The organism is Archangium violaceum, assembly GCF_016887565.1.
Classification (GTDB): domain Bacteria; phylum Myxococcota; class Myxococcia; order Myxococcales; family Myxococcaceae; genus Archangium; species Archangium violaceum_B.
Window position 1 is genome coordinate 12,234,373 of the sequence record NZ_CP069396.1, and the last position, 57,671, is coordinate 12,292,043.

47 protein-coding genes (1 of these 47 running past the window's edge) are annotated in these 57,671 nt (G+C 67.8%); 22 read left to right on the forward strand and 25 right to left on the reverse strand.

Annotated elements, in window-relative coordinates; all coding sequences use genetic code 11:
• Positions 1-183: 183 nt before the first annotated feature.
• Positions 184-2,484, forward strand: coding sequence for an immune inhibitor A domain-containing protein (locus tag JRI60_RS48825; protein ID WP_204222938.1), 2,301 nt, complete (start codon positions 184-186; stop codon positions 2,482-2,484).
• Here JRI60_RS48825 and JRI60_RS48830 read toward each other — a convergent pair.
• From JRI60_RS48830 to JRI60_RS48865, 8 genes are all read right to left on the reverse strand, one after another.
• Complete coding sequence (locus JRI60_RS48830) at positions 2,478-3,173, reverse strand: hypothetical protein (protein ID WP_204222939.1); 696 nt, start codon at positions 3,171-3,173, stop codon at positions 2,478-2,480. The genes JRI60_RS48825 and JRI60_RS48830 overlap by 7 nt on opposite strands.
• Positions 3,173-4,282 (reverse strand): hypothetical protein, encoded by a 1,110-nt coding sequence (locus tag JRI60_RS48835; protein ID WP_204222941.1) that lies wholly within the window; start codon positions 4,280-4,282, stop codon positions 3,173-3,175. The genes JRI60_RS48830 and JRI60_RS48835 overlap by 1 nt, the downstream gene beginning before the upstream one ends.
• Before the next feature lie 23 nt (positions 4,283-4,305).
• Positions 4,306-7,803 (reverse strand): serine/threonine-protein kinase PknK, encoded by a 3,498-nt coding sequence (locus tag JRI60_RS48840; RefSeq protein ID WP_204222943.1) that lies wholly within the window; start codon positions 7,801-7,803, stop codon positions 4,306-4,308.
• 204 nt (positions 7,804-8,007) lie between these two features.
• Positions 8,008-9,372, reverse strand: coding sequence for a TfuA-like protein (locus JRI60_RS48845; RefSeq protein WP_204222944.1), 1,365 nt, complete (start codon positions 9,370-9,372; stop codon positions 8,008-8,010).
• Positions 9,369-10,640 (reverse strand): YcaO-like family protein, encoded by a 1,272-nt coding sequence (locus tag JRI60_RS48850; RefSeq protein ID WP_204222946.1) that lies wholly within the window; start codon positions 10,638-10,640, stop codon positions 9,369-9,371. The genes JRI60_RS48845 and JRI60_RS48850 overlap by 4 nt, the downstream gene beginning before the upstream one ends.
• 162 nt (positions 10,641-10,802) lie before the next feature.
• A complete protein-coding gene (locus JRI60_RS48855; protein ID WP_204222947.1) occupies positions 10,803-11,714 on the reverse strand; it encodes an SDR family oxidoreductase in 912 nt (303 codons plus the stop codon).
• A gap of 104 nt (positions 11,715-11,818) precedes the next feature.
• On the reverse strand, positions 11,819-12,787 hold the full coding sequence (locus tag JRI60_RS48860) for a hypothetical protein (protein ID WP_204222948.1): 969 nt from the start codon (positions 12,785-12,787) through the stop codon (positions 11,819-11,821).
• A complete protein-coding gene (locus tag JRI60_RS48865) occupies positions 12,787-13,263 on the reverse strand; it encodes an ABA4-like family protein (protein WP_204222949.1) in 477 nt (158 codons plus the stop codon). Before JRI60_RS48865 ends, JRI60_RS48860 begins: the two co-directional genes overlap by 1 nt.
• Positions 13,264-13,430: 167 nt before the next feature.
• Between JRI60_RS48865 and JRI60_RS48870 the strand changes: the two genes are divergently transcribed.
• From JRI60_RS48870 to JRI60_RS48880, 3 genes are all read left to right on the forward strand, one after another.
• Positions 13,431-14,483, forward strand: a complete 1,053-nt coding sequence (locus tag JRI60_RS48870) for a hypothetical protein (protein ID WP_204222950.1) — start codon at positions 13,431-13,433, stop codon at positions 14,481-14,483.
• 217 nt (positions 14,484-14,700) lie between these two features.
• Entirely contained in the window at positions 14,701-16,230 is a 1,530-nt protein-coding gene (adh, locus tag JRI60_RS48875) for an aldehyde dehydrogenase (protein ID WP_275439082.1), read from the forward strand.
• A gap of 69 nt (positions 16,231-16,299) precedes the next feature.
• A complete protein-coding gene (locus JRI60_RS48880; RefSeq protein WP_204222952.1) occupies positions 16,300-16,692 on the forward strand; it encodes a DUF779 domain-containing protein in 393 nt (130 codons plus the stop codon).
• 3 nt (positions 16,693-16,695) lie between these two features.
• Here the strand turns inward: JRI60_RS48880 and JRI60_RS48885 are convergent, their stop codons facing one another.
• From JRI60_RS48885 to JRI60_RS48905, 5 genes are all read right to left on the reverse strand, one after another.
• Complete coding sequence (locus JRI60_RS48885; RefSeq protein WP_204222953.1) at positions 16,696-18,120, reverse strand: hypothetical protein; 1,425 nt, start codon at positions 18,118-18,120, stop codon at positions 16,696-16,698.
• 119 nt (positions 18,121-18,239) lie between these two features.
• Positions 18,240-19,499, reverse strand: a complete 1,260-nt coding sequence (locus JRI60_RS48890; protein ID WP_204222954.1) for a two-component system sensor histidine kinase NtrB — start codon at positions 19,497-19,499, stop codon at positions 18,240-18,242.
• Positions 19,499-20,866, reverse strand: a complete 1,368-nt coding sequence (locus tag JRI60_RS48895; protein ID WP_204222955.1) for a hypothetical protein — start codon at positions 20,864-20,866, stop codon at positions 19,499-19,501. Before JRI60_RS48895 ends, JRI60_RS48890 begins: the two co-directional genes overlap by 1 nt.
• The gene (locus tag JRI60_RS48900; protein WP_239470182.1) at positions 20,863-21,495 is read right to left on the reverse strand and encodes a hypothetical protein; all 633 of its coding nucleotides are present in this window, start codon (positions 21,493-21,495) and stop codon (positions 20,863-20,865) included. The genes JRI60_RS48895 and JRI60_RS48900 overlap by 4 nt, the downstream gene beginning before the upstream one ends.
• Positions 21,496-21,508: 13 nt before the next feature.
• Entirely contained in the window at positions 21,509-21,985 is a 477-nt protein-coding gene (locus tag JRI60_RS48905; protein ID WP_204222956.1) for a hypothetical protein, read from the reverse strand.
• A 281-nt stretch (positions 21,986-22,266) separates the two neighbouring features.
• Between JRI60_RS48905 and JRI60_RS48910 the strand changes: the two genes are divergently transcribed.
• Genes JRI60_RS48910 through JRI60_RS48925 form a run of 4 tightly spaced genes read left to right on the forward strand, consistent with a single transcriptional unit; the run spans position 22,267 to position 27,266 of the window.
• Positions 22,267-23,946 (forward strand): hypothetical protein, encoded by a 1,680-nt coding sequence (locus JRI60_RS48910; RefSeq protein ID WP_204222957.1) that lies wholly within the window; start codon positions 22,267-22,269, stop codon positions 23,944-23,946.
• 14 nt (positions 23,947-23,960) lie between these two features.
• The gene (locus JRI60_RS48915; protein WP_204222958.1) at positions 23,961-24,809 is read left to right on the forward strand and encodes a glycosyltransferase family 2 protein; all 849 of its coding nucleotides are present in this window, start codon (positions 23,961-23,963) and stop codon (positions 24,807-24,809) included.
• A gap of 51 nt (positions 24,810-24,860) precedes the next feature.
• The gene (locus tag JRI60_RS48920) at positions 24,861-26,003 is read left to right on the forward strand and encodes a hypothetical protein (RefSeq protein ID WP_204222960.1); all 1,143 of its coding nucleotides are present in this window, start codon (positions 24,861-24,863) and stop codon (positions 26,001-26,003) included.
• Positions 26,004-26,006: 3 nt separating this feature from the next.
• Complete coding sequence (locus JRI60_RS48925) at positions 26,007-27,266, forward strand: hypothetical protein (RefSeq protein WP_204222961.1); 1,260 nt, start codon at positions 26,007-26,009, stop codon at positions 27,264-27,266.
• 90 nt (positions 27,267-27,356) lie between these two features.
• Here the strand turns inward: JRI60_RS48925 and JRI60_RS48930 are convergent, their stop codons facing one another.
• From JRI60_RS48930 to JRI60_RS48965, 8 genes are all read right to left on the reverse strand, one after another.
• Positions 27,357-27,755 carry a hypothetical protein gene (locus tag JRI60_RS48930; RefSeq protein ID WP_204222963.1) on the reverse strand — a complete coding sequence of 133 codons (399 nt, stop codon included), beginning with the start codon at positions 27,753-27,755 and terminating at the stop codon, positions 27,357-27,359.
• 218 nt (positions 27,756-27,973) lie between these two features.
• Positions 27,974-28,210: a hypothetical protein gene (locus JRI60_RS48935; protein ID WP_204222964.1), complete on the reverse strand. Its 237-nt coding sequence runs from the start codon at positions 28,208-28,210 to the stop codon at positions 27,974-27,976.
• Positions 28,211-28,387: 177 nt separating this feature from the next.
• Positions 28,388-28,867: a GNAT family N-acetyltransferase gene (locus JRI60_RS48940; RefSeq protein WP_204222966.1), complete on the reverse strand. Its 480-nt coding sequence runs from the start codon at positions 28,865-28,867 to the stop codon at positions 28,388-28,390.
• 202 nt (positions 28,868-29,069) lie between these two features.
• Positions 29,070-30,335, reverse strand: coding sequence for a DUF4331 family protein (locus JRI60_RS48945; protein ID WP_204222968.1), 1,266 nt, complete (start codon positions 30,333-30,335; stop codon positions 29,070-29,072).
• A 49-nt stretch (positions 30,336-30,384) separates the two neighbouring features.
• Positions 30,385-31,233: a DUF4198 domain-containing protein gene (locus JRI60_RS48950; protein ID WP_204222969.1), complete on the reverse strand. Its 849-nt coding sequence runs from the start codon at positions 31,231-31,233 to the stop codon at positions 30,385-30,387.
• 50 nt (positions 31,234-31,283) lie between these two features.
• Positions 31,284-32,375 carry a glycine oxidase maturase GoxB gene (goxB, locus tag JRI60_RS48955; protein WP_204222971.1) on the reverse strand — a complete coding sequence of 364 codons (1,092 nt, stop codon included), beginning with the start codon at positions 32,373-32,375 and terminating at the stop codon, positions 31,284-31,286.
• Between the two features lie 2 nt (positions 32,376-32,377).
• A complete protein-coding gene (gene goxA, locus JRI60_RS48960) occupies positions 32,378-34,426 on the reverse strand; it encodes a CTQ-dependent glycine oxidase GoxA (protein ID WP_204222973.1) in 2,049 nt (682 codons plus the stop codon).
• Positions 34,427-34,675: 249 nt separating this feature from the next.
• Positions 34,676-36,181 (reverse strand): LysM peptidoglycan-binding domain-containing protein, encoded by a 1,506-nt coding sequence (locus JRI60_RS48965; protein ID WP_204222975.1) that lies wholly within the window; start codon positions 36,179-36,181, stop codon positions 34,676-34,678.
• Positions 36,182-36,316: 135 nt separating this feature from the next.
• Between JRI60_RS48965 and JRI60_RS48970 the strand changes: the two genes are divergently transcribed.
• Positions 36,317-37,309 carry a hypothetical protein gene (locus JRI60_RS48970; RefSeq protein ID WP_204222977.1) on the forward strand — a complete coding sequence of 331 codons (993 nt, stop codon included), beginning with the start codon at positions 36,317-36,319 and terminating at the stop codon, positions 37,307-37,309.
• Positions 37,310-37,328: 19 nt separating this feature from the next.
• On the opposite strand, the gene JRI60_RS48975 is transcribed toward JRI60_RS48970, so the two are convergent.
• On the reverse strand, positions 37,329-37,832 hold the full coding sequence (locus JRI60_RS48975; RefSeq protein WP_204222979.1) for a hypothetical protein: 504 nt from the start codon (positions 37,830-37,832) through the stop codon (positions 37,329-37,331).
• A 391-nt stretch (positions 37,833-38,223) separates the two neighbouring features.
• Entirely contained in the window at positions 38,224-38,892 is a 669-nt protein-coding gene (locus tag JRI60_RS48980) for a hypothetical protein (protein WP_204222980.1), read from the reverse strand.
• 193 nt (positions 38,893-39,085) lie between these two features.
• On the opposite strand from JRI60_RS48980, the gene JRI60_RS48985 reads away from it, so the two are divergent.
• The 12 genes from JRI60_RS48985 (at position 39,086) to JRI60_RS49040 (ending at position 53,933) form a co-directional block, all read left to right on the forward strand.
• Positions 39,086-39,316 carry a hypothetical protein gene (locus JRI60_RS48985; RefSeq protein ID WP_204222982.1) on the forward strand — a complete coding sequence of 77 codons (231 nt, stop codon included), beginning with the start codon at positions 39,086-39,088 and terminating at the stop codon, positions 39,314-39,316.
• A gap of 145 nt (positions 39,317-39,461) precedes the next feature.
• Positions 39,462-39,677 carry a hypothetical protein gene (locus JRI60_RS48990; RefSeq protein ID WP_204222984.1) on the forward strand — a complete coding sequence of 72 codons (216 nt, stop codon included), beginning with the start codon at positions 39,462-39,464 and terminating at the stop codon, positions 39,675-39,677.
• A 618-nt stretch (positions 39,678-40,295) separates the two neighbouring features.
• Complete coding sequence (locus JRI60_RS48995) at positions 40,296-41,180, forward strand: hypothetical protein (protein ID WP_239470183.1); 885 nt, start codon at positions 40,296-40,298, stop codon at positions 41,178-41,180.
• A gap of 68 nt (positions 41,181-41,248) precedes the next feature.
• The gene (locus JRI60_RS49000; protein WP_204222985.1) at positions 41,249-41,848 is read left to right on the forward strand and encodes a hypothetical protein; all 600 of its coding nucleotides are present in this window, start codon (positions 41,249-41,251) and stop codon (positions 41,846-41,848) included.
• A gap of 73 nt (positions 41,849-41,921) precedes the next feature.
• Positions 41,922-42,440: a DNA topology modulation protein gene (locus JRI60_RS49005; protein ID WP_204222987.1), complete on the forward strand. Its 519-nt coding sequence runs from the start codon at positions 41,922-41,924 to the stop codon at positions 42,438-42,440.
• 73 nt (positions 42,441-42,513) lie between these two features.
• Positions 42,514-42,867, forward strand: a complete 354-nt coding sequence (locus JRI60_RS49010; protein WP_204222989.1) for a DUF1428 domain-containing protein — start codon at positions 42,514-42,516, stop codon at positions 42,865-42,867.
• Between the two features lie 146 nt (positions 42,868-43,013).
• The gene (locus JRI60_RS49015) at positions 43,014-44,426 is read left to right on the forward strand and encodes an MFS transporter (protein ID WP_204222991.1); all 1,413 of its coding nucleotides are present in this window, start codon (positions 43,014-43,016) and stop codon (positions 44,424-44,426) included.
• 576 nt (positions 44,427-45,002) lie between these two features.
• Entirely contained in the window at positions 45,003-47,105 is a 2,103-nt protein-coding gene (locus JRI60_RS49020) for a hypothetical protein (RefSeq protein WP_204222993.1), read from the forward strand.
• A gap of 621 nt (positions 47,106-47,726) precedes the next feature.
• Positions 47,727-47,990: a hypothetical protein gene (locus tag JRI60_RS49025; protein WP_239470184.1), complete on the forward strand. Its 264-nt coding sequence runs from the start codon at positions 47,727-47,729 to the stop codon at positions 47,988-47,990.
• A gap of 550 nt (positions 47,991-48,540) precedes the next feature.
• Entirely contained in the window at positions 48,541-49,092 is a 552-nt protein-coding gene (locus tag JRI60_RS49030; protein ID WP_204222995.1) for a DUF1801 domain-containing protein, read from the forward strand.
• Between the two features lie 298 nt (positions 49,093-49,390).
• Positions 49,391-53,101: an ATP-dependent RNA helicase HrpA gene (gene hrpA, locus JRI60_RS49035; protein ID WP_204222997.1), complete on the forward strand. Its 3,711-nt coding sequence runs from the start codon at positions 49,391-49,393 to the stop codon at positions 53,099-53,101.
• Between the two features lie 544 nt (positions 53,102-53,645).
• On the forward strand, positions 53,646-53,933 hold the full coding sequence (locus tag JRI60_RS49040) for a hypothetical protein (RefSeq protein WP_204222999.1): 288 nt from the start codon (positions 53,646-53,648) through the stop codon (positions 53,931-53,933).
• A 564-nt stretch (positions 53,934-54,497) separates the two neighbouring features.
• On the opposite strand, the gene JRI60_RS49045 is transcribed toward JRI60_RS49040, so the two are convergent.
• Both JRI60_RS49045 and JRI60_RS49050 read right to left on the reverse strand, forming a co-directional pair.
• Complete coding sequence (locus JRI60_RS49045) at positions 54,498-54,923, reverse strand: transposase (protein WP_204223001.1); 426 nt, start codon at positions 54,921-54,923, stop codon at positions 54,498-54,500.
• A gap of 1,059 nt (positions 54,924-55,982) precedes the next feature.
• Positions 55,983-56,612, reverse strand: a complete 630-nt coding sequence (locus JRI60_RS49050; protein WP_204223003.1) for a nuclease-related domain-containing protein — start codon at positions 56,610-56,612, stop codon at positions 55,983-55,985.
• A gap of 416 nt (positions 56,613-57,028) precedes the next feature.
• Between JRI60_RS49050 and JRI60_RS49055 the strand changes: the two genes are divergently transcribed.
• Positions 57,029-57,671: the 5' portion of a hypothetical protein gene (locus JRI60_RS49055; protein WP_204223005.1), read on the forward strand. It continues 254 nt past the right edge of the window; only the first 643 of its 897 coding nucleotides appear in the window; it begins with the start codon at positions 57,029-57,031; its stop codon lies off the right edge, out of view.

The following is a 57,671-nucleotide window of genomic DNA, read 5'->3' on the forward strand; positions in this document are numbered from 1 at the left end:
CCCATGACAGGATTGTCGGACTGTTTGCCATCGCGGCCCCTCCCCGAGGGCAGCGTTCTTGGCGGCGCCGGGGAGGCTCTCCAGCTTCTCGCGACGAGAAGACGTCCTGGCCCCTTTTGCGTGCCGGAGCCGAACCCCGCGTGGGGATGGTCCCCCGCGGTGCCTCGTGAGGAGCATCCGCAGATGAGAGTCATTCCCTGGCTGGCCAGCCTCCTGGCGCTCACGGCGACCCCCGCGCGCGCGGATCGCCCCTGGTACGAGCAGCCCCAGGACGAGGCCGCGGCGCTGCGTGCCCTCGAGACACAAGGCTCCGATGACATCCCCCACCCGCTCGGGGAGCGGCAGCGGGCGCTGCGGATGAGGGCCCTCCAGGAGAAGCTCGCGGGCAGGACCACCGGCAGGGTGCACCAGCTGGCCGGGGGCCAGTTCGTGGAGCTGGAGCTGGAGCGCAAGGACAAGGTCTTCGTGGTGCTCGTCGAGTTCGGCGACCAGGTGAGCAGCTACGGGGGCGAGCCGGGTCCCCTGCGCAACCAGATTCCCCAGCCGGACCGGCGCGTCGACAACACCACCATCTGGAAGCCCGACTTCGACCGCAAGCACTACGAGCAGCTCTATTTCTCCACCCGGCCCGGCTACGACTCGGTGGCCAATTACTATCGCGCCGTGTCCTCCGGCCGGTACACCGTCGGCGGCACGGTGACCGACTGGGTCAAGGTGCCCTGGAACGAGGCCCGCTACGGCAACAACGCCTGCGGCCGCAACAACTGCACCAGCGTCTGGTACCTCGTCGCCGACGCCATCGACGTCTGGACGGCCCAACAGCTCGCCGCCGGCAAGACGCCCGAGCAGATCAAGGCCTACCTGGACACCTTCGACACCTGGGACCGGTACGACCACGACGGGGACGGCGACTTCGACGAGCCGGACGGATACATCGACCACTTCCAGATCGTCCACGCGGGCGCGGGCGAGGAGACGGGCGGTGGCGCGCAAGGCACCCATGCCGTCTGGAGCCACCGCTGGTTCGCCTTTTCCAACAAGACGGCGCCCTCGGGTCCGGGCCCGGTGTTCAATCCCATGGGCGGCACGCGCTTCGGCACGGTGGACAAGTGGGTGGGTGACTACACCATCCAGCCGGAGAACGGCGGCCTGGGCGTCTTCGCGCACGAGTACGGCCATGACCTCGGCCTGCCGGACCAGTACGACACCCGCCCCCAGGGCGCCGACAACGCCACCGGCTTCTGGACCCTCATGTCCTCCGGCTCCTACCTGGGCGATGGCACCATCGACATCGGCTCACGCCCCGGCGACCTCCTCGCCTGGGACAAGCTCCAGCTCGGCTGGCTCGACTACGACGTGGCCCGGGCCGGCAAGCGCTCCCACCACACGCTCGGTCCCGCGGAGACGACCCATTGGACGGCGCGGCAGGCCCTGCTCGTCCAGCTCCCCCAGAAGGAGCGCGTGCAGCCCGTGTTCCCGCCCTACTCGGGCAGCTTCGCCTGGCACGGTGGCATCGGGGACGGCCTGGACGTCCGCATGACGCGCACCCTCACGCTGCCGGCCGCGGCCTCCGTCTCGCTCGACCTGAGAGCCTGGTTCGACATCGAGACGGACTGGGACTACGCCTACGTCTCCGTCTCCACGGACGGCACGAACTTCGTCAACCTGCCGGGCACCATCACCACCCAGAGCGATCCCAACGGCCAGAACGAGGGCCACGGTATCACCGGCGCTTCCGGGAGCTGGGTGCCCGCCTCCTTCGACCTGAGCGCGTATGCGGGATGGACCGTGCAGCTCCGCCTGCGCTACTGGACGGACGTCAACACCCACGGCCGCGGCATCCTGTTCGATGAGCTGGCCATCGTGGCGGATGGCGCGCCCGTGTTCTCCGACGGCGCGGAGAGCGCTCCGAACGGGTGGACGCTCGAGGGCTTCCTCCAGAGCGACGGCCAGTACCGGAGCCTCCATGAGCATTACTACCTGGCCGAGTACCGCCAGTACCGCGGCTACGACAGGGGATTGGAGACGGGCCCGTACAACTTCTCCTACCGCGCGGACGGCCTGGAGGACTACGTGGAGCACTACGCGTACAACCCGGGTCTGCTCGTGACTTACGTGGACAGCTCCATGTCCGACAACAACGTCAGCGCGCATCCGGGCGAGGGCCGCGTGCTCGTCGTCGACGCGCGCCCCACGCCGCTCATCCGGGGGGATGGTCAGCCCTGGGCCGCCCGCGTGCAGGTCCACGACGCGACCTTCGGCCTGGAGCGCTCCTTCCCGCTGTCACTCAAGTACAACGGAGCCCCGCGCAGCGAGTACCCGTCCCGGCCCGCCGTGCCCGTGTTCAACGACCTGAAGCCGCACTGGTTCCCCGACGCCCCCTACGCGGGCGTGAAGCTGCCGGCCACGGGCACCGTCATCGAGGTCCTCTCCACCTACTGGTGGGACGGCTTCATGCGGGTACGCGTCCGCCCGGCCTACTGAGTCGGCCCGCGGCTCCCATCCCCTGGCCGCGGGGTTCCCTCCTGCTCCTGCTTGACCGGAGGCCGCTGGATACCGTGCAGATTCACCAGGCAGCCCATGTCATCGACACCAGGGAAGCTGTTCGCGGGTACATCCGCGATCACCACTCCCTGGTTCGTCAAGAGTCTGACCTGTTCCGCCAGGATGGGATCGAACCGTTCGAGCTTGTGGCCCTCGTTCTGATACTCACACTTCTTGACCCAGTAGAAGAGAGTCCCATCCCTGTCGCGGATCACCAGATCATCGATCCCAGGTGCGGGAACCTTGAGACAGTCATCATTGGGGTCGATGGGCTGCGGGCCGGCTGACTCACTGTGCTGGATGGGCTTTCCCTTGTGGGGCCTCGGCGGGGGACGCCGGAGCCCCCCCAGGTTCACCAGGAAGCACTGGGCTCCAACACCCGGAATGCTGCCCACGGGAATATCCGCCAGGACCACGCCCTGCTCCACCAGGTGCGTGGCCTGGCCGACCATGGAGGTGTCGATCTCATGGCTCTTGTTCTGGTACTCACTCTTCTGGAGCCAATAGAACTGCTCATCCCTGCCGAGTATCACCAGATCATCGATGCCTGGCGGGCGAGGGCGCAGGAACTCCTCGTCTCGTTCTTCGGGTGATGGCTGGCTTCCTGTCACATCGGGCTGGGTTTCCATCACTCCTCCTTGCCTTCACTTCGAAAAATGGAGGTGCTCTTCTTCGTCCTCGAGATCGCTTCCCAGTCACACATCAGCATCTGTCTCTCGGGCTCGGAGAGGAGCTGCGTGATGGCGGAGTACCGCCTGCTCTCCCGCAACCCCACCATCTGCCGGTAGAGGTCATTGGCATCCCCGAACCTCCAGAGGTGCATGATTTCAGGCACGGGAAGACTCCTGTTCTCCAAGATACCGGGCGGCGGGAGCTTCTCGCCGGCGGCCATGAAGTCCCAAGCGAACTCCTCGAGCAGCAGCGTCATCTGCTGGACGTACTCCGGCAGCATGCCTTGCTTCAACTTGATGGAGACGGTCAAGAAATAGTCCGGGACGGGAATGCTCTTCAACCCGCGCTTGATCTCCTGGGCCGATTGCAAATCCTTTTCCACCTGGCCCAACTGCCTTCCGAATTCGTTCTCCCTCGCAGTCAGGGTGGGTTGGGGTGGCAGTCTGGCGAGGCTCTTCCTGAAGGAATCGACCTGCTGCTCGAGACGTGAAACCGCCTGACTGTCCGATTCGCGAGCGGCCGCCGCACTGGCCTGCGCCGCAGAAAGCCCGGAGAGTCTACCTCGAGCCCCAGCAAGCTCGGTTTCAGCATTGGCGAGCCTGGCTCGAAGCGCGTTGAACTCGGCGAGCAAGGCTCTATTCACCTCACGGTCCTTCTGGATTTCTCTTCGACGCGCATTGAGGCCGAGCTCCTTCATGTGTTGCTCCATGAAGCCCCTCAGGAAGGTCTTGTATTGCATCGCGGGGAACAACATCTCGTCATCCTCTCGCCCCCCCTCGCAACACTCCTTCAACTCCTGATACTCATCTTGCGCGCGCAGCTTCTTCAAAATGCTCTCCGCGCGCTCGATGTCGCCCGTTGGGATGCCATAGATTTCGAGCACACGCTCGGGGACATCCGTCAAGGCATAGCCCACCACCGCCCGCTCCCACTGGAAGTGGTGCCGCAGCCAGGCGGCCTGCCAGGTGATGGCGTTCATGAAGACCGCCATCTTCTTCGGCTTGACCGTGCTGAAGGTGCGCAAGATGAGGAAGTGTGAGACCTGCAATTGATCGCCATTCGCCATATCCGAGATACCTCCTCCGGTGTTCATAGGAATCGCAGCTCCCCGGCGACCCCGACCGCGCGCCGCAGGTGCTCGAGCGCCGCCTCCCGCTGCCCCTGACTCCACGCCTCGAGCGCCGCCCTCAGGGCGCCGGCCAGTGGGTCGGGCAGGGGGATCTGCGTCGGGTCCAGCATCACGCGCGCGCGCTCCACCGCCTCCGCCACCTCACCGCGCCGCGACTCCATCGCCATCAGGAGCAGCAACCCCTGCCATTGCCCGCCAAAGTGCGAGTACCGCTCCGCGAGCTTCCGCCAGCGCTCCACGGCGTCCCGCGCGTCCCGCTCGGCATCCTCCAGGCGCTGCTCCTTCCAGGCCACCCAGGCCCGGGTGGCCAGGGCCGCGCCCACGTAGTCGTCCATGCGCGCCTCGGTCGCGACCCGCAGGCTCCGCTCACTCCAGGTGCGCGCCTCGGAGACCTGACCCCGCCGCCGGTACACCTGCAGCAGGTACGTCAGCAGGCGTGACTGCAACGTCAGGTCCCCCACCCGCTCCGCCAGCCGCAACCCCACCAGGCCCTGCCGCTCCGACTCCTCCAGGTCTCCGTGGAACAACAAGGAGAAGGCGAGGAAGAAGCGGCACGTCGCCTGCTCGGACAGGTCCCCGGATTGCTCGCTGGCCGCCACCGCCTGCCGGGCGGTCCGCACCGTCTCGGCGGAAAGGACGTAGTTCTCACGCCGGAAGGCCCACAGGAGGATCGCCTGGAAGAAGCGCACGCGTTGCGAGGACGTGCCTCGTGCTTCCACCGGATGGCGAACCTTGTCGATGAGCGCGCCCATCTCCTCGACCCGTCCCATCCAGTAGTAGACCCAGATGCGCTCCACTTGAATCTGCACCCACTCGTGCCACCAGCCGGACGCGGTCTCCTCCGCTCCAACCGCACCGGGCTCGGAGTGGACCGAGCCCAGCGCGGCTTCGGCCTCGTCGTAAGCGCGCAGCGCGGCCTCGTGCTGGTGGTGCGTCTCCCAGGTCTTGCCCAGCTTGCGGTGGAGGCCGGCGCGCTGGCGCTGGTGGGCCGGCGAGAGCCGGGCCAGGGCCCCGCCATATGCCGCGCGCGCTTCCTCCTGCCGTCCGCAGAGGGCCAGCAGGTCTCCCAGACTCTCGTGGAGGTAGCGGAAGTCCGGCTCCCCCTCCTCCCGACCCTCCGCGCCCGGGCGCGGGAGCAGCTCCGCCTCGGACAAGGCCGATTGGTAGAAGGAGATCGCCTGCTCATTGGCATAGGCGCCCCGGGCGCGATCTCCCGCCAGACGGAAGTAGCGGCTCGCCCGATCGTGCACCTCGGCCTTCGCCCAGTGGTGGGCCAGACCAGGCGACAACAGGGCGAAGTCGCGTTCCCCGGCGTGGCGATGCTCGAGAGCCTCGGCGGAGCGATGGTGGAGCTGGCGGCGCCGCTCGGGGGACAGGCCCGCGTAGGTGAGCTCGCGCAGCTTGTCGTGGATGAAGCGCAGCCGGCCTCCCGTCACATGCTCGAGGATCTGCCGCACCCGCAGCGTCTCCAGGGCCTCCAGGGCCTCCGACTCGCTGAGCGGGACGGTGCGCAGCAGCAGCTCGGCGTCGAGCTCACGCCCGAGCACGGCGGCCAGCTCCACCACCCCACGGGCCCGGGCATCCAGACCGCCCAGGCGCCGGTTGATGATCTCCGCGATGGACTCGGGCAGCGCGAGCGCCTCGAGCGAGCCGGGGGCCCGCTCGACCAACCGCCACTGCCCGGAGGCGTCGCGGTGCAGCAACCCCTCCGTGATGGCGGCCCGCAGGTACTCGGCGACGAAGAAGGGATTGCCCTCGGATTGGAGCACCAGCCCGTCGAAGTCCGGAGGCAGTGAGCCCAGGGCCAGCATGCCGCAGACCATGGACCGGATGCTCGACGCGTCGAGCCGCCCCAGCTCCAGGTGCAGGGCCCTCGCGGACACCACTTCGTGCAGGGGCTCGCTCAGCTCCTCCATGCGGTACGTGCCCAGCAGCAGCACGCCCCGCTCGACGAGCTCCTCGTACCGCAGCCGCTTCAGGAAGCCCAGCGTCAGCTCGTCCGCCCACTGCAGGTCATCGAGGATGAGCAGCAGCGATTCCTCCTCGCTGAAGGCGAAGAGGACCTCCTGGAGGGAAGTGAAGATGCGCGAGCGCTCGGCCTCGTTGTTGGCCAGGGGAGGAGGTGGGGGCCGCTCGCGCAGGCCGGGAAGCGAGTCCAGGGAGGGCTCGAAGGGGACCAGCACCTTGCCCCACCGCCCGAGTATCCGCTCCGTTTCCGCCTCCCCCCAGGCACGGCACCGGTCCGCCACCAGGGTCAGCAGCGGGCGGAAGGGGTGGAGCGGCGAGGCCCGCGTCGTGGCATCCACCTGCGTGCCCGAGAGTCCGAGCGGAATGCACTCGCCGGTCACCACCGTCAGCTCGCTGAAGACGGCCTCACGGGCGAGCTCCATGGCCAGCCGCGTCTTGCCCACGCCACTGCCACCACCGATGAAGACGCGGTCACCCTGGCCCTGGCTCAGCGAGTCGAGCCTGGCGCGGAGGCTCCGCACCGCGTCCTCCCGCCCCGTGAAGAAAGACCGGTAGAGGTAGGGCCGGGGCTTGGGCAGCCGCGCCGGTTGCACCGCCTCCACCCCCAGCTCCGCGAGCACCCGGTCGACATCCTCGGCGTAGCCCAGCCGATCCTGGGGCCGCTTCTCCAGCAGCTTGAGGATGAGCCACTCCAGCCGCTCCGGGAGTGGCTCGTCGAGGAGCATGGAGGGGGGAGTGGGCGGTTGCCGGAGATGGCGCTTGCGGACGGCTCCGCTCGTGCCGCCCCCGAAAGGAGGGAAACCGGTCACGCACTCATACAGGATGCACCCGAGCGAATAGAGGTCGGCACGGGCGTCCACCAGATCGCCCTGGATCTGCTCGGGCGACATGTAGAGGAGAGTGCCCAGCCTGGCGTCATCCACCTGGAGCAGCTCCCGCCCGTAGGCGCCACTGAAGGCCGCCGCTACCCCCAGGTCTCCGAGCACCACCGTCCCGTCCTCGCGGACGAAGACGTTGCCGGGCTTGAGGTCGCGGTGGACCAGACCGCAGCCATGCAGGTAGGCCAGCGGCGAGCACAAGCTCCGCACGAGCTTCAGCAGAGGGAGCACGGGCAGCTTCACCGGGGAAGCGGCATCACGCGGAGGCCCCTCGACATGCCAGTACCGATCGATGAGCTGCTGGAGCGTGCGGCCCTTCACCAGCTCCATCGCATACCAGGGCAGTCCACCGGAGATGCCACTGTCGAGGATCCGGACCACACCGGGGTGCTGGATACGGCCGAGCACCCGTACCTCCCAGCGGAGATTGGACGACAGGGATTCGCGCGCCACCCGGACCGTCTTCAGCGCGACGAGCTCATCCCGGTCCCGATGGTGTCCCAGATAGACGACGCCCATTCCCCCGCGCCCGAGAACCCCCTGTAGCTGGTAGGGACCCAAGGCCTGGGGCATGAAGGGCCCGCTCTCCAGCAAGGATTGTTCGTGGTCCACGGCTCCGCTCCTGCCAGCGCCTGCGTGCCTGTCCGGTCCCGCTCGCTACGACACCACTCGGGTCCTCCCTCATGAATGAGGAGCGAGCACCGGATGTGACAAGGCAGACCGTGGGATATGGCAGGCGCCGGGGCGAAGGGGTGCTGTATCCATCCCCCCTGGAGATCCTCCGTCAGCCCGGTGACCGGAAGACCTGGTCCTCGCTCACTCCTCCCCTACCCGCTGCTCGAGCTCCTGCTCCAGGCGCAGGAAGCAGCGCTCCCGCAACACCGCGCGCCGGAGCTCATCCTCGCCGCCAAAACCCACGCCGCGTGCGTACCGCGCGAGCTGGGAGGGTACGGGCCGACCGAGCCGCTCCATGAAGTACCAGCGCCACAGAGCCGCCTCCTCGAGCCCGGCCTCCTCGAGCCCGGGGTGCTCCAGACCGGAGCGGGAAAGCGTCCGCGCCTTGCGACAGGCACGGTCCAGCAGCGGCCCGTAGATACCGAGCGAGCGCAGGTGATCCGGCAGGCACCGCTCCACCTCCGTGGCGTGCAGCAGCTCCGTCTGGCGTACCCACGTCTCATCCCGGAAGAACCGCAACGGCTCGGCGATGCGCTGCGCCACCAGCCACTCCTCGAACTGAGGCAGCTCGCCCAGTCCGTGCTCGCGACGGAATGCCTCACAGACCCGCCGCATCGCCTCCAGTTCGACCTCACCGCCCCGCTGCCGGGCCTCTTCCAGGGCCAGGGCACGCGCCAGGGCTCCGGCCCGCACCCGGGGAAGAAGGCCGCCGACCCGCAGCTCCTCGAGCAACGCCTCCCGCGGGAGCGGCTCGCCCTCCTCACGGCTGCCCGACTCGAGCCGCCCGGCGCATCGGCGAGCTTCCGCCCACGCGTCCGTCTGGGCGAGCGTGTACGAGACCTGCTTGGGTTCGGGGTGGGCCGCCAGGTACTCGCGCATCTGGCGGAGCATGGCCAGCGCGTCCGCGCGCTTCTGATCGACCCATCCCCGTGGCAGCCACTCCCGCAGCCGCCGCAGAGGCTCGGGCGGCAAGCCCGCGTCCTCGGCCCGCCCGAGCAGGGCCGGCCAGCTCCGCTCCGGGTAGTAGAGTTCCTTGGCGAGCTGCTCCAGCGCCTCGCGTACCAGCACGTCCACCACGCCTTCGCGCTCGGCGCGCGCCAGGGAGGCCCGGATGTTGACCAGGGCCTCCGACAACGGGCGGAAGCCGTCCTCGGCGGGCGCGTGCGCCATGGCCACCTCGTCGTCATCCGTCAGCTCGCCGCGCTGGAATGCCTCGAAGATGACCCCCACGCCCTCCATGCCGAACGAGGCCAGCTCCGCCGCTCGCAGCGCCCCCATGCTCGCGCTTCCGAAGACGGGGATGCCCTCGGCCATGGCCCAGAGGATCTCCTTGTGCCAGACAGAGGGAACACCATCGAAGTAGCCGTCGATGAGACCGATGGCCGCTGGCCGTTCGAGCGCGGCCCGGTAGACATCCCCCTGGGCCGCGGGCGGAAGGAACACGGCCTCCAGCTCGCGTCTCCCCTCCCGCGCGGGCAGCGTGGGTCCCACGAAGACGTAGATCATCGGCTGCGCTCCTTCAGCATCTCGCGGCCCCGGCGTCCCGGGACGTAGCCGGGCGCGTCGTGGAGCGCCTCCAGACCGGGCACCACCACCCGCACCACGGGGATGCGGAACTCGGGCCGGGACAGGTCCACCACCACCACCTGGTGCAGCCCCACCGCCGCCAGCCGCTCCAGCTCCCACGCCACGTCCTCCTCGAAGGAGCGCCCCGCGAAGGAGGGCACGTCCTGGAAGGGCCGGACCGGCGGCTCCCGGTGCATCCGCTCCACCTGGTGGCGCCAGACGGCCGGGTCCCGGAAGGCGTCGTAACAGCGGGTGACCCCCATGTCGTCGCGAGCACCGGAGATGAGCGTGAGCCGCACCTGGGCCGCTTCGGTGAGCGCGCGCAGCAGGGCGATTTCCCGCGCGGGATGACAGCCCGCCCCCGTCGTGGGAGCGCGGAACCGGAGCGGCTCCGGCGAGCGTTCGGCGAGAAGACAGTAGAAGGACGCCAGCCCCACGTCGGTGGTCGTCTCCCAGACGGCCACCTCCATCCCGGCCCGCTCGAAGCGCTCCAGCACCTGGAGGCAGACCGGGTCATCCACCGTGCTCAAATCCAATCGCGTCGGGTGTTGCGACTCCTCGCTCCGCAGGTGCCACAGCGTGGTGGCATCCCGCTCCACCACCTCACAGAGGCCGTGGCTGATGGCCTCCAGCGGATGGTTTCCAGAGGCCAGTCCATTGGAGCTCATGAGGAACGCGCCACTGCCTTCGGGCAGCGGGAGGGTGAAGTCCGTGTGGACCAACTCGAAAGGCAACCACAGGGGAGAGCCGTCCCGAAGGTCACGCCCCTCGACCCATAACAGCCGCATCGCCGGGTGGAAGGAGTTGACCGACAGGCGCGGAAGCGCGCCCACCTCCACCACCGGGTGGCTCGCCCGCAGCTCGTCGTAGCTGGCGCGCCGCAGCGGCAGGTCGATGTGCTCGGCGTGGTAGGACTCCACCGCCTCCATCAGCCCGGAGGCTCGCGCCGCGGTCAGGTCCATCCCCTTGCCCTGCGACGCCGACAGCGAGCGCGCGTTGGGCCGGTACACCGCCACGACCGGGAGGCCTATCCAATCCAGGCCGGTGAGATTGGCGATGCGAGTGATACCCATGTCCCGCATGAGCGGGCACACCCTCCGCAGCGTCTCCTCGGGAGGAATCAGCCGGTGCGTCCCCATGCGGTAGGACTTGGGAGCCAACGTCTCCGTGGTCCCCCCCGGCTCGACGACTGTCGAAGTCCACACCATGCGCACCCCCGGAGGTCGTGGGGAATGAGTGGGGGCCGGGCCCGGGTGTGACAAGGGAGCCCAGCGGGCATGACAGGCGCCAGGGCAGGCCGGTCGGAGACGGCGCACACGAGGACAGCTGGCGGGGTGATGGACGTGTCGGAGAACCGACAGGGCTGACCGTCAAACCCCCACCGGAAGATGATGGTCGGCCAGCACGCGCTCCACATAGTCGCGGACCCGGCTGGGGCGCAGTGCCATGGCCTCCATGGCGGGTCTCGGATTGACCGGGCCGCCGAGCGCGACATGGAGCATCAGTGCCGCCAAGGAGCGCTGGAGCGGATCGGTGGCACCGTCGAGCTGCTCGCGGAGCGCCTGCTCGGGAATATGCTCCAGCGTCCACCGACGACCGCTCCGCTCCTCGAAGAGGCGGACCACATCGAGTTGGCCGAGCGCCTCCTCCCCCCCGAGCTGGAGGACCGCATTCCAGGCCCGCGGACTCTCCAGCGCGGCGGCGGCGAAACGAGCCACATCCTCGAAGGAGATCCAGTTCAGCCCGCCACGCCCCGTCCCACAGAGGCGCGCATGGGCCTTCAGGAAATCGAAGCCCAGGGCAGGGCTCAACCAGACCTCGGTGAAATAGGTGGGCTGGAGGATGGTGTAGCGAGGAATCCCGCTCCGCATCAGCGACTGCTCCACCGCGCGCTTGGCCTGCTGGAGGGGGGAGTCCACTTCCATGGGCGCGAAAGAGACGAAGACGAAGTGTTCCACTCCCGCGCGCCTCGCGGCCTCCACGAGAGCCAACTGGCCCTCCAGATCCACCGCTTGAATCGAGTCCCCCGCTTGCCTCGAGACCGTGGAGGTAGCCGTCGAGATGATCGCCCGGGCGCCCTCGCAGACCCCATCGAGCGAGGACCGGGCCTTCAAGTCCCCCTGTCGCAACTCCACTCCCGCCTCTTCGAGGCGCTCGACCCGGCTCGGCTCCGAGGTCGGTCGGACCATGGCCCTCACCGGTAGGCCCGACGCCCGCAGGTGCTTGCAGATCGCCCCTCCCAGCAACCCCGTGGCGCCTACGACGGCCGTGACGTGCTTCATGGCCTCCAACCTCCGTTGACGGAAAGCCCCCAGGCAAAGAGTAGGGAGTCCATGAATGTGATGCCCGGAAGCCGGCCGCCCGCCGAGGGCTTGTCTCCTGGATCTCAGGCCACGGTGACGGCGGCCGGCTGGCGCCGCAGCAGCGTGGCAGACGCCGTGGCGAGGGCGGCCGTGGCCACCAGCGCGAGGCTCGCGAGCCCCACCGCGTCCCACCGGGTGATGGGCAGGCCCCGGAGCGCCTGGGCCGCGAGCACCAGGGTCACTCCGACGTAGGCGACCCCCGCGGCGCGGACGGCGGCCAGCCGCTGCGTCTCGGAGAGGTTGCGCCGGCGCGCGAGCAGCACCACGAGGAGCGGAAGGACCTGCATGCCGTGCAGCCCGAGGAAGTGCGCCGGCCGCATGTCCCCCGCCACCGTGCTCCACCCCACCAGGGGCAGCCCCGGGCCGCCGTCCGCCGCGCCGAACGTGTGCGAGCCCGCCTCGACCACCCGCTGCCCGGCCTTCATGGCCTCGAGCTGCGCCGCGTTCGGGTTCGTCATGAAGAACCCGAGCCCGCAGCCAATCACCGCCACGATGAACCCGATGCGCAGCGCCGACGCGAGCGGGCGCTCCGCCAGCCGCGCACGCAGCAGGGCGATCGCGAGGACGATCATCGTCACCCAGAGCACCGTGATGGTGACGCCCATGGTGCTGAAGATGAAGGCGTCGAAGGGCGTGGCGATGTTGAAGTGGCTGCGCACCCCGCGCGCCGCCTGGAGGGTGATGCCCACCATCTCGAGGACGCCGGCCGCCGCGAGGATGCCGCCCGAGATCCGGACGAGCCGCCTCCGCTCGGAGAGGAAGGATAGGAAGTACAGCACCGTGGCGTTGTACGCGACCAGCGACACGTAGAACTTCGTCGGCTTGAGCCACACGGGCTCGCCCACCAGGAGCCTCGGGTCGAGGACGAGGCCCAGCGTGGTGAACACGGCGCCGAGGGCCATGACCACGGTGGCCAGAGCGAGGGCCGGAGAGAGGGACCAGGCCCGGTTCCAGAGCGAGCGCGCGGACAGTGCGGAAGTGGTGGCGGACATCAGCGGACTCCTTCGGTGGCGACGGGAGTGGAGGACACGGGAAGCGGGGCGACGGCGGGCAGGAAGCGCCGGGTGACGAGGCGGACGGCCGCGTAGGCGAGATAGCCGGTGGGGCCGAGCATGAAGGTCAGGAAGAGGCAGGGCACGACGAGCAGGTGGGGGATGCCGCGGCGCTGGGAATCGGCCAGCACCACCCGGCCCACCAGGAAGTCGAACGCGAGGTAGTGGATCCACCCCGCGAGCAGCATGCCGGGGCGCTGGAGCGCGGCGCCGATGTGCTCCAGCGTGTCGAACTGGCCGAGCAGGCCCGGCAGGTGCGGCGCCACCAGCGCCAGGTAGACGGCGCCAATCACCAGGGGGATGGCGTCGCTCTCCAGCACCCACCGCGTCACGCGCGCCCGGGGCGCCAGCACCATCGCCAGCCAGCCCAGCAGCACCGGCACGTTCAGGATCTTCAGTATCAGCTCGCCGTCCATGGCTCCTCCTGCGGTTCACCCGCCCTCATGTTTCCAATGTAAACACCACATGTATCCACTGTCAACATGAACGGCCGGAAGGGCCCGGGGAATGTCAGACCGTCCTCGTAAAACACCTCTCACACGACGACGAAAGAGGTCGTCTGTCCCAGGGAAGGAACCAATCCATGATGAAGATGCGTGAGCTCCTGACGGGAGCACTGGCGGGTATTGCCCTGACGCTGGCGGGGTGCGCTCCAGAGGAAGCGAAGACGCCCTCCGGCGATGGACTGATGAGCGTGGCGGTGCGAGGCCTGTCCGCGGGACAGATCACCCAGATGATCCTCACCGCGCAGCCGGCCAACGTCTCCAAGTCGCTCATCCTCGACCCGAACACGGGCGTCTTCGGAGGCCTGCTGGTGCTGCCCTCGGGCACCCATACCCTGACGGCCACGGGCTACGGCGTGGACCCCACCGTCGTGGTGGCGTCTGGCACCGGCACGGTGACCGTCACGCCCAACACCACGACCCCGGTCGCCCTGCGCATCTACGACCAGACGGCCATGCAGGGGCAGCAGGACATCGCGCCCATGCTCCGCTCGATGTCGGCGTCCAAGGCGGACCTGGTGGTCAACGAGCCCATCACCGTCTCGGTGGACGCGGTGGACCTGGATGGAGACGCGCTGGCATACGCCTGGACGAGCGACTGCCCGTCCGGCTCCTTCGCGGACCCGTCCGCCGCCATCACCACCTGGAAGAGCAGCGCTCCGGCCTCCTGCACCCTCCAGGTGAGCGTGACATCCCGGGACATCACCCTCCACGAGACCGTGCCCGTGCTGGTCTACTCGGCTCCGGGCGGAGGTGGTGAGGGCGGTGTCCAGGTGGCCGGCGAATACGTCCCCCGTCCCCACGTCGACTCCCTGTACATGAGAGGGCCGGGCGTCTATCAGAGCGTGAGTCGCGGGGACTATCTGGCCAACTTCGTGCCCGCGTCCGCGGGCCAGCAGTACACCCTCGAATTGAGCGTGGGCTTCGACACGTACTTCGGCACGTTCGACGCGGGAGTCCAGACCGACTGCGGCACCCTGGTGAAGCAGTACGACTCCTGCGGAAGCGGGGGCTACTGCTACGTCACCTACCTCTGGACGGCACCCGCCGCGGGCTCCGCGTGCAAGCTGACCGCGACCGCCGCCAACGGCAGCCTCGTCGACAGGTTCTCCGCTGGAATCTTCGTGAAGTAGGCGCTCGATGCGGCCGGGTGGGCCTCGGGAGACCGGGGCTCACTTGGCGTCCCGGCCCGGGCATGGGAATGGGACTCCAGGTGTTCCCGGGGGGTGCGCTGACGGATTTCGAACGTTCGCGTGCGCATTCCCCGCCATGACGCGGAGCGGCACCTGCCTATCCTCGGTGCCCTCTCCCCTGTCGTTGCCAGAACACCCACCCACCGCCGAGGTCCGAATGTCGTCGACCGTCTACGAAGCTCCGGGTCAGAAGGGCAGCAAGGTGCAGTACCTCCCCCGCTACGGGAACTACATCGGCGGGGAGTTCGTGCCCCCCGTGAAGGGGCAATACTTCGAGAACATCACCCCGGTGACGGGCAAGCCGTTCTGTGAGGTCCCGCGCTCCACCGCCGAGGACGTCGAGAAGGCGCTCGACGCCGCCCACAAGGCCAAGGCCGCCTGGGGCCGCACCTCGCCCACCGCGCGCGCGGACATCCTCAATAAAATCGCCGACCGGATGCAGGCCAACCTGGAGATGCTCGCCGTCTCCGAGACGTGGGACAACGGCAAGCCCATCCGCGAGACGCTCGCCGCGGACCTGCCCCTGGCCATCGACCACTTCCGCTACTTCGCCGGCTGCCTGCGCGCCCAGGAGGGAAGCCTCTCGGAGCTCGACGAGCACACCGTCGCGTACCACTTCCACGAGCCGCTGGGCGTGGTGGCGCAGATCATTCCCTGGAACTTCCCGCTGCTGATGGCGGCGTGGAAGCTGGCCCCCGCCCTGGCCGCCGGCAACTGCGTGGTGCTCAAGCCCGCCGAGCAGACGCCCGTCACCATCCTCAAGTTCGCGGAGCTGGTGGGCGACCTGCTGCCCCCCGGCGTGCTGAACATCGTCAACGGCTTCGGCATCGAGGCCGGCAAGCCCCTGGCCAGCAACAAGCGCGTGGCCAAGGTGGCCTTCACCGGTGAGACGACCACGGGCCGCCTCATCATGCAGTACGCCTCGGAGAACCTCATCCCCGTGACGCTGGAGCTGGGCGGCAAGTCGCCCAACATCTTCTTCGCGGACGTGTTCGCGCAGAACGATGACTTCGCGCAGAAGTCGCTCGAGGGCTTCGCCATGTTCGCCCTCAACCAGGGCGAGGTGTGCACCTGCCCCTCGCGCGCCCTCGTGCAGGAGCGCTTCTACGAGGAGTTCATGCAGAAGGCCATCGAGCGCACCAGGCGCATCGTCCAGGGCAACCCGCTCGACACGAGCACGATGATCGGCGCGCAGGCCTCCAACGACCAGCTGGAGAAGATCCTCTCGTACATCGACATCGGCAAGCAGGAGGGCGCGAAGGTGCTCACCGGTGGCCGGCGGGCGAACCTGTCCGGGGCGCTGGCGGAGGGCTACTACGTGGAGCCCACGATCTTCGAGGGCCACAACAAGATGCGCATCTTCCAGGAGGAGATCTTCGGCCCGGTGGTGTCGGTGACGAAGTTCAAGGACGCGGAGGACGCGCTGGCGATGGCCAACGAGACGCTGTACGGCCTGGGCGCGGGCGTGTGGTCGCGTGACACGCACACGGCGTACCGCATGGGCCGAGGCATCCAGGCGGGCCGCGTGTGGGTGAACTGCTACCACCTGTACCCGGCGCACGCGGCGTTCGGCGGCTACAAGCAGTCGGGCATTGGCCGCGAGACGCACAAGATGATGCTGTCGCACTACCAGCAGACGAAGAACATGCTGGTGAGCTACGACCCGAAGCCGATGGGCTTCTTCTAGGCCGTCCCAGGTTGAACCCGTGGCAAGCCCCCTCTCCCCCCGGGAGAGGGGTGGGGTGAGGGTATTACGATGACCGTGGATCGCGTCTCCGTCACACCCACCGCCGATGCCCTGCTGCGCAAGCTGCAGGGCATTCACGGTCCGCTGCTCTTCCACCAATCGGGAGGGTGCTGCGACGGCAGCGCGCCGATGTGCTTCCCGAGGGGCGAGTTCCGGGTGGGCCAGGAGGACGTGTTCCTGGGCACCATCGTGGACACGCCCTTCTACATCAGCGGTCCGCAGTTCGAATACTGGCAGCACACGCACCTGACGATCGACGTGGTGAAGGGGCGCGGGAGCGGCTTCTCGGTGGAGGCGCCCGAGGGCGTGCGCTTCCTCATCCGCTCGCGCGTCTTCACCGACGACGAACACTACACACTCCAGAAGGCGGGCCCGCCGCCGCGCGGGCCCCAGCACGGCTGAGCCTCAGAGCTTGTAGAGGCCGAGTCCCACCCAGGGCAGCGGCAGGGGCGTGCCGCCGTGTTTCTGGGTCGGCGGCAGGTACACCCAGAGCGCCGCGACGTCGAGGCGCACGCGCAGCCGGTCCAAGGCCACCGGCCCGCGAGGCGCGTCGGCGCCCAGCAGCCAGCGCACGCCCGTGGTGCCGAACGAGTCGCTGAAGGGCTTGCGCGGGAAGAACTCCACCGCGAGCTCGCTGTGAGGCCCGAGCACGTACTGCGCGCCCACGAAGGCCTGCACCTGGGTGGGAATGCGGGGAAGCGAGGTGCTCGTCCCGCCACCGGTTCCCCCGGCGTCGTCGCCTCCCGCGCCCGCGACGCCCACCGTGATGGCGGCCTTCTGCGGAATGAAGTGGTGGTTGTCGAGCACGTAGGCGCCCGCGGTGAGCTGGAAGTCGCCGAAGTGCTTCGCCGCCACGACGCTGAAGAGGTTGAACTGGAGGTTGGCTCCGGCGGCCCCCGCGGCGCCGGCACCGGCCACGCCGTTGCCCAGGAGCACGATGCCCGCGCCCCCCACCGCTCCCGCGAAGACGTTGAGGAAGTCATAGGAGGCGGCCACGCCCGGCAGGTAGCGCGACTCGTCGAGCAGCTTCACCTTGAGGCCCAGGTCGAAGGCGCCGAGCACTCCGACGCCCGCCGCGCCCGCGCCGCCCACCGCGTGGATGAGGTAGAGGGGCACGCCCGTCGCCAGCGGGATGGGCAGGCCTCCGCCCCACACGTCGAACTGCACGCGCCGCCCCAGCCCCACGCCCGCGCGGAAGAGCAGGAGCTCGTCGTTGCTCACCACCACCTCGCCGGGCTCCAGCGTGAGCGCCGTGGGCGTGAGGAACATCCGCTCGTCCGCCGCGCGGCGGGTGACGAAGTCCTCGCGCCGGAAGTCCATCTCCCGGCCGAGCGCCTCGCCCGCCTCGCGGCCCGCGCGAGGCGCCAGCGAGGACGGCTCACCCGCCGACTCCCACCGCACCAGGCCCAGCCGCCGCGCTCCCTCGGGCGACAGCAGCGTGCCCTCGAGGGCCAGACGCCCGCTCGACTTCGCCAGCCCCGTGAGCCCGAACGCCGTCCGCGCCTGCACGGCGACGCGCTCGGAGGTCGAGGAGGCCGCGGTCTCGGGCGAGACGGCCTCCACGACGCGCAGCTCCAGCTTCAAGGGCTCGCCCGTCGCGTCCACGGGCCGGCCGGCCCGGGCCTCCACCGCGCTCTGGAAGGACTCGCGCAGCTGCTGCCTCGTGGCCTCGGGCACCTCGCCCGTCACCTCCACCGACACGCCACGCGCCTCCGCGTAGCCTCCGAGCGCGTCCACCTTCACCTGCCGCACGCTGCCCAGCACGCAGCCGGTGAGCGGCAGCGCGAGGCCTACGGCGAGCCACCGCCAATCCATCTTCCGTGTCTTCAACTGGAGCCCCCTCCCGCGAATCGCGGGGAACGGGCGCCATCCTGTTCCGGTCACGGGCGGGGAGTCACCTCCCCCACGGCCCTCGCCCGGGCGACACACCGCGGGTGCGTCCCGCCCGGCTACCGCACCGCTGGCAGTCGCACCTCGAAGGTACTGCCCTGGCGCTGCTCGGGGACCAGTGACACCGAGCCGCCGTGCCGCTCCACCAGCCGGCGGCACAGCGCCAGGCCCAGTCCCGTCCCGTTCGCCTTCCCCGTGACGAAGAGGTCGAAGAGCCGCTCGCGCACCTCCGGCGGCACTCCCGGCCCGTCGTCCTCCACGCGCACCCGCACCGCGCTCCCGTCCGCCTCCGCCGCCAGCCGAACCTCGCCCTCCACCTGCGCTTGCGCCGCGTTCTGCAGCAGGTTGGCGAACACCTGTCTCAGCCTCCCCGCGTCCCCCTCCACCGGCGGCAGCTCCGCGAAGCTCCGGCGCACCTTCACCGCCGGGAACGCCGCCTCCGTGGCCCTCGCCGCCTCCTCCAATACCTCCGACAGCGCCACCCGCTGCGCCGCCAGCGGCCGGTCCGCGCTCAGGTCCAGCAGGTCCTCCGTCAGCCGGCGCAGCCGCTCCACCTCGCCCAGCACGTCCTCCAGCGCCTCCTTGTCCCGCTCCGACAGCTTCGCCCCGCTGCGCTCGCGCATCAGCTCCACCGTGCCGCGGATGACCCCCAGCGGGTTGCGGATTTCATGCGCCGCCATCGCCGCCATCTTCGTCAGCACCTCGCCGCGTACCGCCTTCGCCGCCGCCTCGTGCCGCGCCCGCTCGTCTCGCAGCCACCTCGCCGCCACCAGCGCCAGCGCCAGCGCGCCCACCGCCGACAGCGCCACCCCACCCCACAGCGCATGCCGCAGCGTCTCGCGCGCACTCGAGAAGGCCCGCCCCGCCTCCAGCACCAGCACCGACTCCACCTCCCCTCCGGCCCCTCGCACCGGGAAGTAGCCCACCGTCACCTGGAGGTCTCCCAGCGCGTAGCCCGGCCCCACCCGCGTCTGTCCCGCGAGCGCCGCCTCCACGCCCTCCGGCTCCGTGCGCAGCAGGTCCACCCTCCGCCGCGCCGGCCCCGTCGCGTCCGCGGGCACCGCCAGCTTCCGGTCCACCACGTACACGCCATCCAGCGCGTTGGCGCGCATCAGCGCTTCCAGCCGCTCGGGCGTGGGCGGCGTGTCTCCCAGCAGCAGCGCCGCGGACTCACCCGCGCCTCTCAGCCGCGCGTCCAGCGACTGCTCCAGCGCCGTGCTGCCCGCGCGGTGGAGCGCCAGGGTCGCCGCGAGCGCTCCCACCAGCCCGAGCGTCGCGAGCCCCAGCGGTCCCAGCGCACGCGAGCCGAGCCCCGCCATCAGTACAACCCCCGGGACCACACCAGCCCCAGTCCACCGACGAAACGGCCATAGGAGAGCTCGGCGACGTTGGAGGACGCGCCGCGCCAGCCCACCGAGGCCTGGAGGCTCCAGCTCGCCGCCACGTCCCACTCCACCAGCGCCCCCGCGTCGAAGTAGCCGTCCTCGCGGCGAGCCCCCAACGGGTTGTCGAAGTTCTGGTAGCCGCGAAGGGTATAGCCCGCCTCGGCCACGAAGCGCAGTCCGGGACGCGGGCGCAGGCGCACCTCCACGCGCGGGCCGTGCTCGAGGTAGCCGAGCGCCAGCTCATAGGTGCGCAGGTAGGCGCCGTACCAGCCCGCCGAGAGGGTGAGGGACTCGACGGGGCTCCACTCCGCGTCCAGCCGCGCCGTGCTCCGCCACCCGGCATAGTCGGCGTACACCGCGTCCTGGAAGTCCTCGCGGCGTACGGCCCACGAGCCGTCCAGCACCACCGGCCCCACCGGCGCACGCGCGGCCACCTGCAACCGGTGCGTGAGCAGATAGGGCGTCCCCCCGAGCGCCAGGAAGTCGAAGCCATACTCCGCGGTCAGTTGCAGCGCCGGGCCCAGGTGCGCCCAGCCCAGCGCGCCCCCGGCGCCTCCCAGGTCGAAGCCGCGCAGTCGCAGGTGGCCCCGGTAGCTTCCGGAGACGCGCGCGTACGGGCCCCTCTGTCCCCAGGGGCGCAGGCGCAGCTCCGCGAGCCCCGTGCCCACTCCGTCCGCGCTCCCGCCCTGCCGCCGCGTCCCATCCGGCGCGAGGTCCACGTTGGAGTCGTACTCGCTGCCCAGCCGCACCGAGAGCGCCACCCGCCCCTCGCGCGCGGCCTGCAGGCGCAGCGCCTCGGCCCTCCTCGCGAGCCCCGCGTCCGACGAGGCCGCCGCCGCATCGAAGAAGGAGCCCGCCTCGCTCGCGCGGCCCTCGCGCAGCGCGAGCACCCCGAGGAAGAAGGAGGCCGTGTCCACCAGCTCCGGCGCGAGGAGCGCCTCCTGGAAAGCAGCCGCCGCGGCCTCGTCCTCCCCGCGCTCGAAGAGGGAGAGGCCGGAGAGCAGCGACGCCGCCGCCTCGTCCTCTCGAGCCGACGTGTCCTCCGCCGGCTCGGGCTGGAACGAGGGCGTCTGGCGGCAGAGTGACTCGAGGGCCGCCAGGGCCCGGGCATTGCGCGGCTCCCTGCGCAGCACCTCGCGCCAGGCGACGAGCGCCGTGTCTCTGTCTCCCGCGGCCTGCTCGGCCTCGGCCACCTCCATATAAGGAGCGGCGGCGGCCGGGTCCGGAGAGGACTCTGGCACCACCGGTCCGCAGAGGCCGGGCTCGGCGAGCAGCGCGGCCACGAGCAGACCCGGACTCACGGGCTCCCCCAGCCGACGATGGGCGTGGGCACCTCGGACAGCGCCCCCAACCCGGCACGGGCCTCGGCGAGCCGGTGGCGGTCCGTGCGCCGCTCGGCCAACCGCGCCGCCTCCTCCAGGTAGCGCGCGGCGAGCACCGGACGCCGGGCCGTGCGGGCCTCGGCGGCGCGGGCGTGGTACCAGTCGATGGAGGCCGGCGTGGGCGCCGAGCGGAAGAGCGCGGAGATGTCCGAGCGCAGCTTGCGCACCTGCTCGCCGATGCGAGGCCCGGAGGCATCCCCCACCGCGTCCAGCAGCGTGTCGGCGCACAGGTACAGCTTCGCCTCGTAGCAGGCGAGCGCGTGGTAGTAGTCGAGCAGCGCGTCGCGAGCGTCCGGGGCGCTCCCGCGCGCGGCGGCGAAGGACTCGAGCGCCTCATCGGAGCGGCCGAGCTTCACCAGCGACGCGGCGATGTACCAGTCCGCCTCGCCGCCAGTGCCCAGACGCCGGGCTACCTTGAACTCGACCAGGGCGTTGGCGAAGCGGCCCTCGCGGAAGTGACGGGCGCCCTGGAGCAGGTGGGACGTCGCATCCGGTGGAGCGGCGGCAGTGAGTGCGAGCACGGCAAGGCACAGCACGAGGTGCTTCACGCGAGGCCTTCTATCACGGACGAAGGAGGGGGTCCGACCGCGAAGGCCGCCCGTTACCCGGGCTGTCGGGCTTGGAGTCCTTGTCCTTGCGCACCTTCTCCGCGCGGGAGCGGCCCGCGGCTTCCTGCGCCTCCGAGCCCCCGCCGGCCGCGCCCAATGCGGCGGAGCGAGCGGCCTTGATGCTGGCACCGGGAGGAGTGCGCTCGGACACGCGCGCGGCGCTCTCCGAGGCCTGGCCGCGGGCCTTCTCGGCGGCCTCACCGCGGGTGCGGGCCGCCGAGCTCCGGCGAGCACCATCCGTGGCGATCTCCCGGGCGGACTCAGCGCCGGGGGAGGCGGCCTCGGGCAACTGGGGGAGCTGTTCCGGGAGCGAGGCCTGCACCTCGAGCGCCTCGAGGAGGGCGGCGCGGGACGCCTCACGGCGTGGCATGTCCTCGGCGGTGGCGCCGGCGGCCCACAGGGAGATGGCGAGAATGAGGAGCCCGCGCATGACCGTCTCCACGACACGCCCGGGAGGAGGGCGTGGGGAGAAGAGTAGCATTCCCCGTGCCCGGAGCCGGTTCCTCGGCGGACGAGAGTGTCGGGTGCCCGCGGCTGCCCCATCCGGTACACCCCTATGTACCATCCAGTACACCCGTGCTCGGTCCCTCTCCCTCTGGGAGAGGGTCGGGGTGAGGGTCGTCCGTATCGGCCCCGCGCTCCATCGGTGGGCCTCCAGGCGACCAGACAAACCGGGACCGGAAGCACCAGACGGCTACACTGCGCCGCGCCATGCAGTCCCTCCCGCCCTCCACCGCGACCCTCCCCGCGCCCCTCCAGGAAACCTCGAAGCGCCGCGCGCGGCTCCAGACCTCGCTGGCCTGCCTGGGAATGGCGCTCGCGGCCGTGCTGCCCCTGCTGGGCTTCGATGGCTGGCCGGAGAACCACGAGGGCCTGTCCATCTTCGAGCGCGCCGAGGGCTTCCGCCGGGCCTACGCGGCCGGTGACTTCTTCCCGCTGTGGACGCCGTTCTGCCACCTCGGCCACGGCTCACCGTGGCCCTTCTTCTACCACCGGCTCTTCAACACGCTGTCCGGGGGCTTGGGGTGGATGGTGGGCTCGGCCTACCGGGGCGTGCAGCTGGCGCTGATGCTCGTCCTCTTCGTGGGCGCTTCGGGAATGGCCGCCGCCGCGCGCAGGCTCGGAGCCTCCGCGCGCGTCCAGGTGCTCGCGGCGTTCCTGCTCTGCTTCTCGCATTACGCCTTCTTCGACTGGCTCATCCGCAACGCCACGGCCGAGTTCTCCGCGATGATGCTCTACCCCTGGCTGCTGTGGGGGTGCCTGCGCCTGCACTCCGAGGGCCGGGGTGGTGGGTGGGTGGGGCTCGTGCTCGCGGCCCTGTTCTACGCGCACACGGTGATGTTCCTGTATGCGTTCCTCACGCTGGCGGTGGCCCTGGGCCTCATGGTGGCGAGGCAGGGCTGGCGCCCCACGCTCATCGCGACGGGCCAGGCGGCGCTGGTGGTGCTCGTGCTGTGCGCCCCCTATGCGCTGCTGATGGTGCGACTGGAGAAGCACTTCAACACGGGCGCGCTCAACATCTTCTCGCCCGAGCGGGAGTTCGTCTCACTCGCGCGGTACTTCTGGGACGGGGAGTTCCGCTGGGGCCGGCAGTGGAAGGGCATCACGCCGGAGCTCGGCCCCGCGCTGCTCACGGGACTCGCCGTGCTGGGGGGCGTGGCGCTCGCCTCGCGCGATGGCCTCCGGAGCCGCGTCACCGGCCTGACCTTCCTGTCGCTCACCGCCGCCGTCTACGCGGTGCTGCAGGTGCCGCTCTCGGTGCCCTTCTACCGGGTGGTGCCCTTCGCAAAGCTCCTCCAGTTTCCCTGGCGCCTGGTGGGCTTCCTCACCGTGGTCCTCGTGCTGGTGCTGTGCGTGCTGGTGGAGGACGCCGTCCGACGGGGCGGCTGGAGGCGGACGCTGGCACTGGGTGTGGCGGGGCTCGCGGTCCTCGCGGGCGCGCGGCTCGGGTGGAGGGCGACGCACCCGCGCTACGAGAGCACTCCGCGGACGGACATCGAGAGCCATCTCGCCGCGCTCGACCGCCCGTGGTCGGCCAACGAGTACCTTCCCCGGTCCGTTCTCACGACGGGCCTCGCACCACGGGCCCCCTTCCTCTCGCAGGAGCACTGTGACCGGCTGAAGGTGGAGCCGGTCCGGGCCTTCCACGAGCCCATCCACTTCACGCGCCTCACGCTCACGGTCTCCTCGACCGGGGGGTGCACCGTGCACTTCAACCAGTTCACGACGCCCTTCCTCGCGGTCGAGGCGAGCGGCCCCGCGCGGTTCGTCTCCTCGTGGGCCGGCACGCTGGACATCCAGCTGCCCGCCGGCGAGCACCGCGTGGAGCTGCGCCGCCGGGGCTTCCTCGAGCTGCTCGCGCGGGAGTTCCTGCCCCGGAAGGGAACCTGATACGGAAGGCCTCCATGAGACTCGGTGGCTACGTCATCCACGGGAACAACCGGGACACGCTCGGGGCGTGCCTGGAGGGGCTGCTCGCCGTCTGTGACGAGGTGGTGGCGCTGGACTCGATGTCCACGGATGGCTCGGTGGAGCTCGCGCGGAGCATGGGAGCGCGCTCCGTGTCCCGGCCCTGGCAGGGCTACGGGGCCGCGCGAGCCGCCGCCATGGAAGCGCTGGGCCCGTGCGACTACGTCTTCTACCTCGACTCGGACGAGCGCCTGGAGCCCGAGGCCCTGAAGACCATCAAGTCCTGGCGCGAGTCCGACCCGAAGGAGCCCGTCTACCTCCTGCCGCGCCGGGACTGGGCCGAGCTGGACGGGCACCGCTTCCGCTACCGCACCGAGTGGCGTGCGCGGCTGGTGCGCCGGGACGTCGCCGTGTGGCGCCCGGAGATGATCGTCCACGAGGCCCTGCCGCGGATGCGCGCCATCCGCGTGCACGCGCCCATCGAGCACCGCTTCGCCACGTCGCTGGCCGGACGCGCGGAGAAGGAAGAACGCTACGCACTGCTATGGGCCGTACGCGCCTACGCCGAGGGCAAGCGCCTCAAGCCGGCCGCGCTCCAGCGCCCGGCGCACCTGGTGCGCGACTGCATCCTGCACGGAGCGCTCTGGCGAGGCGGGCTCGACGCGCTGCGTCTGGCCTGGGCGGTGGCCAACTACCACGCCGCGAAGTACCGCCACCTTCGCGCACTGCGTCAGGGACGATTTCCCGAGTTGCTGCAAGCCTTTGACGAGCGTCGGTATGGCGAGTTGTTCGCACTGGTGAGGGATGGGCAACTCCCGTCCGGCTCTCAGTCTGGACGAAAATGAGAAACCCTGCCTCTGATGCACGGACTCAACAGGGAGGCCGGCATGAGGCTCATGAAGGCAATCGCGACCGTGGCCGCGGGAGTGGCCATGGCGTGGGGCGGGAGTGCATCCGCGCTGACGGTGAAGCTGTCGTACGTCTGGGGCGGTAACGGAGGAGGCACCACCGTCTTCATCCACGGGCATGGCAACTGTGTTGGCGGCAATGGCGCCGACAGCCGGTGTGTGAATGCCTCGTATGGCTATTGGCTGAACTCGACGGAGGACGGCGGAGACGGCCACGACTTCATGGCCGAGGCCACCTCCAAGTGCACCGCGAGCGGCTGCTCCATGGCGTGCGCGTCCACGGGCTGCTCGACCATCAACTACACGGGCTCGTGGTCGTACTCGGAGGCCTTCGCCATCCGGTACGACTTCGTGAACCAGGGCCTCGCGGGGGCCACCAACGACGTGGCCAACTGCCTGTTGGACCTGCGCAACGGCACCAATGCCACGGGCTGCAACCCGAGCCTCTACAAGCGCACGAGCTTCCGCGTGGTGGGCCACAGCGCGGGAGGCGCCGTCATCGACCGCATCTTCTCCACGGGCGCGTGGCCGGACCTGACGGGAACCAACGGAGCCATTGTCGGCAACCCGGTGGCCTCGGCGGGGGCACTGGCCGGCTCGCGCGCGGCGAGCGCGCTGTACGGCACGGATGGCGCTTCCAACTTCTGCACCACGTTGGTGAGCTGGGTGGCCGGCTGGGCGCTGAAGAGCTCGGGCAACGCCAGCCTCACGCGCGGCTTCCTGCTGGGCGAGGCCAACAACGGCCGCGCCGGCAAGTCGCCCCGGTGGCTCTACAAGGTGACGACGGCGGGCGGCTCGGGCTCGGCCAACAACAACTCGAAGGACGGCGTCCAGGAGAGCGTCAACGACTCCAAGATGGGCGCGCTGGTGGCCTGCGTGGGCTACTCCACCGATGACGACACCGACGGCGTGCTGTGGACGTACGACAGCGATCCGACCTCCAATCCGAACGGCTCGAACGGTGGCAAGTACCGCGCGCAGTACACGGGTTATTACTGGCACTGGGTGCCGTCGTGGGCGAACCACTCGCACAACCGCAACGACGCGTACGTGAAGAAGTACGGATTCCAGACGTACAGCGGTTGCTATTACATCTCGCCGGGCACCTGCATCGGCCAGTACGCGCAGTGAGCCATGGGTCAGGACGCATCGACGAATCGACGCGGGTGGTGGGGCGGGCTGATCGCGGCGGTGGCCGCGCTCGTGCTGGTGGCGCTGCTGTGGCCACGAGGCGATGAGACCTCTCCACCTGTCGAGGGCGCACCCGCCACCCGGACGCTCGCGCCGGCCGATGCGCCGACCTCGCGGGCTCCGCCTCCTCTCGTGCAGCCGGTGATGAGCACGATGGCGGTGGCGGAGCCTGCTCCGGCCCAGGAGTCCACGCCTCCGGGGACGACTCCCGCGAAGCCTCCCGAGGCGCCTCCCATCGAATTGCCGCCGACGACACAGGTGCTCGCGGAGGAGTTCTACCCGGGGACGACGGAGTGGGAGGACGTCCCGGTGGACGAGTCGCACCAGTACAGCCTGCGCATCCTGCCGAAGCGCTACAACGTGGTGGCGCCGATGCCCATCGCGGTGCTGCTGGAGATCGTCGATCGACAGGGAAAGCGGCAGCCGCTGTCCAACCCGCATGTGCGGGTGCGCGCGCTGGATGATGCCTCGCGGCCGTGGATCGACGTGCCGGTGAGGGATGACGGCTCGGGCGCGGACGAGCAGGCGGGGGACAGGCAGTACACGGCCACGCTGCTACCGAACCGCGAGCAGAAGAAGCAGTTGTTGGGGCGGGTGCTCATCGAGGGCAGCGTGGAGGTACCGGGCGTGGGGACGAGGACGATTCCCTCCGGACTCATCTACACGGTGGGACCGCGCGCGAAGCTGACGGGACGGTGGAGCGACTCGGTGCGCGACGGAAACCTGGTGTTGGAGGCGGAGCTGGAGGTCGAGGAGCCGGGCCTGTTCACACTGATGGCGCAGATATTCGGACCGCACCAGGAGCCGCTCGCGTGGGTGAAGCAGACGGAGATGCTGGGGGCGGGCCGGGGCACGCTGAAGCTGGAGGTGTTCGGCAAGGTGCTGCACGACGCGGGCGTGGATGGCCCGTACCGCGTGAGGCAGGTGCTGTTGACGCGCGACTACGAGAACTCCAGTGACTACGACCCGGGAGTGACGATCGAGGAGGCGCACCAGACGAAGCCGTATCGCGCCCGGGAGTTCTCTCCGGACGCGTACGTGCCACCGCCGCGGACGGTGGAGGAGGTCACCGCGGAGCACCCATCGCAGAAGGACAAGCCGCCACCCGAGCGGACGCGGGACACGAGCAACACCGCGTCGTCACCGCAACCACCGACACAGGGAGACGCCGCGCCACGGCAGGCCGCGGATCTGGGCCACTGACCGTGGCATGCTCCCTCTCCCTCTGGGAGAGGGCTGGGGTGAGGGTATTGGGAACCCATCTGCGTCAAGACCTCGAGAGAACACGCTGAGTTACTCGAGCCTGTCCCTTACGCTCTGGATGAGCGTCTCCGCCTCGGGGTCGGGAGTCGACCTCCTGCGCTGCACTTCCTGGAGCAGCGCCAGCGCATGACCGAGCCGGTGCGAGACACCCACTGCGTCCCCGCGCTGCTGGAGGAGGTCCGCCTCCGCGCTCACCAGCTTCGCCAGCGCCTTGATCTTCTCCGGATGTCCGAGCAGCTCCGCCACCGAGCCCGCGTCGATGGTGATCAGCATCCGGTACTCCATGCCGAACAGCGACAGGCTCGTCTGGTGGATGAGATCGAGCGCCTCCTCCGTCTTCTGGCCCTTGCCCGCCTTCAGGATCGCGGCGAGCGCGGCCACCAGACGCTCGATCATGCGCTCGATGTAATCCTCGCGGATTCCAGCCATGGGGCACCGTTCCTCAGAGGGAGAGGCCCTCCACATCTGGAAGGCTCGTCAACGTAAGGGGTGTTCCTTCGTTGGCAAGCCGGGCCCGGTGGGAAGCCCGGTGAGCGCATACCCTCACCCCGGCCCTCTCCCAGAGGGAGAGGGTGCTCGCAACCCGAGTCCACGAGCTACCCTCACCCCGGCCCTCTCCCGGAGGGAGAGGGGTGTTCTGGCTCGGCTCAGCTCTTGTCACTCAGCGGAGGCGCGTCACGCCGCTCGCTCACACTCGAGTCGTCCGCTCCGTAGCCTCCAATCCCCTTCTCCTTGATGCGATCCTCCCCCACGTCCGCGTCCACGACATCCCGGCGCTCCGCGCCCTCGGCCTGGTGCCGGCTCTCGCGCTCGAGGTCCTTCGCGTTCTTGTCCAACCGCGGGTCCAACGTGCCCTTGTCCGCGTCGCCTTTGTTTTGCGCCATGACTCTCGCTCCCGTCGCCGGGGGCCCCGTGCGCCACCGCTCGAGGCCCGGTGATGAGGGAAAGGTCCGAAGCGTCCCAGCACCCGACAAGAGCCCTGTCCGCGCCCCGTCGCCTGCCCTCCTCCCATCCACGGGTCACGCGTCTACCGAGTGGGAATGCTCGCGTGATGCGGAGCTTCATTCCCCCGAGGGCGTCCACTCCATGGATGTGGGGTTGGGTTTGAAACCCATCGACTCGTAGAGGGGTCGGCCGTCCGCCGTGGCGTGCAGCAACAGCCGCCCCACACCCAGCTCGCGCGCGAAGCGCGTCAACTCCACGAACAGTGCCCGCGCGATGCCCCGCCCGCGCCACTCCGGCTCCGTGTACATGTTGAGGACGTACGCCTCCAGGCTCGCCAGGGTGTCCGGCATCGGCGGCCTTCCGAAGGGCAGCAGGCCACTGCACGCCACCACCCGGCCTTCCGCCACGCCCACCCAGGCATGGAAGCTCTCCGCGGGCAGCGCCTGCGCGAAGTAGCGCCGTGTGGCCTCCACCATCGGCTCCTCGTTCTTCAGCTTCTCCACCCCTCGCGTGCTGCGCAGCAGCTCCAGTCGCAGGCGGATGAGGTCGTCCACGTCCTCCACGCCCGCCTTGCGGATGCTCCACCCTGCTTGCATGCGACTCGTGCCTCCCGGCCTCTTGGGGCCCTCGAAGTGCTCCCCTTACCTCGAAGCCGGGTAGCTCGGACACGGTCTACATCTACTGCTCCGAAGCCAGGCCCAACTGGGCGTCCCAGCGCGAAGGCCGCAGCTGCCGCGACCCATATCGTCACGGTATCCGCGAGCCCCCTCTGCCCGCCCCCCCGCTCCCGGGTGAACCTCATTCAAACGGCGGCGGCACGAAGGGGAACTCGTCCACCGTCAACCGCGCTGGCGCCGGAACGCCAACGCCTCGACGGGGCGTCGGACGCGAAAGGCCGTTGATGAATACGGTCAAGGTCTTGTCAATGACATCTTCGTTCGGGAGGCGTCCCCCAACTCCCCCGCCAACCGCCCCGGTGAAGCGCGCGATTTCAATGCCAAGATAGCCGATCTGCGTGCTGGAGGGCTTCGTCGGTTGAGCCAGATCGACGATGAGGTAGTCATCCATCAGAAGCTCCACCCAGGGGTGGGGCGTGGGCCAATCAAGAACGGTCTTCGCCGTTGAACCTTCATCGAGCAGCTCGAACCCATCCAACCGCTTCAGCCCCCTCCGCAAATGATCCCGGTACTTCTCGACGTGGCTGGGGTTGAGCGCAAAAGTATCGTCCGCATTCCAGAGGTCCTTGACCTTGTCGTCACGCACCATGAACACGGTGATCTCCACCCTCCCCATCCGATCAATCCGCCGCATCGCTCCAGAATCGGGGTTCGAAAGGTCGAGCTCCGACAGCTCGGAGACAGCCGCGAAATACTGCGTCTCCGCCTTCGCGTCCTTCTTCACATTGGTGTCCCTCACGTACTTGTCGACACTCAGGTCCACGACGATGCTGAGGACATTCTTGCCGGCGAACGTATTCACGCCCGGCCAGTCTGTCCCACTGCTCAGGTCCGTGTCGCGCCAGACCGGCATCCGGACCCGGGCCCGGTCGGTGAACAACTGATCGGCCCTGGGCCCCGCGAAGACCATGAAGTCTGGATTGCCGCCCCCACTCGGATCCCGGGTGTTCACGCGGGTCTCCTGCAGAACGACTGGCGCCTCCTTTCCGATGAAATGCACGAACTTACAGTTCATGATCTGCATCTCACGGCCCGTCGCCCGGCAGTCGATCCTGAACTCCTCGTTCGACACCGTGGCCTTGAAGGGGGCGCTCTTGAATCCCGTCACGGGGCGGAACCTGAAACTGTAGTTCAATCCAGTGTCAAAGCGCTCGTTGGGCGTCGCGGAAGGATACGAGCTCAGGACGAGCGAGAGCCGCTTCTTGTTCTGCTGATCGAGCCTCGGGAAGACGAAGAAATCAGTGATATCCACCGCTGGACGGTCCTTCACGGCGGACCCGTCTTTATGATCGGCGGCCAGAGCACTTCCCCCCATCAATGAAACAAGGACAAGGGTGAGTGCTCGAAGCTCGCATCGGAACAGGCAACTTGAAAAGACACTCTTCATATTGCTCCTCCAGCGTGGAAAATGCCCAACGGCCGTGGGACACGGATTGCTACTGTTTCTTGACGCCCAACCGGCTCTTGACGCCCGGCCCGGCGGGCGCTGGAAGCTCGAAGGTGAGCGAAGCCCAGAGGCTCTCCCAGTCCATGCCGAGCTCCGCCGGTGCCGCGATCATGTGGGTGCATTTGACGAGCCACTCGCCCGCGCGGTCGAGCGTGAGCCGCACACGGCCCTCCCCATCGGTGCGGGCGGCGACAGTCTGTTTCGGCTCGGCACGACTGCGCGCGATGACCAGGCCATTGGCGAGCGGTTTCCCCTCGAACAGGACACGGAACGTCAGGTCCGTGCCCACGGCCACGAGGTACGGATTGGTCTCCGGCACGATCTCCAGGCGCAGTCCGGCGATGCGGTCATGGCCTTCTCTCGCGCCACCACCCACCTTGAGCAGGGTCTTCGCGCAACGCGAGTAGACCTCGAGGCTGCCCTTGCCGGTCTCCTGGCGCTCGGCGCGAAGCCGTGAGATGTGCTCCAGCCCCTCGGCCTTCAGGTAGGCCTCGAACTTCGCGGCCTCCATCGAGCTGAGCCGGCGCTTGCCGCGGTAGGCAACCTGGTAGATGCCATCCTTCGCGAGTGTCACGCGGCCGGCCGGCTCCTGTTGGTCCTGACCGGGTACGGGCTCCGTTCCATCGGGACCCATCAACACGAACTTCTCGATGAGAAAATTGTCACGCGGGGCGGCTTCCCCCTTGTACTCCTCCCCATAGCGCAACGAGAGCTCGACGGTCTCCCCCCTGGCCACGCGGAATCTGCCCGGATCGAGCCAGAAATCATGGGCCTGGGCCGCGCTCGCGGACAGCAGCGCCACGAGGCAGGCCGCGGCAAGGCGGATGGTCCTCTTCATTCTGCATGCCTCCTGCAATCATCGGGGCCAGGGCCCCGGGTACATGACCCTCAACGGGTGGGTGCCGCGCGGCGCTTCCAGAAGAGCTGCTCTCGAAAGCGACGCTCGTGGGCGTAGACCGCTTGCCGTTGTGCGACGAAGTTCCGGACCGCGCTCTCGACTGTCGCGGTGTAGCGGCGCTGGGGTTCGGGATTGCCCTCGCACGAGGCCAGGGCCGCCAGGGCGGCTTGCCGCCCACCCCACAAGGCGGAGGTCAACCCATGGGAGGAGAGCGGATCGAAGGCCGCCGCGGCATCGCCCGCCGCGGCCCAGCCCGGCCCGGAGACCGGCTCGAGCCAGGCCGTCCCCGCACTGGTGAGCCGCGCGGGTTCGCTGATGGCGTACCCGGCACTCTCCAGCCAGCGCTGGATGAAGTGTGTCTCGGCCGCCAGGGTCCGCCACGCGCCAGCATCTCGGGTCACCTCGCGCGGCATCAAGTCGGGATCCGTGAAGAACGCGAGGCTCAGCTGTCGACTCGGCAGCAGGGTGGCGTACCACCAACCCCCCGCCACCGCCTCGATGAGGGTCGCGGGCGTCGGCTCTACCGTTTCATCGTGCTGTGTCACGAAGTCATAGGCCGCCACCAACCGGTCGGCACGGCGCCGCCGGGCAACACGCCGGGCGAAGACCGCCGCCCGGCCGCTACAATCCAATACGAACCCCGCGTCCACCCGCTCTCCACCAGACAACGTCAGCGACCATCCGTCTCCGGCGCGGGTTGCGTCGGCGAGCGTGTCCGGCACCGTCTCCATTCCCTCCCGGGAGACGGCTTCGCTCAGCATCCGCTCGAATGCCCGACGGTCGATGACATGGCCCGGCCCCTCGGTATGAACGATGGAGTTGCGCTGGGCCAGCAGCGCCGTACCCCAGGCGGCGTAGGTGACGTGGGACGGGCGATGCGGTCCGGCCTGGAACGCATCGGTGAGTCCCAATTCCCGAAGCAGCGCATGGGCCGCCGGGGACAGGGACTCTCCCGTCCTGTGACTCTCTTTCGAGGGTGGCGCCAACACGATCACCGAGCGGCCTCGTCCGGCGAGTGACAGCGCGGCGGCGGCACTCGCGATGCCTCCCCCGATGATCGCGATATCGACCCTCGTCCCCACGATTATCTGCGCCTCAGTCCGCGGACAGGCGGTGTGGTGGTGGACAGATCCATGGAGCCGCGATCCACCTCGACATACAAGACCTTGGGTATCTCCTTGGGCCAGCTCGGATCGGCCGGGGCGGTCTTCTTCACCACGAAGCCCATGCGATCCCACAAGTAGACCATCCTGTTGAGCCCGTTGGTGTAGCTGGCATTGGCGTGGTACCCGATTCCCGCGACTCCACGCGACCACGAGACGCGGTTCTGGAAGAACTTCACCCGCTCGGCCGCCGACAGCCCGGTATTGAGGACCGAGAGGTAGAAGTCCTGCGGCAGGACATCAATGGGCAGGAGCGCGGGCCACCAGGTGGCGACGGGGAAGTCGTTGGAGATGTCGACGGAGGAGTCGTCGTTGCTGCTGTTGGAGAAGTTCACCTGCTGGCAACTGAAGGCATCGCACTGCCAGGGCAGGCCCATCCAGCGCGTGAGATCACCCGGCATCTGCGGGGCGACGGCCGGTGCGGTGCCCTGGTGGCCGCCGAACGCCTTGTCGGGGGTCAAGAGCAGTCCCAGGTTCTGGATGAGATTGGGGTTCCGGTTGGTGGCGAGCGCGATCCGGAAAGGACCCCGGAACAGCTCCTTGTGACGCAACGGCCAGGTCAGCTCCACACCGGGATGGAAGGCGCCGCCCGAGCAAGGCTCCAATGCGGCGCGGGTCAGCGCTTCGGGCTGTTCGGGGAGGGAGACCTGATTCAGGCGGGTGATCTCCTTCTTCGGGTTGGGGTTGAAATCGTTGACGAATTGACCCTCCGCCCATTTCTGGAGAAGCGCGTACTGCTGTTTGGGAATGCGGAACCACCTGACAGGCGAGTTGTTATAGTTGATGCCGTCGCCCAACATGTAGGGGAGGGCGTATTGCTGTATTTGATTCGAATTGGGATCGCGGAACTTCTCGAACACACTCTGCCGGAAGGCCTTGTTCTCGGGGCTCGGGTTCGCCAATTTGGCGATATAGGCCGGGTCGGAGAAGTTGCCGATCTTCATCCACCCCTGTTGCAGGTTGGCGGCGGCGGCAACCCACTCCATCAGGGCCATGCGCTGGAAGAACGGGTAGATGTACTTGCTGAACGACAACGGTAGCGCCGGAGGCTGTGCCCAACCGGCCTCGATGTTGACATCGGACATGACGTCATAGAGCGAGATGAAGGGCGGGATGTCCGGCGCGAAATCGGGGCCGCAGCACGCCACCCAGCCGTTCTCCGCATCCATCGTGGTGTCGTCCGACAGGCGCACCTTCGCCTGCACGACGCCATCGCACCAATCGTCATACCAGCCATCGTTGTCGGAGAAGTTGCTGATGGGGTTGTCCGGCAACGCCGAGTCCGAGACACCATCGCCAGGGAACACCAGCAGGTGACCCACCTCGTCGGTCCGGAGGTGGCCCAGCTTGACGTTCATCTTGCCCCAGAAACGGCCGACCATGTCGAAGTCCGACTTGTCCCCCTTGGTATTGGTATTGACGCCCGAGATCTTCTTCGCACCCGGGTCGATCACCAGCATCCTGGCGCGCTCGGCATCGTCGGTGATGGATTGATTGCGCAGTTGACCAGGAAGGCCAGGCGCCAGGTCGCCGTTGTCGAGCGGATTGTTGAAGCCATACCAGGCCGCTTTGGTGTTGGCGACGTGGACCGTCCACTCGATGGTGGTGCCATCGGTTGCGGTGATCTCACGGATGACCTCACCCGCCTTGTTGAAGGCATAGATGCGAAAGCGCTGGACCTGCTTCTTGATCTTCTGTGAGTCGTCTTTGTAGCGCCCGTCGGGCACCGGCGAGAGCCCAGGCACCTCTGGCGCCAGGAAGTAGTCCGGGCTGTTGCCTACGCGGCTGATTCCCAAGGGCGGATAGATCGCCAGGCGGGCGATCGTGGTGTCGGTAGGCGTCGCAGTGGCAGTGCGGGCCACCGCCGCTCGCGCGGCCATGGGCAGTACCACCGGTGAAAGAAGAGCACCCGCCAGGAAATCACGCCGCTTGATGTTGGCGGCGCCAGACTTCGGGTCATTTTCACTCATCGCATCCCCTCCCATTCACTCTGGGTGAAAGGACGGAGTGTCTAGGACAACCGCCTGTTCGACAGAGGAAATGGTAGGGAATGTATTGGGTACACGACACTTCGCCCCCTTGCGCATCAGGGCCCCAAGGTCCCCTGCAGGCCCAAGGAGGGCGAGGTGGAGATCAACGACGGGTGCTGGGTGGAACTCGCTCGGGAATCAGCCCCAGCCACGAGCACCCCGGTGTGTACCGGGGCCTTTCAGGCGGTACTACCCGTTGCGGCGGACCATCGCGACCTCGAGCTGACGGTCCGTGACGTAGCCAGTGGCCTGCTTGCCCGGGCGGTACATCTTCCCGTTGTCATCCACGTAGAAACGGTTGTTCGGGTTGGTGTCGGCGCCCTTGGCCGTCTGCGTCGTGCCCGGATCGTGGAAGGTGTAGTAGGTGCGGCCCTTGTCGTCGACGCCGCGGCCGGTGATGACCACGAAGTGGTCGGTGAGCTTGTCCGCGTTGTAGTCGGAGTCCTTGTGGCTCACGCCCACGACCACGGGCTTGCCCGCGTCGAGCTGCGAGTCGATGTACTTGCGGCCCTCGGCGGCCTTCTTCGGGTCCACCGTCACCTGGCCCTTGGAGTTCTCACCCGTGGCCACCTGGATGCGGTCGCCGGGACCCGTCACGTTGGCTCCGGCCGCCTTGGCCATGGCGACCGCCGCCTTGAAGCACGCGGTGTCGCTCGGGGTGTAGCCGTGGCCCCCCTCGAACTGGCTGTAGTAGGGAACCTTGACCTTCTTCGCCTCGGTCGAGCCCGGCTTCTCGACGGGGCCCGCGTCGGTCACCGGCTTGTCACCCGGCTTCGTGGAGGACGTCGTGCCACCCGCCGCCTGCTCCTTCTTGAGCTGGGCCAGGGCGTCCTTCGACTCGTTCTTGAAGCGGTTCGCCACGCTCTCCTGCACGTCGCGCGAGTTGCGGCGGAAGTGCACCAGCTCGCCGCCCTCGTTGCGGCGTCCGCGCTCGGCGTAGACGGCCTTGATGATCTCCTCGTCGCTCATCTTCGACGGGTCCTTGCCCTTGAGCGCGGCCTTGAAGATGTCGTCGGAGTTGTTGCGGTGCTGGACGGAGGTGGACCAGGCCACGTCCTGCAGCGTCTTCGAGCGCGTGGTGACATCCAGGCCGGTGGCCTTCTTGATGTCGGCGACCGCCGGGTCGTAGTGCGTGCGCTTGATGGCGTCGTGCTGGGCCTTGAAGAAGCCCTCCGGATCCTTCTTGGCCAGGTCCTTCCAGGCCGCGGAGAACTCGGCGCTGCCGGGCGTCTTGCCAGCCAGGGCCTTGTGGTACTCGGGATAGGTGTTCTTCAGCCCATCCACGAACTCCTTGGCCGAGCCCGACTTGCTGGCGAACTGATAGGAGCCGTAGGACACGCCCCCCGCGTCCCCCTTGCCCGTGGACACGGTGCCGGGACCGGTGGCCTCGTACTTGCGGCTCAGGCTGCCCAGGTCCTCGGGGACGCCGCCCCCCGGGGTGGGCTTCTGGCTGGACTGGGCGGGCTGATAGCTGTCCACCGGCGTCTGCGGCCGGGTTCCACCGCTGCCGGGCGTGGAGCCGGCCGGCTTCGCGTCGAAACCATCGGGGATGCGCAGCACCTGACCCGCGTTGATGCGATCCGGGTCCTTGAGCTTGTTGGCCTTCACCAGCGCATCGACCGTGGTGTTGTTGCGCTTGGCGATGGCCGTCAACGTGTCGCCCGACCGCACCTTGTAGCTGCTGACGCTCGTCATTGTCCGCCCCCGTACCGTGGGCTCGCGGCCCAGGGTTCGCTCAACATGTCGTCGAGAACTTCCCCCTATTATCGCCCAACCCCGGCGGTGGTTGCGTGAGCGGGAATTTCCGGGAGCGACCTGGAGGGAACGACGATGAGTAGGCGAGCGGTGCTGGGCCTGACGGTGGTGGTGTGGGCGGCGGTGGCCGTCGCCCAGCCGGCGGAAGACATGACGGGCGTGTACCGCAAGGACGGCGGGGAGCTGGTGGTCCTCCAGAGCGACAAGGAGACGCTGCTCTACTACGGCGCCGGCTTTCCGCAGGGGCAGAGTGTGGGCACATGTGAGTGTCCCCTGATGCTGCAGCGGAAGGAGTCCGCCACGCGCTGGAGCCTGAAGAGCACGGACGCCGACGACACGTGGACCCTGCGTCTGGAGCCCGGCCAACTGGTGCTCGAGGACGGGAGCCCCGAGTGCTGCGGCGCGGGGTGGCCCGGAAGAGACACCTTTCCACGCAAGGCGGCGACACCTCCCCAGAGCTGCAAGGTGACGGCGCCGCGCGCATACTTCCACGGCTCGGACGCGAGCAACACGCAGCGCAAGGCCTTCGTGGTGGCGGGGGACACGGTGCAGGTCTACGTGCCGCCCATCGAACCGGACCTGGTGCCCGCGCGCTTCGTGGGACCGAAGAGCAGCACGGTGGGCCTGTTGCGCCGAGATCAGCTCGACTGCAAGGCGCAGGGTCGCGACGCATCGGCCACACCGGCCGTGGACGTGAAGCCCATCGCCGGCCGCTGGGTGCGGGTGCAGCGCAACGGCAAGGAGTATGTCATCGAGCGCCCCTGCTCGGCGGAAACTCCCGCCTTCTCCCTCCAGGCCAACGGTGCCATGCAGGTCGAGTACGGCCAGGAGGGCGAGCAGGTGAAGGTGACGGGCCTCAAACCCGGCAAGTCCGGCGCGTACACCCTGGAGGTGACGAGCTCCAGTGGCTCGCGCGAGACGCTGGAGTGGACGGTGGCCGACGCGAAGCGGAACATCATCCGGCTCAAGGGCGGCGGGAACTTCTTCCAAGACGGCCCGCTCTTCGTGCGCGAGGACAAGAAGGGCTCCATCCCCGTGCGCGCCGAGAAGTGCGACGAGTACGAGTAGGGTCTCCTGTACGCGTGGCCTACTGTCCCGCTTGCTGCACGGCTTGCTTCACGCTGGACAGAATGGCTTCCGCAAACGGCTGCGTCATCAACCCCGTACGTTGTTGGCGGTCCGCGGCGGTGGGGTGCAAGGGGAACTTGGCGCTATTCAAGGAGCGCGACATTCCGCCAAAGCTCTCCACATTGCCTTGGTTCCCCTTGGTGACACTGAAGCCCACGAAGCGCTCCCGATGTGCATCGGTCAGGGTTTCAGGGTGGATGATGAGACCGACAATCTGCAGATGGCTGGCCCCATCTGCTTGCAGGATGGGATGGGCGGGGTTGCGTTGATTGTGTGCGATAGGAGGGGCTGACATCACCCCGCCATTCAAGGTGCGCACATGAGCCAGCTCGTTCGGATAGGGCTGGGCATTCGGATTCCGGCCGAGGTCGGGCGTCACGGGGAACAGGTAGACCCTTCCCGTCTGGAGGTCCATTGCGCCCGTGAAGGTGTTTCCCGCGGCTCCATTGCGGAAGTTCTCCACGGAGAGAGGATCCACGGAAACCTCCGCGGGGAGGCGCGGTTGCCGGGAAACCTCCTGCGGCGCGACGCACGTCGCGCTTCCCCCCAGTCGCATCTGCGCGAACTCATTCGCATTCCGGCGTGTTGCCACGAAGGCATCGCCCCCTCCTGAGGGTTGCACGGTTCCAGCGCCCTGTACGCCCTGGGTGGAGGTTGCCTGGGTCTGCTGTGTCGAGGTGCCCGGCTGTGTCGCGCCGGTCTGCTGTTGCCCGACCTGCTGATTCGCCGTCTGCTGAGGCCTCCTCGAAGGAATACCTGGGATCGTCATGTTCCGTTCGCCTTCCGTTGTGGGCGCCCCGTGTCTTTTCCTTGGACGGTCTTCCGAGATGGCGCCCCATCTCGGCCCGCACCACTCATTTGTAGCGCGAGGGGTTGGACTTGCTCACGACAAATCCCGAGGGCAGGCCAGACTCCGGCGCAGTGGTGCGCCGCAACGGCAGCAAGTCGAACGGAATGGCAACGACTGTGTTGATGCCCTGGACCTTCTCTGGCACGGCCCGCAGCGACTCCATGCTGAACCCGTGCTTGGGGACGATGACGACGACGTGCTCTCCCGCCTTGTTCACGCCCGTGCCGATGCGCTCGATACCCTTCACATTGGCCAGGAGCTGGTGTGCCTCGGCCACGGCCCCCATGAGGGCCGAATCTCCGGCCGAGGCCCCCTGAGGAGCGGGGGGATGTTCTCGCAGGTACGTTCCCGCGGGCTTGCCCGTGCCGAGCACGAGCCGTGCGTCCACCCGAGGTGGAGACGGTGAGCGGACAGGGGCGGCTGGAGTGGAGCCCTTCGGAGCCGTTACCTCTCGGGACCGCTGAGCCTCCCCCGCCTTGAGTGGGGACTCGTAGCTGTGCCGCTGGGGAACGGCCTGCGCCGTCTTCTGCTGCGCGGCGGTGAACTTGTTCCCCTCCTGCTTGAGCTGCTGGAACTCCTGGCGGTCCTTGCGCCGGAGCTCCTCGAGCTGGCGCAAGGCCTCTTCGCTCGGGTCCTTCCGCCTGTCCCCGTGGTCGTGCTGCCCGAGAGACATCCCTGTCTCATGAGCGAGCTCTTCCCCCTCTTCCTCGAGCTGCTCGGGGGAGATGTGGGCGGCCCTGCTGGACTGCGCCCGGTTCGTGCGGCTCCGTTCTCCTGGCCGCTGCGGCCCCCGCGTCGAGTTGGGGGGACGAAACACTGGAGGGTGGGTAATCTTCGTCACGGTGTGTGCTAGCTTAGAGGATTCCATGAGTGGAAACCACGGTGGTGTCGACTACGACTACGGCTACTGCCCCTGCACCGGGACATACGAGCATCGCTTCATCGAAGTGGAGATGTCCGTGGCGCAACGCAACGTCGTGATCAAGGACATCCCTCAAGGGGAATGTCCCATTTGCGGTTCGCAGGTCTACAAGATGCAGGTCATGGAGCGCATCGAGACCTTGATGAGAGCGGAGCGCTCCTCCGAGCGCACGTAGGGGGTAGAGAATCCAAGGATTCTTGCTCTCCAATGGGATGAGAACCCTCAGAACAGGCGTGGCCTGCCACTGACGATTCGGGGACAGGTGTACCTGAACACGGGCCTTCAACCACATCCATCAGGCCTTCGCCGGACGCGAGCTTTTGGACACCCAAGCGCATCTGGAAGACCCCGGCTGCCCCCGCCGCGCTGCGCTGATTGTAATTGAGTTCGAGCTTGAGCTCCTGCTTGAGCTCCTCCACGGGCTTGAAGCTGAAGAACTTCCGCAGTTCATTCAACGCCTCGCGCTCGTCGGCCACCGAGTTGAGGTCGACTTCCGCTTGAAGCTTCTGGTCCTTCGTCTTCGCCGCTTCGAGTGACCCTCGGTAGCCCGGGCGGCTGCTCGCTCGTGAATCCTGCTGGTCGAGCAACGCCTGATGCTTCTTCCTGGAGCTTGCGAGCTCCTTCTCGGCGACGGCCTTCCTCTCCTTGGCGCTCCCATGAGCGGTCTGGGCTTTCTGGAGCTTCGTCCCCTCCGCCTGGGCCTTCCGCGACGCGTCGAGCACGAGCGTGAGGGCGGCCAGGGGCAGCCCCCTGCTTTCGGGGATGAATGAGGGAGGGGCGCGGCCGGCGTCCCAAAACGACGGTCCCAATAATCCCGGCCCGGGACCATCATCCGCCAGCCGACACGTTCGGAGAGCACAGCGCCCATTGGTCCACAGAACCTCCGTTGACGCTGAGAAAGTCGGCTTCGTCCCGCGTATCCGGCTTCATCGTTTGGCGGACAAACCCTACTGTGGAAGAAGAGCCAGTCCCCCACTCGTACACGCATCCGTGCGGCTCTCCGGGAGCGCCCCATCGCGCCCGGTCCACCCCGTTCTCCGCAAGGGTATGCCATGCAAGATCGAGTGGTCGTGGTATCTCGTCACGTGAAGGACGCTCCGGTATTCCGCCGGGCGCTCCTGGGTGCGGTCGTCCTGCTTTCCGCCTGCGGCCCCGTGACCCCGCCCGAGGAGCCCCAGGAAATCGCCGCCCATCAGCAGACGCTCTACGAGCTCAACGGGCTGTCGCCCAACGGCCTGGCCTTCAACGGCCTGGCCTTCAACGGGCTCGCCTTCAACGGCCTGGCCTTCAACGGGCTCGCCTTCAACGGCCTGGCCTTCAACGGCCTGTCCACCGCTGAGTTCTCCTCCTGGTTCCAGGCGGATCCCGCCCTGGGCAACATGGTGATGAAGTACGTCGTCGCGTGTGCCTTGCCACCGGGGGAGACACGCAGCCATACCCCTCCTGACTCGAACATCACCTATACCTGGACGGGCAACCTGGGGCTGGCGCCAGACTGGGCCAATGGCGCGCCGGCCTCCCTGGCCGAGCAGCAACTCATCTCCGCGTGCCTGGCGGCCCACACCAACAAGTTCGGTGTCCGCGTACCCATCTCCGTGCTGGGGCGCACGGGACTGGGCGAGGCCATCCCCTACACCAGGCAGGAGTTGGAGGACTTCGCGGAGAAGGAAGCCTGCTTCTTCGGCAACCTCTTCACGGGCGAGGGGATCTACGTCGGCAACGACGGGCGCATGCTCCACCACAACAACAGTTCCTCACGCGCGTGCGCCCGCTCGGACGAGAAGGAGGATGAACGCCAGCCCTGCATGCCGATCGTCCGTGTTCATCACAAGTGCGACAAGTATTGCGAGAAGGACAAGGAGAAGGACTTCTACGCGCAGTGCACGTACAAGGGAGTGACCTACCAGGCCATCACCACGCGCATGCGCAAGGATGACGTCTTCAAGTGTGGTGACGGGGTGTGCCAGTACACTGAGTCCTGCGGCACGGGCGATAACCCGGACGACTGCAAGGACTGCGGCCCCTGCCCCGCGCCCTGAGCCGTGTGGTCCCGAGCCCCGCGTCCACTCGTCTGGGGTATCGTGGGCTACAACCTGGTGAGGTCGGAATGACGGACGTAGTGATACGACGTGCCTGGAAGAGGATGGAAGATCCTCATCAGGTGGAGGCCCTGTTTCAGGCCGCCTGGGCTTTCAAGGAAGCCAACGCCCCCCAGGCCATCTACGCCGTCAATCCAAACTATCACGAGTGCCTCAGGCGCCCCACCATGGCGGAGTCCTTCGGTGCCCACGCCCGGGAGGCCTTCGAGGTGAAGAACCTCCTCTTGACCGTCATGAGGAGCAGCCGCGACTGGGTGGCATTCATCTCGCGGTCGACGGAGCATTCGATTTCGAGTGCTCCAGATTTCATCACGCTGCCGGATCGGCAGCTGATGGGACAGTTCTTCGACCCCGTGATTTTCGACCATCCCTGGGTCGACAACACCATGCGGATGCCCGGGCTGCCCTTGCAGCCCAGCGATTGGGTCATCGAGCCGCTATCAGGTGACCCGGACGACACGCATTTGTTCTTCGACCGGGAAGGTCAACGGCTGCTCCTCTTCGAGGGTCAGCAGTCCCGCCTCGAATTCCATGGCTTCTCTCCGCCGATTCCCGACCGGTTCTCCTGGCTCAGGCCTGGCTTCACCGGGGCGGTCGGGAGTGGATGAAGTCCCCTTCGTGCCGCCGCCGTTCGAATGATATCCACCCGGGAGCTGCATCAGACCCGCTCCTTGGTGGCACATGCGTAGAGTCCTGGTGATTGGTTCGGGTGGGGCGGGGAAGTCGACCTTCGCCACCCGCCTCGCGCAACTCACCGGGTTGCCACTGGTTCACCTGGATGCGCTGTACTGGAAGCCCGGCTGGGTGGAAACCCCCAAGGAGGAGTGGTCGCGAACGATGGGGCAGCTCATCGCGGAGGAGCGGTGGGTCATGGATGGCAACTATGGAGGCACGCTCGAGCAGCGGCTCGCGGCGTGTGACACCGTGGTCTTCCTGGATCTCCCACGTACGGTCTGCCTCTGGCGCGTCATCATGCGGCGGGTGCGATTCCACCGGAGAGCCCGGCCCGACATGAGCGAGGGATGCCCCGAGCGGCTCACCTGGGAGTTCGTCCGGTGGATCTGGACGTACCCCGCGGAGCGGAGACCCAGGATTCTGCAACGGCTCTCCAAACTCGAAGCCGGACAGCGGGTCTTCGTGCTGCGGTCCTCCTCCGAGGTCGAGAAGTTCCTTCGGGAACGGTCTCGCCAGCCGGCCTGACCCCAGGGGCTCCACGTCCCGCGGCTTCGGATAGGCTCGGATGAACCCGTGGTGCGCACGTGAAGGGAGAACGATGAGCTACGTCGATGGTTTCGTGTTGCCGGTCCCGAAGAAGAACCTGGATGCTTATCGACGCCTGGCGCGCAAGGCCGGGAAGATCTGGCGCGAGTACGGCGCCCTGGCGTACATGGAATGCGTCGCGGACGACGTCACGCCCGGAAAGCTCACTTCGTTCCCGAGGAGCGTCAAGCTCAAGCCCGATGAGGTCGTGGTCTTCTCCTGGATCGTGTACACGTCGCGAGCGCATCGCGATCGCGTCAACAAGAAGGTCATGGCGGATCCTCGCTTGAAGATGGACCCCAAGACGATGCCGTTCGACGGCAAGCGGATGATCTGGGGCGGCTTCAAGGGCCTGGTCGAGCTCTGAGGATGCGCCTGGCGGTGACGTATCGGAGAGTTCGAACACGACCCGCTCGAACCGCGGCATCGATGGCATCCACGGGTTGTGCGGCCGCCAACGCCTGCCCCGCGCGCGTATGGCCAAGGTGCGCGTGACCGGACAGGGTTGCGCACATGGTCCACGCCCCGGAGACCGTCAGCTATTCGAGTGCCCGCGGCCGCGGCGTGCTGCTCGCCAGCGTGCTGGGCAGCAGCATGGCGTTCCTCGACTCCACCGCCGTCAACGTCGCCCTCCATTCACTCGGCGAGGAGCTGGGCACCGGACTGTCCGGCCTGCAGTGGACCGTGGATGCCTACCTGCTCGCCCTGGGTGCGCTCGTCCTCACCGGGGGCGCGCTCGGGGATGCCTTCGGCCAGCGGCGCATCTTCCTCACCGGGCTCGGCGCCTTCGCCGTCACCTCGGGGTTGTGTGGAATCGCCACCAGCGTGGGCTTGCTCGCCGCCGCGCGCGCCGCCCAGGGCCTTGGAGCCGCGCTCCTCGTCCCCACCAGCCTCGCCCTCCTGCGCACCTCCTTCTCCGAGGAAGACCGGGACCGCGCCGTCGCGGCCTGGGCCGGACTCTCCGGTGTCAGCACCGCCATGGGACCCCTCCTGGGAGGATGGCTCATCGGTGTCTGGTCGTGGCGCGCCGTCTTCTTCCTCAACCTTCCCCTGGCCCTGCTCGCCGCCTGGGCCGGCCGCCGCTTCGTCCCCACCATCGAGCCTGGCCGCTCGGTGCGCGAGTTCGATGGCGGCGGCGTCCTGAGTGTCACGCTCGGGCTCGGGGGCATTGTCTTCGCCCTCATCGAGGGCCCCGTGCAGGGGTGGTCCATCCTGTCCGTCGCCTCCGGCCTCGGGGGAGTCCTCGCGCTCGGGCTCTTCGTCCTGCTCCAGGCGCGCGGCGGGCATCCCATGCTGCCCCTCGGTCTCTTCCGCTCCCGCGCCTTCCGCGGCGCCAACCTCACCACCCTCGCCGTCTACTTCGCGCTCGGCGGCGCCACCTTCTTCATCGTGCTCGCGCTCCAGCAGGAGGTGGGCTACTCGCCCCTGGAGGCCGGCGCCTCGCTGCTCCCCATCACGGTGCTGATGCTCCTGCTCTCCCCTTTCGTGGGCGGGCTCGCGCAGCGGCTCGGCTCGCGCGTGCTCATGCTCATCGGGCCGCTCGTCTGCGCGGTGGGGCTCGCCCTGTTCACTCGCATCGAGCGCGGTGGGAGTTACGTGGACTCCGTCCTCCCGGGCGCGGTGGGACTGGGGCTCGGGCTCGCGCTCACCGTCGGGCCGCTCACCGCCACCGTGCTCGACAGTGTCGCCGGGAGCCAGGCAGGCATCGCCTCGGGATTCAACAACGCGGTGGCGCGCATCGCGGGATTACTGGCCGTGGCACTGCTCCCCGGGGTGTGCGGGCTCACAGGCCGCGTCGGGGCGGGCTTCCTCGCGGGCGTGCATCGCGCGCTCTGGCTCTCCGCCGCGCTGTGCGCGGTGGGCGGGGTGTGCGCCTGGGTGCTCATCCCAGGCGGGAAGCACGGGGACGCATCGAGGCCCAGGTGAGCGGCGGCCTGGGGCTGAACTGAAGCTCTCCGAAAGTGGTCGGGGCTCACGGGTGGAGGGACTGGGGCGGACGGCTCCGGTCCTTCGAGACCGGCAGGTAGCACCTGCCTTGGTACTCGGCCTGGTCCTCCTTGAAGGCGGCGGGAATCGAATCCGCCGCCTGGAGCCTCGAGCAAGAGTGTGCCTGTTCGGTCGCACGCGGCTGCCGTAGGCTATCCAGGTACGCCACTCCCCGAGCGGGCTTGGCGGAGTTGAGTGGGAAGTTGGCGCAGTAGCGGGCTGCGCTCAAGTGCGGAGAGAAGCGGGAGGGGGCGTGCGATTCTTTGGAGCACCTGGGGTTGTCCACGGCACCTGCTAGGCTGGCTCCAGGGGGGCGACTCCGGGCCGCGTGGTGTTGAGGACCGAGCCGCCATCGACAAGATCTGTCGGGCGAGGACCACTGGCACACCATTGATGAGGACCACATCGTCGAGGTGGACAACGACCTCATCTTTCACCAGTGGAAGGTGCAACTGCAGGCACTGCGCTCAATCCCCCTCTTGCTGCCCCCGTCCGGCCGTGGGTAACTCTTGGAGCATGGCGACTCCCCTCGAAAACACCATCCAGGAGTGGTTCGAGCAACTCGTGAAAGACGAGCGCCTGCGCGATACCATCGTCGGGCTCGAAAAGCTCAAGGGCCTGTTCACCCCCGAGTACGAAGAACGGCACATTCCCGCACTCGTGCTCGACCACCTCCTACGGCGCAAGAGCGTCCTCGCAGCAAGGGCTGTCCTAGAGGCTCTCCCCGCAGCACGCCTGCTCGTCACGAACCAGAGTGTCTCCCTGGACTCGCACCGGCTCCGGCCAGACCTGGTCCTCGCGAGTGAAGATGCTGGCGAGCTTCTCCTCGTCGAGTTGAAGCGCAGCGATCAGACTGAGCGCGAGGCGATCACTGAACTTCTTGGCTACGAGCAGGAACTCAAGAACCACTTGCCGTTCCTGTCGGACCTCGACTTGTCTTTCATCATCGTGTCCACGGAGTTCTCGGCACTGCTCGACCACTCGATTTCCCAGATGATCGCGTGGGAGCACCGGCGCATCTTATGTTTGAGGTTGGACACCAGCGGACAGGACTGGAAGCTTCACCTCCACCTGCCAACGGCCTGGACCGATTTGCAGTGGCCCAATCTCCCCGAGGATGCACTCCTCACGGTGACGCTAGCGCTATACGTGTACGAGAGCGATGAGAAGGCAGAGGACGTAGGTCGCCATGTGCCCACTGCGCTTCAGCTGATCGCCCGGGATGGCGACATCCATCGCTCATCGGGGTTCACCCTTGCATGGCGCTCGACCTCCAGCGGTCTTCCTTCACGGTGGTGCATTACGATATGTGTACTGAATCCGTGGACCTTTCTGCCTGCTCGTGAGGGTGCGACGCTGGAAGTGAGACGTGGGCCCCTGCTGGAGCACCTGACCCGACTAGTCGACGAGGGCGCCCACCCCACCAGCCTGTACACCGTGGCCAAACGGGCCCAAAGGTTCCTGAGTCGGTTTTGCACAGCGGATTTTGAAGGGGTGATGACCTGGGACCAGACAGTTGCAAACATCGAGACCAACAGCTTTCCAGTCGAGATGGAGTTTTGGGGAGTGCTGGGTGAGCATGTCCGCGAGTTCGTGACGAATCCGCTCGTTCGCGAGCAGGTGCTGCCCTATACGGACACAACGGGCATGGACTGGCGGGCACCCGAAATCGGGCTTCCCCTCGTTCGCTATCTGTCGGGGCGTGCGCTCTTCGCGCACGGCCACTTCACGGCAGAGGCCATCTTCGAGTTCGGCATCTTGATCGGGCGGGCGACGCTCTTGTGCCTCAACCTGGATTCGCAGGAGGAGAAGGTCAAGGAACTTCTGGCAGGGCAACTGGCGTGGTTGGAGGCAGACCTGCTCAGTGCCCTCCAAGACATCGTTGCCCGCTATATGGTCGCCGAGGATCTCCAGACGAAACCACCACCCCTGAAGCTTCCACTCTCCGCGAATCCGGCCAGGAGTGCGGAATCATTGACCGGCTTCATCGCTTGGTTCGCTAATGTATTCCTCGAGCACAACGAGCCTCATCGAATGTTCTTTTCGAATGCCCAGAGGCTTGCCGGGTTGATGAACAAGTCCTTCTCCCAGTGGCTATCCGGTGAACAACTTGCGGGACTGGAACAAGAGGCCCGAGCCTTCGTCATCAATGTCCTCTCCACGCCAGAGGACCAACGGGATGCGATCGCCCTGCTTCCGCCTGACATCCAGGGCTTCGCGAGGATGAGCGCTGCTGAATTGGAGGCAGCCGTTGGCCAACTGAAGACCCAGGCACTGCGAGACCTCGTCGCCCGGCTTCCCAAGGCCCTGGGGGAGTTGATCGGCCCGGTGTTCCATCAAATCCCGCGCGTAAGTCCGGGTCCCTTCGATGTGGACTGGGTCAAGTCTCAGATCGAAGCCCAGGTCGCTGCCGGGAACACGTCTGTCGCTCTGATATTTGCTCCGGATGGCTCCATTCAAATCGGAAACCTACCGATCCAATTCACAGCAGCCCACTACGTCGGCAGGGCTCCTGTCGTAGACAACCTATCGGTGGCAAGCGTGATGGAATGGAAGACCTCGGACGAATTGAGACAATTTCTTCCTGCACCGGGTGATGAGAGCGATACGGATGAATGATTCTGAGAGAAAGCGAGCGGTTTGACCCGGCAGGATCGTGAGAAAGCATTCTATCAGGGTGGAAGCGTTCGAATAGGGTGGTGCCGTTCCTCGCTCTCCCCCGAAGGACATGGCATGGCCGCCAAACTCTCAACCAGCAACGACGACATCGCCTCCCTTCCGAGGGAGGTTCAGGTCATCCTCACAAAGGCTCGGAAGATAAGCCGGAAAGTGCTGGATTTGTCCACGGCACCTGCGAGGCTGGCCCCAGCGCGGGGGCCATCCCAGGCCGCATGGTGTTGAGGCTCAAACTGCCACCACCAAAAGAGGCCCAGGCCCCTGCCGCGCACCTCATGGGAAGGCGGCCTGGGCAGGCGAGTGCCCAAAGTGGGCTGCACGGTCCCTTGCACTGGCTTGGCGCACAGCCCGGGCTCAACCCGTCAGCGGCCCTCGGCCCCTCTGTACCAGCCTTCTCTTTCAATACTCCTCCCGCCCCCGGAGAGGGTGTCAAAGGATTCGACACGCGGGACTCAAGCCACGGAACGAGACCGGGTATCCCTACGAGTCGCCAAGTCTTTCCAAGGACTTGAAGCTGGCTCGCCGGGTGCATTGGGCTTGGCGACTCGCTCGTGGGGGATGGGGATGGGCTGGCCGCTGAGGATGTTCCAAGAGGAGGGCTATTACTTCGTTACGTCCAGGTGCTTCCAGGGACGGCTGCTGCTGCGCCCCAGCGCGGAGGTGAACGAGGTGGTGGGTGGGGTGCTGGCGCGAGCCGTCCAGCAGAGCGCCGGCAACGTGCGGCTGCACGCCTTCACCTTCGCTTCCGATCACTTTACTCAGCGGAGCCAGTGCTGGACGACACGGCGCTGGTGGGGCGGTTGCGCTACGTCCTGGCCCATGGGGTGAAAGAGGGCCTGGTGGAGAGGCGTGTCGTGCCGGGTCGCGTCACTCGAATTCTCTGACACCCTCGCGGGCCCACGCAGCAGCGCAGGGCCCATCGGACTGGGAGGGGTGAAGTGGCGGCGTAGGGGCGTGCCCGCCTGGAGGTTGCGCGTCGCAGGGGCCCGGCCCGCGACAGGCACCGGTGCGCCCGACGTCATCCACTCCGGCGTCGCGGGCACCCAGAAGGGACGGCTCCACCGCCTCTTCCACGCATGCCTCGGCGGGGCCTGCCTGCCTCGCGCTTCCCAACAGCCCCTCTATTCATCCCAGGCACCGAATGAGGTGCCACACACCTGGTACCGGGCCGCTGAGGCCCCGGCCGCCCCGGCGCAGGCGGCGAGGAAGCAGCGCGTGCCGCGGCTGGAGGGGGCCCCTTTCCTCAAACGCAGCTTCGACTTCGGTCGGTTCCGCCCATGCGTCCACCCGCTGGAAGCGTACCTTCCGACCCATGCGCCCTCCGCTGCTGGGGTAGCCTCCCCGCCTGCCCCGGCGGTCCGGGGCCTCGGAGGCTCGGATGGCAGCACGCAAGGCGATGGCGAAGAAGACACCCAGGAAGAAGACACCCACGAAGAATCCCCCTGCGAGGAAGAGCGCCGCGAGGAAGACGCCCGCGAAGACGCCCGCGAAGACCCCGGCGAAGGGCGCGGCCGCGAAGAAGGCGCCTGCCAAGGGCGCGGCCGCCAAGAAGACCCCTGACCGCCAATACCTGCGCCGCGAGGACCTCGGCGCCCCGGCGGACGCCTTCTTCGCGCAGCAGCCCCCGGAGCGGCGCGAGCACCTCGAGGCCCTGCGTGCCCTGGTGAAGAAGGCCGCCCCCGGCGCCAGCGAGTCCATGAAGTGGGGCATGCCCTACTACCAGCTGAAGGGCGGGTTCTGTGCGCTCTACACCTCGACGACCTACGCCGCCCTCAGCATCATGGCGCCCCCGGAGAAGCTCGACGACCCGGAAGGAAAGCTCGAGGGCACCGGGAAGACCATGCGCCACCTCAAGGTGCGCAGCGCCGCGGACCTCGACGAGGCGAGCATCCTGCGCTGGGTGAAGGCCGCGGTGGCGCACCACTCCTGAAGGAGGCACGCCCGGAGGTGGCCTGCCGACGCCAGCCCGCGGGGCCAGACGTGGTGCCACACACCTGGTATCGCTCTGAGGGGCCGGGTATCAGGTGTGTGGCACCCGGCTCGCGGAGGACGTGCGCGCCGCGCGTGGCGGCGGCGCGGGGCCCACCGCACTGGGAGGGATGAAGAGGGAGAGGGGGAGGCCGCCCGCGGAGAAATAGCGCGGCGCTGAAGCTCGCCCCCCGAGCGTGCAGGCGCCCACACGCTTCATCTGGGGCGGAGCGTGCGCTTCGGTGCTAGGTCTTGCCGCCATGTCCGGCGACTCAACCGTCCCCATCCCCGGCGACTTGCCCATCCTGCACTTCCCCCCCGAGCTCCCCATCTCGAGCCGGGTGGAGGACATCACCGCGGCCATCGCCGCCCATCAGGTCGTCATCGTCGCGGGGGCCACCGGCTCGGGGAAGACGACGCAGCTGCCGAAAGTCCTGCTCGCCATGGGGCGCGGCCGCCCACGCCAGATTGGCGTCACCCAGCCCCGGCGTATCGCCGCGACGAGCGTGGCGGCGCGCGTGGCACGCGAGCTCGGCACGGAGCTGGGCACGGACGTCGGCTACCAGATTCGTTTCGAGGACCGCTCGTCCCGGCGGACGGCCGTGAAGTTCATGACCGACGGCGTCCTGCTCGCGCAGATTCACGGCGACCCGCTCCTGAGACGCTACGACACGATCGTGCTCGACGAGGCCCACGAGCGCAGCCTCACCATCGACTTCCTGCTCGGGTGGCTCAAGCGCATCCTCCCCAGGCGCCCCGACCTCAAGGTGGTGGTGAGCTCGGCCACCATCGAGACCGAGCGCTTCTCGCGGTTCTTCGGGGGAGCTCCGGTCATCCATGTGGAGGGCCGTACCTTCCCGGTGGACGTGCTCTACGAGCCTCCCCCCGAGGACGCCGAGCTCGCCGACTCCGTCGCCGATGCGGTGGCCGACGTGCTCTCGCTCGACCCGGACGGGGACGTCCTCGTGTTCCTCCCCGGCGAGCGGGAAATCCGCGAGACCGAGAATGCCCTGAACGCGCGCGAGCTCCGCGGCACGGTGGTGCAGCCCCTGTACGCGCGCCTGTCGGCCGCCGAGCAGGCGCGCGTCTTCGCCACCATCCCCGAGCGCCGGGTCATCCTCGCCACCAACGTGGCCGAGACGTCGGTCACCATCCCGGGCATCGTGTACGTCGTGGACACGGGGGTGGCGCGCCTGTCGCGCTACGACCCGCGCTCGGGCACCACCCGCCTGCACATCGAGCCGGTCTCCCAGGCCAGCGCCGACCAGCGCAAAGGGCGCTGCGGCCGCGTGCGCGATGGCGTCTGCGTGCGCCTCTACGACGAGGCGGGCTTCACCACGCGGCCAGCCTTCACCGACCCGGAAATCAAGCGCACCGGGCTCGCGGGGGTCATCCTGCGGATGAAGTCCCTCGGCCTCGGTGACGTCGAGGACTTCCCCTTCCTCGACCCGCCCCAGCCGAAGTCCATCGCCGAGGGCTGGCGGGTGCTCGAGGAGCTCGGGGCCATCGAGGGCAAGGAGCGCACCCTGACGCCGCTCGGGCACCAGCTCGCGCGCTTCCCGGTGGACCCGCGCATCGCGCGGATGATTCTCGCCGGCGCCGAGTACGGGTGCCTGGACGAGGTGCTCATCGTCGCCGCGGCGCTCAACCTGCAGGACCCGCGCGAGCGGCCACGGGAGCTCGCGCAGAAGGCGGACGAGCTGCACCGGCGCTTCCGAGACGAGCACTCGGACTTCACGGGCCTGCTCAAGCTGTGGGCGTTCGTGCGCGAGGCCGAGGGCCGGGGGACGTCCCACCTGCGGCGCGTGTGCCGGGACAACTTCCTGTCCTTCCTGCGGGTGCGCGAGTGGCGGGACGTCCAGCGCCAGCTCGAGGAGACCGTCCGCGAGCTGCGCCTGCCGCGCAAGGGCCAGGGCGCCCCGGCGCGCGGGGACGCCCTGCACCAGGCGCTGCTCACCGGGCTCCTGTCCCGCATCGGCCAGTGGAATCCGGAGCAGCGCCACTACACGGGCGCGAAGCAGACGCGCTTCATGGTTCACCCCTCGTCGGCGCTCGCGAAGAAGCCCCCTGCCTGGGTGATGGCGTTCGAGCTCGTGGAGACGTCCCAGCTGTTCGCGCGCACCGTGGCGAAGCTCGACCCGGAGTGGCTCGCGGCGGCGGCCCCCCACCTGCTCAAGCGCAGCCACTCCGAACCGCACTGGTCGGAGAAGTCCGCGCGCGCCGTGGTGAAGGAGAGCGCGACCCTCTTCGGGCTGCAGGTCTACAAGGAGCGCCCCGTGGCCCTGGCCAGCATGGACAAGGAGCGGGCACGGCTGATGTTCCTCGAGCATGCCCTGGTGCGCGGCGAGTACCGCACGCGGGGGGCGTTCCAGGAGAAGAACCGCCAGGTGCTCGAGCGCGTGGCACGCCTGCGGGACAAGGCCCGGCGCAGCGAGCTGCTCGACAGCGAGGCGCTGCTGACGTTCTTCGACCAGCGCGTCCCGGCGGACGTGACGGACGGGGCGAGCTTCGAGGCCTGGCGCCGCAAGGCCGAGGCGGCCGACCCCGACGTGCTCGTCCTCTCGATGGAGGATGCCCTCGCGCACGACCCGGGCCTGTCCCCGGCGCACTACCCGGACGCCCTCACCCTGCACGGCGCGTCCGTGCCGGTGACGTACACCTTCGACCCCGCGGCCGAGGACGACGGCATCACCCTGAGCGTGCCGCTGCTGCTGCTCGCCCAGCTGGTCCCGGGAGAGCTCGACTGGACCATCCCCGGGTGGCAGCGGGAGAAGCTCACCGCCCTGCTCGAGCAGGTCCCCCGCGCCCAGCGCAAGCAGCTGGGGCCGGTGCCGGACCTGGTCGACCGTCTCGAGAAGGAGCTGGTACCCTTCCGCGGGCCGATGATTCCAGCGCTCGCGCGTGCGGTGTCCCGGCTGTGCGGCGTGGACCTGCCCGAGGAGTCCCTCCGGGCGGATGCCGTGGCGCCGTACCTGCGCATCACGCTCCGGGTGCTCGACGAGCGGGGAAAGGAGCTCGCGCGCAGCCGCGACGCCGACGCGCTGCTCGAGCAACACGGGGGACGTGCCCGGGCGGCGCTGCGCAGCGTGGCACCGGTCTCGGACTGGGAGCGCAAGGGGCTGACGGCCTGGACCTTCGGAGAGCTGCCCCCCGTGGTCACCCGGCGGGTCGGTGGGCTCGAGCTCCGCAGCTACCCCGCGCTCGTCGACCGGGGTGCCGCCGTGGACCTGGTGCTGCTCGAGACATCCTCCGCCGCCGACGCGGTGACGCGCACGGGGGTCCGCCGGCTCCTGATGCTCGCCGCGCGTGGACACGTGGCGGTGAGCGCCGCGCGCATGCCGCTGCCCTTCCCGTCCCTGGACGGTGCGCCGCCCGCGCGGGGCCAGGCCGACGCCTTCCGGGCGCTCGTCCTCGCACGCGGCGTCGACGATGCGTTCAAGCTCGCACCGGGCGCGCCGCTGCCCCGCACGAAGGAGGCCTTCGAGGCGCTCGTCCGTGAGGGCTCGCCGCGCATCGAGGGTGCGGCCCGGGACTGGGCGGAGGCCGTCATGGCCACCTCCTCGGCGCTCGCCGCGACGCTCGCCGCACTCAAGGCAGCATCAAAGGGGCCGAGCGGCGCGGCGGCCGTGCGGGACATCCGCTCGCAGCTCGGGCACCTGTTCCCCGCGAACCTCATCGAGTGGATTCCCCTCCCGCGCCTGCTGGACTACCCGCGCTACCTCCGCGCGGCCCAGGCACGGCTGGCGCGTGCGGTGACGAACCCCGGCAAGGACGCGGGGAAGGCCGAGCCCTTCACCCCCCTGTGGGAGACCTTCCTCGCCAGGCGCGCCACCGTGCGTGACCAGGAGGCGGCGCGGGAGCTGCGGTGGGCCTTCGAGGAGCTCCGCGTGGCCATCTTCGCCCCGGAGGTGACGACGCCCGTGTCGGTGACGGTGGCGAAGGTCGGCGCGGCCCTCGCGGCGCTGCGCTAGATGTGTCCATGCGCCCAGGCCTGAAACACCCGGTTCTCGCCTTGCTCCTGACCGGATGCACCACCGGCGGCATTGGGTCCGCCCACCTGCATCAGGCCGCCAGGCTTCCCTCTCCTGCGCGGGCTCCCGTCCCCCAATTCCCCCATCCCGGATACACCCCGCCAGGCGCTGGCGCATCGGCGCCCGGACAGCCGTGGCAACCACCGGACGCACCGGTGGAGCGTTCACCGAACCGGCGGATTCTTCCCGCGCTTTGGAACGACGCGAGGCGGCTGTAGGCGTTGCCGTCTTGTTTGCTCGGCGCACCTGCAACGAGCAGACATATCCACGCGAGGCGGCGGATATGTACAACAAAGCAGCCGATGAGTGGTCCAAACAGAACCGTATGGTGAAGGAAGAACCATGAATGAACCCCCTGATCCTCGATCACCGATGACTCCCGAGGAAGAGGAGTCTTTCACCAGATGGGACGACTGCGTAGGATGCAAGGTCGCTCTCTACTGTACGAAAACGCCGAGACTTCAACGACCTTTCCGCTGAACTCATGAACCTCGGCTCCCCAGCGCCAGATTCCGGGCACGAGTTCTGGCGAATCAAGTGGTCGTCAGTTGATGATGCACGGGAAGATGAACTGTTCGCGTGGGCGCAGCGCAAAGCACTTGAGTTGAAGCCAGGCGTCGCGGGTTTGGACTGGGTGACCCTGGCAACACAGCTCTATGAAGGAGACGTGGCGGAGGAAGCTCGTCGCTTGTTTCCGGATCCGGACTTGCCCGATGAGCCACACGTGGGCCCCGGGTTGGTGTTCTTCCACCTGCTGGGGTTGATTTCGTAGCCTCAAGCCCGAGCAGCACCGCGCCTCCCGCCCCCCTCTACTCCACTCGCTGGTGCCGGACGGTGTCTTCGTGCCGCGGGAGGGCGGCGTGCGCTTCGAGGCGTTGCCGCCGCCCACGCAAGGTGAGGTGGAGCAGTTGCTGAGGGTGGTGCGTCATCGGGTGCTGCGCCTGCTGGAGAAAAGAGGAGCCCTGCCCGCGCAAGGGCCCGAGGACGCGCTGCAGGCGTACCAGGCGCACTCCCAACAGCAACGGCTGCGCTGGACGGAGGTGGACGTCCGGCCCCCTCCCCGAAAGCAGCCCCGGTGCGCCTTGCTGGGCTGGCCCCGGCGCACGGGCCCCTCCACGCCTCGTGGTGTTGAAACTCAAGCCGCCAGCGCCAACAGAGCCAGGCCCCTGCCGCGCACCTCATGGGAGGGCGGCCTGGGCCGGCGTGTACCCCAAGGGGCAACGCGGCTTCTCCTCCCGCCTGGCTCACTGCTCGGGCGGGCCCCCGTCAGCGGCCCTCCTCGCCACCTCCGCTCCTGGCCGCCACCTCTCTACAGGGCTCCTATCCGTCCTATACTTCACACCGTGTCGTGGTCGGGCCTCTCTCCTCCCGTCAGGTACCGGAAGGCGATGTCCGTCTCGCACCGCCGCTCAATCTCCCGGCTGCTCGTAATGCCACGCGCATACGCGTACATGAGCAGCAGCGTCATCATCACCGGATGGTAGGGCGGCTGGCCGCACTCCTTCGTGTACGCACCCAGAATGCCGCTGAAGTCGAGCGTCTTCCTCAAATCCACGAAGAAGCACGCCAGGTGCTCTTCTCCCAGCACCTCCCGCGCGTACTGCGGCAGCAACTGCCCCTGCTCTGGCTGCCACTCCCGGAACGGCCTCGGCGAGGCGTAGCGGGCGGAGCTCCTCGACTCCTCCTCCCGCTCCGGCTTCTCACTGGCGGCAACATCCAACAGGTCGGCCTGCTCCGGCTTCTTCGTCGAGGTGGTGCTCATCTTCCACCTTCAACCAGAACTCGCCTCCCCTCTGAAGGACCACCTGGGGCGTCTCCCCTCTGGTCCACCCTCTACGGTGGGGTACTCCGACAAGCTCCTAGCCCGCCTGGAGATGGACTCCCGTGGCGACAGAGCCAGGGAACGCGCCAGAACGTGAAACCACAGCTCCATGTCGTTGACACTGGCGTTCGCAATGATTACAGATCAGCGTGTTGGTGACTCGGAACGGGCGCGCGTACTTCCCAAAGGGACCGCCCCAACCCAGGAAGAGCAACCAACATGCAACTCGGATGGCCCGGGCTCACTCGGAATGGGCGCGCGTACTCCCCAGAGGGACCGCCCCAACCCAGGAAGAGAAGACCGGCAACCGGAAGAGGCAATTTACCGCCAGCTTACCGTTTGTCGTCTGCTCCTCTCTTTCCATTCCTCTGTCGAGGTCATTCCGATGACGATACATGGCCGATGCCGTGCCTTCCTTGAGTTTGCCCATCCGTACTTGGCGGCGGCTTGCTACAGCTTGGGCATCGCGCACTACATGCTGACACTCTATAGCTTCTACAAGGGTGCGCATTAGGACCTTACACGGGAGCGGAGAGCTTAATGGGCACTCCGCTCCCGTGTAGTTTCGCCATCAAGAACTACGAATGTAGCGGCTTCAGATCATCCCAATTGAAGCGCTGCCTATGCCCATCCGGATCTCGGACGACTATGATTCCGGGCCTTGCACCCTTCGATTCAACGGTGAGGCGAAAGATGTTTGCTGCTTCATGAGCCGACTTCGCTGGGATGGATTCGTCATAGACGCTGTAGTCGTCGTTTTCCAAGCGGCATTTGTATATGTCATTGACCATACAGCCATGTTGTACCACTTGGAAGACCGCGCAAAATCCTAGTCGGGACACTTAACACTCGCGTGAGAATTCCCAAGACCGCGCCGTCCGTGTTCCTCTTCTCGCAGCGAGCTTCAAGAAGAAAACGAACCCCGATCCACGTGGGACCAAAGCCCCGGCTCCTTATCCGTTCCGTGTCCAGGTCCCGCGCACTCTTCTGTTAGGGCTTTCAAATCCAAGTGTTCCCGCTCATCGCCACCTGAGAGAGCATCTCCATCTGGCGGGGGGAGAGTTTCGGCGGCTGCTGGAGAAGTCCGGGAACAAGTTCGTCGTCGGAGAGCACCACCACGTTATTCGGCTGCTCCTTCACCGTCAGGTTCGGCTCTACGAACACGAGCAACCCCTGCACCCACAGGGAGCCCCAACCGGTGGCATTGCAAAGCTTCTCGCGGACGCGCATTGCCTGCGCTTCCAGTTTCTCCACGTAGTCTTTGGAGAAACCTCCCACCATGACGTTAGACCCGCCAACCCACACATTCCCACTCACGAACTTGGTGTCGATGACGAAGACCCCTGGAGGCCCAATAACAAGGTGATCCACGTTTGCTCCACTAGAGCTGATCTTCAGGTCGTGAATGACAGTCCACCCAAGCGGCTGGAGCTGATTCAGAAGCTCGCCGACGTGTTCCTCTCCGTCCGCTCCCTTGCCCCATGCCTGTTCCATGGAGGGCAGTCCGAGCGCCCGGGTGATGATGGTCTTGATGGGGCTCCCGCTTGCGATGGCCTGCTGCTTCGCCCGCGAACCCTGACCGGGGTTGCGGTTGGTCCTGCTCTGCCGAGTGTTCTTCCGTCCGTACATGGGTCTTCCCCTCCTGATTGGTGACCGACACCACACATCGCCACACACGGGGAGCAGTATACATGGGGGGTCTGACACGCCCTTTGGGGCTCGGGTGTCTGGAGCGACCCCGAGGCTACCTGCCGCACCACGTCATCCCTGGGGAGGGAGGACAACCAGGTGCGATGCACCTACGAGAGCAGGACGGCCTCTCGTTCAAGATCTTCGGCAACTAGGGACTCAAGCCATCTCGGGACCCAAGCCCCGGCCCCTCGTGGAGCTGCGACACGGCCAGGCTCTCCGCCCGTCGCGAAGGCGACAGGTGCGACGCGGGTTCCTCGCCGGAAATTGGCGGTATCGGGGGGCGGTGCTACGTCCCCGCACAGGCAGTGCACGGTGCATCGCTTTTTCGAACGTACAAACCAAGGAGTCGCGCTATGGGCTATCAGCACAGAGTGCTCAAATCCACCTGCGGATCTTGCAAGACAACCTTTGGTTGGCTCGATCGGGAATCACGTCGCTTTCCCCAGCAGTGGACGTGCAAGTGCGGTGCAATCAACTCGCAAAAACTCCCCGACGAAAAGCCGAATGTACCGCCATTCCTCTTCCTCGGCCCGGACAAGCTTGCACGGTTCAAGGTCTACGCGACACCGCCAGAACACAGCAATATCGCATCCGAGTGGGCGCCGCCATGGTCCATCCGCTCCTTTGTGAAGCAGGCGTCCGATAAATTCAAAGGCTGCCATTTTTGGTCTCAGCGACGGGGGACAGTGCTGGACGTACCTGTCTTTCGCGACACTTGTCGACCATACGACTCCGATATCGACTACGACGATGATGAAAGCAACGATTGCCATCTTGTCTCTGGCTGGAGCACCGGGATAGACACATGCCCACTGTGGGAGCGCACCAAAAAGCTCTGCCAGACTGAAGCAGAGCAGCGCTTCTTGCATCATTATCTGCGCTTCGTAAAGGATCGGCAGTTCCCCATGCTGATTCCACAGGCTCGTATCGGAGTCGCCGAACGGCGACGGCCTGACTTCGTTTTGTTCGTGCCTCTCCAGCAGTTGAATTATCGCT

Excerpts from the sequence above, each read along its gene's own strand:
- JRI60_RS48825 (WP_204222938.1), top strand. The coding sequence starts at position 184 with ATGAGAGTCATTCCCTGGCTGGCCAGCCTCCTGGCGCTCACGGCGACC.
- JRI60_RS48830 (WP_204222939.1), bottom strand. The coding sequence starts at position 3,173 with ATGGAAACCCAGCCCGATGTGACAGGAAGCCAGCCATCACCCGAAGAA.
- JRI60_RS48835 (WP_204222941.1), bottom strand. The coding sequence starts at position 4,282 with ATGGCGAATGGCGATCAATTGCAGGTCTCACACTTCCTCATCTTGCGC.
- JRI60_RS48845 (WP_204222944.1), bottom strand. The coding sequence starts at position 9,372 with ATGATCTACGTCTTCGTGGGACCCACGCTGCCCGCGCGGGAGGGGAGA.
- JRI60_RS48850 (WP_204222946.1), bottom strand. The coding sequence starts at position 10,640 with ATGGTGTGGACTTCGACAGTCGTCGAGCCGGGGGGGACCACGGAGACG.
- JRI60_RS48855 (WP_204222947.1), bottom strand. The coding sequence starts at position 11,714 with ATGAAGCACGTCACGGCCGTCGTAGGCGCCACGGGGTTGCTGGGAGGG.
- JRI60_RS48860 (WP_204222948.1), bottom strand. The coding sequence starts at position 12,787 with ATGTCCGCCACCACTTCCGCACTGTCCGCGCGCTCGCTCTGGAACCGG.
- JRI60_RS48865 (WP_204222949.1), bottom strand. The coding sequence starts at position 13,263 with ATGGACGGCGAGCTGATACTGAAGATCCTGAACGTGCCGGTGCTGCTG.
- JRI60_RS48870 (WP_204222950.1), top strand. The coding sequence starts at position 13,431 with ATGATGAAGATGCGTGAGCTCCTGACGGGAGCACTGGCGGGTATTGCC.
- adh (WP_275439082.1), top strand. The coding sequence starts at position 14,701 with ATGTCGTCGACCGTCTACGAAGCTCCGGGTCAGAAGGGCAGCAAGGTG.
- JRI60_RS48880 (WP_204222952.1), top strand. The coding sequence starts at position 16,300 with ATGACCGTGGATCGCGTCTCCGTCACACCCACCGCCGATGCCCTGCTG.
- JRI60_RS48890 (WP_204222954.1), bottom strand. The coding sequence starts at position 19,499 with ATGGCGGGGCTCGGCTCGCGTGCGCTGGGACCGCTGGGGCTCGCGACG.
- JRI60_RS48905 (WP_204222956.1), bottom strand. The coding sequence starts at position 21,985 with ATGCGCGGGCTCCTCATTCTCGCCATCTCCCTGTGGGCCGCCGGCGCC.
- JRI60_RS48910 (WP_204222957.1), top strand. The coding sequence starts at position 22,267 with ATGCAGTCCCTCCCGCCCTCCACCGCGACCCTCCCCGCGCCCCTCCAG.
- JRI60_RS48915 (WP_204222958.1), top strand. The coding sequence starts at position 23,961 with ATGAGACTCGGTGGCTACGTCATCCACGGGAACAACCGGGACACGCTC.
- JRI60_RS48920 (WP_204222960.1), top strand. The coding sequence starts at position 24,861 with ATGAAGGCAATCGCGACCGTGGCCGCGGGAGTGGCCATGGCGTGGGGC.
- JRI60_RS48925 (WP_204222961.1), top strand. The coding sequence starts at position 26,007 with ATGGGTCAGGACGCATCGACGAATCGACGCGGGTGGTGGGGCGGGCTG.
- JRI60_RS48930 (WP_204222963.1), bottom strand. The coding sequence starts at position 27,755 with ATGGCTGGAATCCGCGAGGATTACATCGAGCGCATGATCGAGCGTCTG.
- JRI60_RS48935 (WP_204222964.1), bottom strand. The coding sequence starts at position 28,210 with ATGGCGCAAAACAAAGGCGACGCGGACAAGGGCACGTTGGACCCGCGG.
- JRI60_RS48940 (WP_204222966.1), bottom strand. The coding sequence starts at position 28,867 with ATGCAAGCAGGGTGGAGCATCCGCAAGGCGGGCGTGGAGGACGTGGAC.
- JRI60_RS48945 (WP_204222968.1), bottom strand. The coding sequence starts at position 30,335 with ATGAAGAGTGTCTTTTCAAGTTGCCTGTTCCGATGCGAGCTTCGAGCA.
- JRI60_RS48950 (WP_204222969.1), bottom strand. The coding sequence starts at position 31,233 with ATGAAGAGGACCATCCGCCTTGCCGCGGCCTGCCTCGTGGCGCTGCTG.
- goxA (WP_204222973.1), bottom strand. The coding sequence starts at position 34,426 with ATGAGTGAAAATGACCCGAAGTCTGGCGCCGCCAACATCAAGCGGCGT.
- JRI60_RS48965 (WP_204222975.1), bottom strand. The coding sequence starts at position 36,181 with ATGACGAGCGTCAGCAGCTACAAGGTGCGGTCGGGCGACACGTTGACG.
- JRI60_RS48970 (WP_204222977.1), top strand. The coding sequence starts at position 36,317 with ATGAGTAGGCGAGCGGTGCTGGGCCTGACGGTGGTGGTGTGGGCGGCG.
- JRI60_RS48980 (WP_204222980.1), bottom strand. The coding sequence starts at position 38,892 with ATGTCTCTCGGGCAGCACGACCACGGGGACAGGCGGAAGGACCCGAGC.
- JRI60_RS48985 (WP_204222982.1), top strand. The coding sequence starts at position 39,086 with ATGAGTGGAAACCACGGTGGTGTCGACTACGACTACGGCTACTGCCCC.
- JRI60_RS49000 (WP_204222985.1), top strand. The coding sequence starts at position 41,249 with ATGACGGACGTAGTGATACGACGTGCCTGGAAGAGGATGGAAGATCCT.
- JRI60_RS49005 (WP_204222987.1), top strand. The coding sequence starts at position 41,922 with ATGCGTAGAGTCCTGGTGATTGGTTCGGGTGGGGCGGGGAAGTCGACC.
- JRI60_RS49010 (WP_204222989.1), top strand. The coding sequence starts at position 42,514 with ATGAGCTACGTCGATGGTTTCGTGTTGCCGGTCCCGAAGAAGAACCTG.
- JRI60_RS49015 (WP_204222991.1), top strand. The coding sequence starts at position 43,014 with ATGGTCCACGCCCCGGAGACCGTCAGCTATTCGAGTGCCCGCGGCCGC.
- JRI60_RS49020 (WP_204222993.1), top strand. The coding sequence starts at position 45,003 with ATGGCGACTCCCCTCGAAAACACCATCCAGGAGTGGTTCGAGCAACTC.
- JRI60_RS49025 (WP_239470184.1), top strand. The coding sequence starts at position 47,727 with ATGGGCTGGCCGCTGAGGATGTTCCAAGAGGAGGGCTATTACTTCGTT.
- JRI60_RS49030 (WP_204222995.1), top strand. The coding sequence starts at position 48,541 with ATGGCAGCACGCAAGGCGATGGCGAAGAAGACACCCAGGAAGAAGACA.
- hrpA (WP_204222997.1), top strand. The coding sequence starts at position 49,391 with ATGTCCGGCGACTCAACCGTCCCCATCCCCGGCGACTTGCCCATCCTG.
- JRI60_RS49040 (WP_204222999.1), top strand. The coding sequence starts at position 53,646 with ATGAACCTCGGCTCCCCAGCGCCAGATTCCGGGCACGAGTTCTGGCGA.
- JRI60_RS49045 (WP_204223001.1), bottom strand. The coding sequence starts at position 54,923 with ATGAGCACCACCTCGACGAAGAAGCCGGAGCAGGCCGACCTGTTGGAT.
- JRI60_RS49050 (WP_204223003.1), bottom strand. The coding sequence starts at position 56,612 with ATGTACGGACGGAAGAACACTCGGCAGAGCAGGACCAACCGCAACCCC.